The 55,415-nt window shown below is 64.1% G+C and carries 56 protein-coding genes and 2 tRNA genes (1 of these 58 running past the window's edge); 27 read left to right on the top strand and 31 right to left on the bottom strand.

The window, feature by feature from the left end:
* From U1701_RS00290 to U1701_RS00280, 3 genes are all read left to right on the top strand, one after another.
* Nucleotides 1–400: the 3' portion of a cell cycle transcriptional regulator TrcR gene (locus U1701_RS00290; protein ID WP_332780541.1), read on the top strand. 278 nt of this gene lie to the left of the window's left edge; 400 of the gene's 678 nt are visible here — the last part of the coding sequence; the start codon falls outside the window, past its left edge; its stop codon occupies nt 398–400.
* A 64-nt stretch (nt 401–464) separates the two neighbouring features.
* Nucleotides 465–1,334, top strand: a complete 870-nt coding sequence (locus U1701_RS00285; protein WP_332780540.1) for a dienelactone hydrolase family protein — start codon at nt 465–467, stop codon at nt 1,332–1,334.
* Between the two features lie 60 nt (nt 1,335–1,394).
* The gene (locus U1701_RS00280; protein WP_332780539.1) at nt 1,395–2,009 is read left to right on the top strand and encodes a glutathione S-transferase family protein; all 615 of its coding nucleotides are present in this window, start codon (nt 1,395–1,397) and stop codon (nt 2,007–2,009) included.
* 118 nt (nt 2,010–2,127) lie between these two features.
* Here U1701_RS00280 and U1701_RS00275 read toward each other — a convergent pair whose 3' ends face one another.
* From U1701_RS00275 to U1701_RS00265, 3 genes are all read right to left on the bottom strand, one after another.
* Nucleotides 2,128–2,658 (bottom strand): thioredoxin family protein, encoded by a 531-nt coding sequence (locus U1701_RS00275; RefSeq protein WP_332780538.1) that lies wholly within the window; start codon nt 2,656–2,658, stop codon nt 2,128–2,130.
* A gap of 1 nt (nt 2,659) precedes the next feature.
* Entirely contained in the window at nt 2,660–4,174 is a 1,515-nt protein-coding gene (locus U1701_RS00270; protein WP_332780537.1) for a DEAD/DEAH box helicase, read from the bottom strand.
* Between the two features lie 129 nt (nt 4,175–4,303).
* The gene (locus U1701_RS00265) at nt 4,304–4,753 is read right to left on the bottom strand and encodes a hypothetical protein (protein WP_332780536.1); all 450 of its coding nucleotides are present in this window, start codon (nt 4,751–4,753) and stop codon (nt 4,304–4,306) included.
* A gap of 244 nt (nt 4,754–4,997) precedes the next feature.
* Here U1701_RS00265 and U1701_RS00260 point away from each other — a divergent pair, with 244 nt between their 5' ends.
* The 3 genes from U1701_RS00260 (at nt 4,998) to U1701_RS00250 (ending at nt 7,909) form a co-directional block, all read left to right on the top strand.
* A complete protein-coding gene (locus U1701_RS00260) occupies nt 4,998–6,446 on the top strand; it encodes an FAD-binding oxidoreductase (RefSeq protein ID WP_332780535.1) in 1,449 nt (482 codons plus the stop codon).
* 53 nt (nt 6,447–6,499) lie between these two features.
* On the top strand, nt 6,500–7,264 hold the full coding sequence (locus U1701_RS00255) for a SapC family protein (protein ID WP_332780534.1): 765 nt from the start codon (nt 6,500–6,502) through the stop codon (nt 7,262–7,264).
* Nucleotides 7,265–7,366: 102 nt separating this feature from the next.
* Nucleotides 7,367–7,909: a cytochrome b gene (locus U1701_RS00250; RefSeq protein ID WP_332780533.1), complete on the top strand. Its 543-nt coding sequence runs from the start codon at nt 7,367–7,369 to the stop codon at nt 7,907–7,909.
* A gap of 170 nt (nt 7,910–8,079) precedes the next feature.
* On the opposite strand, the gene U1701_RS00245 is transcribed toward U1701_RS00250, so the two are convergent.
* The gene (locus tag U1701_RS00245) at nt 8,080–8,934 is read right to left on the bottom strand and encodes an N-formylglutamate amidohydrolase (RefSeq protein WP_332780532.1); all 855 of its coding nucleotides are present in this window, start codon (nt 8,932–8,934) and stop codon (nt 8,080–8,082) included.
* Nucleotides 8,935–9,036: 102 nt separating this feature from the next.
* On the opposite strand from U1701_RS00245, the gene cpdR reads away from it, so the two are divergent.
* Both cpdR and U1701_RS00235 read left to right on the top strand, forming a co-directional pair.
* Complete coding sequence (cpdR, locus tag U1701_RS00240; RefSeq protein WP_332780531.1) at nt 9,037–9,414, top strand: cell cycle two-component system response regulator CpdR; 378 nt, start codon at nt 9,037–9,039, stop codon at nt 9,412–9,414.
* A gap of 44 nt (nt 9,415–9,458) precedes the next feature.
* A tRNA-Val gene (locus U1701_RS00235) sits at nt 9,459–9,533 on the top strand.
* Between the two features lie 55 nt (nt 9,534–9,588).
* On the opposite strand, the gene U1701_RS00230 is transcribed toward U1701_RS00235, so the two are convergent.
* On the bottom strand, nt 9,589–11,520 hold the full coding sequence (locus tag U1701_RS00230; protein WP_332780530.1) for a hybrid sensor histidine kinase/response regulator: 1,932 nt from the start codon (nt 11,518–11,520) through the stop codon (nt 9,589–9,591).
* Between the two features lie 121 nt (nt 11,521–11,641).
* On the opposite strand from U1701_RS00230, the gene U1701_RS00225 reads away from it, so the two are divergent.
* Nucleotides 11,642–12,334: an HPP family protein gene (locus tag U1701_RS00225; protein ID WP_332780529.1), complete on the top strand. Its 693-nt coding sequence runs from the start codon at nt 11,642–11,644 to the stop codon at nt 12,332–12,334.
* A 13-nt stretch (nt 12,335–12,347) separates the two neighbouring features.
* Here U1701_RS00225 and U1701_RS00220 read toward each other — a convergent pair whose 3' ends face one another.
* Nucleotides 12,348–13,082, bottom strand: a complete 735-nt coding sequence (locus U1701_RS00220; RefSeq protein WP_332780528.1) for a L,D-transpeptidase family protein — start codon at nt 13,080–13,082, stop codon at nt 12,348–12,350.
* Nucleotides 13,083–13,319: 237 nt separating this feature from the next.
* On the opposite strand from U1701_RS00220, the gene U1701_RS00215 reads away from it, so the two are divergent.
* Both U1701_RS00215 and U1701_RS00210 read left to right on the top strand, forming a co-directional pair.
* The gene (locus U1701_RS00215) at nt 13,320–13,676 is read left to right on the top strand and encodes a hypothetical protein (protein WP_332780527.1); all 357 of its coding nucleotides are present in this window, start codon (nt 13,320–13,322) and stop codon (nt 13,674–13,676) included.
* Nucleotides 13,677–13,757: 81 nt separating this feature from the next.
* Nucleotides 13,758–14,060, top strand: coding sequence for a DUF3297 family protein (locus U1701_RS00210; protein ID WP_332780526.1), 303 nt, complete (start codon nt 13,758–13,760; stop codon nt 14,058–14,060).
* A 231-nt stretch (nt 14,061–14,291) separates the two neighbouring features.
* On the opposite strand, the gene U1701_RS00205 is transcribed toward U1701_RS00210, so the two are convergent.
* From U1701_RS00205 to ligA, 6 genes are all read right to left on the bottom strand, one after another.
* On the bottom strand, nt 14,292–16,160 hold the full coding sequence (locus U1701_RS00205; protein ID WP_332780525.1) for an ABC-F family ATP-binding cassette domain-containing protein: 1,869 nt from the start codon (nt 16,158–16,160) through the stop codon (nt 14,292–14,294).
* A gap of 157 nt (nt 16,161–16,317) precedes the next feature.
* Nucleotides 16,318–17,265 carry a cell wall hydrolase gene (locus U1701_RS00200; protein ID WP_332780524.1) on the bottom strand — a complete coding sequence of 316 codons (948 nt, stop codon included), beginning with the start codon at nt 17,263–17,265 and terminating at the stop codon, nt 16,318–16,320.
* Between the two features lie 232 nt (nt 17,266–17,497).
* The gene (locus U1701_RS00195) at nt 17,498–18,298 is read right to left on the bottom strand and encodes a LytR/AlgR family response regulator transcription factor (RefSeq protein WP_332780523.1); all 801 of its coding nucleotides are present in this window, start codon (nt 18,296–18,298) and stop codon (nt 17,498–17,500) included.
* A complete protein-coding gene (locus U1701_RS00190) occupies nt 18,295–19,434 on the bottom strand; it encodes a sensor histidine kinase (RefSeq protein ID WP_332780522.1) in 1,140 nt (379 codons plus the stop codon). The genes U1701_RS00195 and U1701_RS00190 overlap by 4 nt, the downstream gene beginning before the upstream one ends.
* A gap of 120 nt (nt 19,435–19,554) precedes the next feature.
* On the bottom strand, nt 19,555–22,824 hold the full coding sequence (locus U1701_RS00185; protein WP_332780521.1) for a TonB-dependent receptor: 3,270 nt from the start codon (nt 22,822–22,824) through the stop codon (nt 19,555–19,557).
* Between the two features lie 174 nt (nt 22,825–22,998).
* Complete coding sequence (gene ligA / locus U1701_RS00180) at nt 22,999–25,137, bottom strand: NAD-dependent DNA ligase LigA (RefSeq protein WP_332780520.1); 2,139 nt, start codon at nt 25,135–25,137, stop codon at nt 22,999–23,001.
* A gap of 101 nt (nt 25,138–25,238) precedes the next feature.
* Here ligA and U1701_RS00175 point away from each other — a divergent pair, with 101 nt between their 5' ends.
* Both U1701_RS00175 and U1701_RS00170 read left to right on the top strand, forming a co-directional pair.
* Complete coding sequence (locus U1701_RS00175; protein ID WP_332780519.1) at nt 25,239–26,213, top strand: SDR family oxidoreductase; 975 nt, start codon at nt 25,239–25,241, stop codon at nt 26,211–26,213.
* A gap of 175 nt (nt 26,214–26,388) precedes the next feature.
* Entirely contained in the window at nt 26,389–27,168 is a 780-nt protein-coding gene (locus tag U1701_RS00170) for a class II aldolase/adducin family protein (RefSeq protein WP_332780518.1), read from the top strand.
* Nucleotides 27,169–27,295: 127 nt separating this feature from the next.
* On the opposite strand, the gene recN is transcribed toward U1701_RS00170, so the two are convergent.
* Both recN and U1701_RS00160 read right to left on the bottom strand, forming a co-directional pair.
* Entirely contained in the window at nt 27,296–28,954 is a 1,659-nt protein-coding gene (recN, locus tag U1701_RS00165; RefSeq protein WP_332780517.1) for a DNA repair protein RecN, read from the bottom strand.
* Between the two features lie 228 nt (nt 28,955–29,182).
* The gene (locus tag U1701_RS00160) at nt 29,183–30,154 is read right to left on the bottom strand and encodes an outer membrane protein assembly factor BamD (protein ID WP_332780516.1); all 972 of its coding nucleotides are present in this window, start codon (nt 30,152–30,154) and stop codon (nt 29,183–29,185) included.
* A 125-nt stretch (nt 30,155–30,279) separates the two neighbouring features.
* Between U1701_RS00160 and U1701_RS00155 the strand changes: the two genes are divergently transcribed.
* Complete coding sequence (locus tag U1701_RS00155; protein ID WP_332780515.1) at nt 30,280–31,104, top strand: pirin family protein; 825 nt, start codon at nt 30,280–30,282, stop codon at nt 31,102–31,104.
* Between the two features lie 276 nt (nt 31,105–31,380).
* Complete coding sequence (locus tag U1701_RS00150; protein WP_332780514.1) at nt 31,381–32,586, top strand: glycosyltransferase; 1,206 nt, start codon at nt 31,381–31,383, stop codon at nt 32,584–32,586.
* Here U1701_RS00150 and U1701_RS00145 read toward each other — a convergent pair.
* The 4 genes from U1701_RS00145 to yajC form a co-directional block, all read right to left on the bottom strand.
* Entirely contained in the window at nt 32,524–32,907 is a 384-nt protein-coding gene (locus U1701_RS00145) for an Mth938-like domain-containing protein (protein WP_332780513.1), read from the bottom strand. The two genes, U1701_RS00150 and U1701_RS00145, sit on opposite strands and share 63 nt — an antisense overlap.
* A 13-nt stretch (nt 32,908–32,920) precedes the next feature.
* The gene (gene secF, locus U1701_RS00140; protein ID WP_332780512.1) at nt 32,921–33,889 is read right to left on the bottom strand and encodes a protein translocase subunit SecF; all 969 of its coding nucleotides are present in this window, start codon (nt 33,887–33,889) and stop codon (nt 32,921–32,923) included.
* A gap of 133 nt (nt 33,890–34,022) precedes the next feature.
* Entirely contained in the window at nt 34,023–35,627 is a 1,605-nt protein-coding gene (gene secD, locus U1701_RS00135; protein WP_332780511.1) for a protein translocase subunit SecD, read from the bottom strand.
* Nucleotides 35,627–35,968, bottom strand: a complete 342-nt coding sequence (yajC, locus tag U1701_RS00130) for a preprotein translocase subunit YajC (RefSeq protein ID WP_332780510.1) — start codon at nt 35,966–35,968, stop codon at nt 35,627–35,629. The genes secD and yajC overlap by 1 nt, the downstream gene beginning before the upstream one ends.
* Before the next feature lie 312 nt (nt 35,969–36,280).
* Here yajC and U1701_RS00125 point away from each other — a divergent pair.
* Nucleotides 36,281–36,357, top strand: a tRNA-Pro gene (locus U1701_RS00125).
* A 223-nt stretch (nt 36,358–36,580) separates the two neighbouring features.
* Here the strand turns inward: U1701_RS00125 and U1701_RS00120 are convergent.
* Nucleotides 36,581–37,222 carry a peptidylprolyl isomerase gene (locus U1701_RS00120; protein WP_332780509.1) on the bottom strand — a complete coding sequence of 214 codons (642 nt, stop codon included), beginning with the start codon at nt 37,220–37,222 and terminating at the stop codon, nt 36,581–36,583.
* Nucleotides 37,223–37,334: 112 nt separating this feature from the next.
* Here U1701_RS00120 and U1701_RS00115 point away from each other — a divergent pair, with 112 nt between their 5' ends.
* The 3 genes from U1701_RS00115 (at nt 37,335) to U1701_RS00105 (ending at nt 38,961) form a co-directional block, all read left to right on the top strand.
* Nucleotides 37,335–37,874 (top strand): glycoside hydrolase family 108 protein, encoded by a 540-nt coding sequence (locus U1701_RS00115; protein WP_332780508.1) that lies wholly within the window; start codon nt 37,335–37,337, stop codon nt 37,872–37,874.
* Between the two features lie 206 nt (nt 37,875–38,080).
* Nucleotides 38,081–38,302: a hypothetical protein gene (locus U1701_RS00110; RefSeq protein ID WP_332780507.1), complete on the top strand. Its 222-nt coding sequence runs from the start codon at nt 38,081–38,083 to the stop codon at nt 38,300–38,302.
* 278 nt (nt 38,303–38,580) lie between these two features.
* Nucleotides 38,581–38,961 (top strand): hypothetical protein, encoded by a 381-nt coding sequence (locus U1701_RS00105; RefSeq protein ID WP_332780506.1) that lies wholly within the window; start codon nt 38,581–38,583, stop codon nt 38,959–38,961.
* Nucleotides 38,962–39,338: 377 nt separating this feature from the next.
* Here the strand turns inward: U1701_RS00105 and U1701_RS00100 are convergent, their stop codons facing one another.
* Together U1701_RS00100 and U1701_RS00095 are read right to left on the bottom strand one after the other, a co-directional pair.
* Nucleotides 39,339–40,148 (bottom strand): hypothetical protein, encoded by an 810-nt coding sequence (locus U1701_RS00100; protein ID WP_332780505.1) that lies wholly within the window; start codon nt 40,146–40,148, stop codon nt 39,339–39,341.
* Nucleotides 40,145–40,438, bottom strand: coding sequence for a hypothetical protein (locus tag U1701_RS00095; protein ID WP_332780504.1), 294 nt, complete (start codon nt 40,436–40,438; stop codon nt 40,145–40,147). Before U1701_RS00095 ends, U1701_RS00100 begins: the two co-directional genes overlap by 4 nt.
* A gap of 268 nt (nt 40,439–40,706) precedes the next feature.
* Here U1701_RS00095 and U1701_RS00090 point away from each other — a divergent pair, with 268 nt between their 5' ends.
* Nucleotides 40,707–41,144 carry a response regulator gene (locus tag U1701_RS00090; RefSeq protein ID WP_332780503.1) on the top strand — a complete coding sequence of 146 codons (438 nt, stop codon included), beginning with the start codon at nt 40,707–40,709 and terminating at the stop codon, nt 41,142–41,144.
* A complete protein-coding gene (locus U1701_RS00085; protein ID WP_332780502.1) occupies nt 41,141–42,325 on the top strand; it encodes a histidine kinase dimerization/phosphoacceptor domain -containing protein in 1,185 nt (394 codons plus the stop codon). The genes U1701_RS00090 and U1701_RS00085 overlap by 4 nt, the downstream gene beginning before the upstream one ends.
* On the opposite strand, the gene U1701_RS00080 is transcribed toward U1701_RS00085, so the two are convergent.
* Together U1701_RS00080 and U1701_RS00075 are read right to left on the bottom strand one after the other, a co-directional pair.
* Nucleotides 42,281–42,601: a hypothetical protein gene (locus tag U1701_RS00080; protein WP_332780501.1), complete on the bottom strand. Its 321-nt coding sequence runs from the start codon at nt 42,599–42,601 to the stop codon at nt 42,281–42,283. The genes U1701_RS00085 and U1701_RS00080 overlap by 45 nt on opposite strands.
* Nucleotides 42,598–43,101: a hypothetical protein gene (locus U1701_RS00075; protein ID WP_332780500.1), complete on the bottom strand. Its 504-nt coding sequence runs from the start codon at nt 43,099–43,101 to the stop codon at nt 42,598–42,600. Before U1701_RS00075 ends, U1701_RS00080 begins: the two co-directional genes overlap by 4 nt.
* Before the next feature lie 448 nt (nt 43,102–43,549).
* Between U1701_RS00075 and U1701_RS00070 the strand changes: the two genes are divergently transcribed.
* The 5 genes from U1701_RS00070 (at nt 43,550) to U1701_RS00050 (ending at nt 46,305) form a co-directional block, all read left to right on the top strand.
* Nucleotides 43,550–43,987, top strand: coding sequence for a lysozyme (locus tag U1701_RS00070; protein ID WP_332780499.1), 438 nt, complete (start codon nt 43,550–43,552; stop codon nt 43,985–43,987).
* Nucleotides 43,984–44,316 (top strand): PDDEXK family nuclease, encoded by a 333-nt coding sequence (locus tag U1701_RS00065; RefSeq protein WP_332780498.1) that lies wholly within the window; start codon nt 43,984–43,986, stop codon nt 44,314–44,316. The genes U1701_RS00070 and U1701_RS00065 overlap by 4 nt, the downstream gene beginning before the upstream one ends.
* Nucleotides 44,268–44,543 carry a hypothetical protein gene (locus U1701_RS00060; RefSeq protein ID WP_332781454.1) on the top strand — a complete coding sequence of 92 codons (276 nt, stop codon included), beginning with the start codon at nt 44,268–44,270 and terminating at the stop codon, nt 44,541–44,543. Before U1701_RS00065 ends, U1701_RS00060 begins: the two co-directional genes overlap by 49 nt.
* Before the next feature lie 161 nt (nt 44,544–44,704).
* Nucleotides 44,705–45,832 (top strand): hypothetical protein, encoded by a 1,128-nt coding sequence (locus tag U1701_RS00055; protein WP_332780497.1) that lies wholly within the window; start codon nt 44,705–44,707, stop codon nt 45,830–45,832.
* Complete coding sequence (locus U1701_RS00050) at nt 45,829–46,305, top strand: hypothetical protein (protein ID WP_332780496.1); 477 nt, start codon at nt 45,829–45,831, stop codon at nt 46,303–46,305. The genes U1701_RS00055 and U1701_RS00050 overlap by 4 nt, the downstream gene beginning before the upstream one ends.
* A 6-nt stretch (nt 46,306–46,311) precedes the next feature.
* Here the strand turns inward: U1701_RS00050 and U1701_RS00045 are convergent, their stop codons facing one another.
* Together U1701_RS00045 and U1701_RS00040 are read right to left on the bottom strand one after the other, a co-directional pair.
* Entirely contained in the window at nt 46,312–47,139 is an 828-nt protein-coding gene (locus tag U1701_RS00045) for an 8-oxoguanine DNA glycosylase OGG fold protein (RefSeq protein ID WP_332780495.1), read from the bottom strand.
* A complete protein-coding gene (locus tag U1701_RS00040) occupies nt 47,139–48,722 on the bottom strand; it encodes a hypothetical protein (RefSeq protein ID WP_332780494.1) in 1,584 nt (527 codons plus the stop codon). Before U1701_RS00040 ends, U1701_RS00045 begins: the two co-directional genes overlap by 1 nt.
* A 66-nt stretch (nt 48,723–48,788) precedes the next feature.
* Here U1701_RS00040 and U1701_RS00035 point away from each other — a divergent pair, with 66 nt between their 5' ends.
* The gene (locus U1701_RS00035; protein WP_332780493.1) at nt 48,789–50,207 is read left to right on the top strand and encodes a hypothetical protein; all 1,419 of its coding nucleotides are present in this window, start codon (nt 48,789–48,791) and stop codon (nt 50,205–50,207) included.
* Here U1701_RS00035 and U1701_RS00030 read toward each other — a convergent pair.
* The 6 genes from U1701_RS00030 to U1701_RS00005 form a co-directional block, all read right to left on the bottom strand.
* Complete coding sequence (locus tag U1701_RS00030; RefSeq protein WP_332780492.1) at nt 50,204–50,602, bottom strand: hypothetical protein; 399 nt, start codon at nt 50,600–50,602, stop codon at nt 50,204–50,206. The genes U1701_RS00035 and U1701_RS00030 overlap by 4 nt on opposite strands.
* Before the next feature lie 7 nt (nt 50,603–50,609).
* Nucleotides 50,610–51,011: a hypothetical protein gene (locus tag U1701_RS00025; protein WP_332780491.1), complete on the bottom strand. Its 402-nt coding sequence runs from the start codon at nt 51,009–51,011 to the stop codon at nt 50,610–50,612.
* Nucleotides 51,012–51,110: 99 nt separating this feature from the next.
* Complete coding sequence (locus U1701_RS00020) at nt 51,111–51,278, bottom strand: hypothetical protein (protein WP_332780490.1); 168 nt, start codon at nt 51,276–51,278, stop codon at nt 51,111–51,113.
* 34 nt (nt 51,279–51,312) lie between these two features.
* Complete coding sequence (locus tag U1701_RS00015; protein WP_332780489.1) at nt 51,313–53,901, bottom strand: glycoside hydrolase family 5 protein; 2,589 nt, start codon at nt 53,899–53,901, stop codon at nt 51,313–51,315.
* Nucleotides 53,898–54,476, bottom strand: a complete 579-nt coding sequence (locus tag U1701_RS00010) for a hypothetical protein (protein ID WP_332780488.1) — start codon at nt 54,474–54,476, stop codon at nt 53,898–53,900. Before U1701_RS00010 ends, U1701_RS00015 begins: the two co-directional genes overlap by 4 nt.
* Nucleotides 54,477–54,489: 13 nt before the next feature.
* The gene (locus U1701_RS00005; RefSeq protein WP_332780487.1) at nt 54,490–55,290 is read right to left on the bottom strand and encodes a gp53-like domain-containing protein; all 801 of its coding nucleotides are present in this window, start codon (nt 55,288–55,290) and stop codon (nt 54,490–54,492) included.
* Nucleotides 55,291–55,415: the final 125 nt, after the last annotated feature.

Below are 55,415 nucleotides of genomic sequence, written 5' to 3'. Positions count from 1 at the left end.
GCCGGTCAGCAAGCGCCAGGACAAGCCCGACGGCATTTCCTGGATCATCCGCAACCATCCCGAGATCACCGACGGCGCGATCGGGCTGCTGATCGGCACGACGCGCACGACGATCGCCGCGATCCGCGACCGCAGCCACTGGAACATCGCCAACATCACGCCGAAGGATCCGGTGACCCTGGGCCTGACGACGCAGCGCGAGCTCGATGCCGCGGTTGCCAAGGCGGCGAAGGCGGCGGGCATGGAAGCGCCGACCGACACGCGGCTGGAGGGTGACCGCGAGGCGCTGCTCGAACAGCTCCGTGGCGAGCGCGCACAAGCTGCGGCGGACGCCGAGTTCGTGGCGCAGGGCGGCGTGCTGCCCGTCAAGCCGCTGTTCGACGATCCGTTCAAGCGCTGATCCCGCGATCGCGGTTGGCGTCGGGCCCATGCTGATATAGCCTGTCCTCAAAGAGGAGAGGCGCATGTGCGACGACCATACCACCGAGGATAATGATCGCCTGCTGGGCGGCGTGTCGCGCCGCGATTTCGGCGTCATGACGGGGGCGGCGGGCCTCGCCATGCTGCTGCCCGCGCCTGCCAACGCCGCGACCATCAAAGGGCGCGACGTGTCGATCGCGACGCCCGACGGCAAGGCCGACGCCTATTTCGTGGCACCTGCGACGGGCAAGCATCCCGGCGTGCTGATCTGGCCCGACATCATGGGGCTGCGGCCCGCGTTCCGCCAGATGGCCGATCGACTCGCGCAGTCGGGCTATGCGGTGCTGGTCGTCAACCAGTTCTACCGGTCGACTAAGGCGCCGTTCCTGAAGCCCGGCGAATCCTACGACCAGCCCGAGGTGAAGGCCCGGATCGCGCCGTTCCGCGCCGCGCTCAGCACCGATGGCACGGTGCGCGACGGAATCGCTTTTACGACCTTCCTCGACAAGCAGCCTCAGGTCGACCGCAAGCGCGGGATGGCGACCACTGGCTATTGCATGGGCGGTCCGATGGTGATGCTGACCGCGGCGGCGGTGCCAGGTCGGATCCATGCAGGCGCGACCTTCCACGGCGGCGGCATGGTCACCGACAAGCCCGACAGCCCGCATCTGCGCATCCCGCAGATGAAGGCGCGCTATCTGATCGCGATCGCCGCCAACGATGACGCACGGTCGCCGACCGAGAAGGATACGCTGAAGACGGCGTTCGCGGCCGCCAAGCTGCCGGCCGAGATCGAGGTCTATGACGGCACGATGCATGGCTGGTGCCCGCCCGACAGCCGCGTCTACAACGCCGCGCAGGCTGACAAGGCGTGGGGCCGGATGCTCGCCTTGTTCGAGGCCGCGCTCGCCTGAACACGCTTGACGACCGCCGGGAATGGCATGATGTTCTTGGTCTGTTCAGGGGAGGGTTCGATGACGCTGAAATTCTACACCAATCCGATGTCGCGTGGTCGCATTGCGCGGTGGATGCTCGAGGAGATCGGCGCGCCGTACGAGACGGTCGTGCTCGACTATGCCACGTCGATGAAGGCGCCCGAGTATCTTGCGATCAATCCGATGGGGAAGGTGCCCGCGATCGTGCATGACGGACAGGTGGTGACCGAAGGCGCGGCGATCTGCGCCTATCTGGCCGAGGCGTTTCCCGACGCCGGGCTGGCGCCCACCGCCGCCGAACGCGCGGCCTATTATCGCTGGCTATTCTACGCGGCGGGGCCGGTGGAGCAGGCGGTTACGAACAAGTCGCTGGGCGTGACGCCGACGGACAAGCAGCGCATGATGGTCGGGTATGATTGTTTCGAGACGATGCTCGATACGTTGGAGACTGCGGTGTCGGCGCATCCGTTCATCGCCGGGGACCGCTTCACCGCCGCCGACGTCTATGTCGGCAGCCAGGTGATGTGGGGGCAGGCGTTCGGGTCGATGCCGAAGCGCGACGCGTTTGTCGATTATGCGGCGCGGCTGGCGCAGCGCGAGGCGTACAAGCGGGCGGCGGCGATCGACGATGCGCTGATGGCGAAGGCGGCTTGATACCGTTCGCCGGCGGAGGCCGGGGTCCAGGTGGGGGACACTGATTACGACGGGGATCGTGTTGTTATCGGGACTTTCCCAACTGGCCCCGGCCTCCGCCGGGGAACCGCAGGCTGGATCAGGCCGCCCAGCCGGCGAGCCAATCGGCGAGCGCCTGGGGCCCTGCCGAGCGGGCGTCGGACAGGTCGGTCTCATGCCCGGCGTTGAGCAGTTTGTTGCTGCGCGGGTCGACCACGAGCACCGCGGGTACGCCCTTCAAGCGCCCCTTGATGCCGTAGCGCGCCGCGATCTGCCCGTTCTTGTCGAACCGGCCGACATCGACCGTCACGACGACGAAATGCGCGTCGATGAAGCGCTTGACCTCCGGCAGGTCCATCGTTCCCGCTAGCAGACGGCAGTCGAGACACCAATTGCCGCCGAGATCGATGAGCAGACGCTTGTGCGCCTTCATCGCGCGGTTGCGCGCCGCGGCGACCTGCGCATTGGCGTTCGCCGCCTCGTGATAGGGAAGCGGCAGCGGGCTCGCGAGGTTGCTGAAGCTTGCGACGCTGACACGCGGCGCGGCGACCTTGGACACGGCAGGCGCAGCCAGCGCGGCGGTCGCCAGCGCAAGCGCGGCAAATCGGAGTGCGGGGCGGAATACGGGCATGTTAGCCTCCGATGACGGCGCTGAGGAAGTCGGGAACCGGGCCGTTCCAACCATTGTCCGGGGCGTCGTCGACTTGGCGATCACGGCGGGGTTCGTCGCGGCGCGGTTCGACGCGGGCTTCGCGACGGGGCGCGACGACCGGCTCCTCGCGACGCGGGCGCTCGACACGAGGTTCGGGCGCAGGCTCCGCACGGCGCGAGCGCTCGACGCGAGGCTCAGGCGTCGGATCCGCACGGCGCGGGCGTTCGGCACGAGCGGGTTTCGCGGCGATCTCGGCGAGCACCTCGGCCTCGACCGCGGGCGCCACGGTATCCGCGCGCGGTGCACGACGCGTACGGCTGCGGCGCGGGGGCTCGGCAGCCTCGATCGGCGCCGACGTCTCGACCGGCGCGACCTTCGCCACCGTGCCGATGCGCTCGATCGTCTGGCCGGTCAGCTTTTCGATGTTCTGGATGTTCTCGGCATCGTCGGGCGCGACGAAGGTGTAGGCGGTGCCGGTCGCCCCGGCGCGGCCGGTGCGGCCGATGCGGTGGACGTAATCGTCGGGATGCCACGGCGCGTCATAGTTGATGACGGTCGACACGCCCTTGATGTCCAGCCCGCGCGCGGCGACGTCGGAGGCGACGAGCACGTTGACCGCGCCGGTCTTGAACAGGTCGAGCTCGGCGAGCCGCTCGCGCTGTTCCATGTCGCCGTGGATCTCGCCCGACTTCAGCCCGGCCTGTTTGAGGATCTTGTTGAGGTCGCGGACCGTCGTCTTGCGGTTGCAGAAGATGATCGCGTTGGTCACCTCGGTCTGGTCGAGCAGGCGGCGCAGCGTGTCGCGCTTGGCGGACTGCGACGCGACCGTGACCAGATATTGCTTGATGTTGAGGTTGGTCGAGGCGGGACGCGAGACCTCGATCGTCTTGGGATTCGACAGGAACTTGTCGGCCAGCTTCTTGATCGGCGGCGGCATGGTCGCGGAGAAGAGCAGGGTCTGGCGGGTCTTGGGCAGCTTGGTGCAGATTTCCTCGATATCGGGAATGAACCCCATGTCGAGCATCCGGTCGGCCTCGTCGATCACCAGCATCGAACAGCCGGTCAGCAGGATCTTGCCGCGACCGAACAGGTCCATCAGCCGGCCCGGAGTCGCGATCAGCACGTCGACGCCCTTTTCGAGCGCGGCCAGCTGGTCGCCCATCGACACGCCGCCGATCAGCAGCGCCATCGAGAGGTTCGAGTTCACCCCGTATTTCTCGAAATTCTCGGCGACCTGCGCGGCGAGTTCGCGCGTCGGTTCGAGGATCAGCGAGCGCGGCATCCGGGCGCGGCTGCGGCCATGCGCCAGGATGTCGATCATCGGCAGCACGAACGACGCGGTCTTGCCGGTGCCGGTCTGCGCGATACCGATGATGTCGCGCATCATCAGCACCGAGGGGATCGCGCCCGCCTGGATCGGAGTCGGTTCGGTATAGCCGGAGTCGGTGACCGCCTTCAGCAGTTCGTCGGATAGGCCGAGATCGGCGAAGCTCATGCAGTCAGGCTCATGCGAAATATCCGGATAAACGGCGGGTGCGCCATGCGGTACCCGAGACCGTCGGCGCTCGCGGATTTGGCGTGAAATGTCAAGGAAACGCGCGTTCGGGGGAAGTAAAGCGGCGTTTCAGCGTTTGATGCGCAGCGACTTGAAGCCCTCGATCTCGCAGGTCGCGCCCGAGCGCATGCGGATCGCGTCGCGGTCCTCGCAGACCAGGCCGTCGGCCGCCGGGCGGATGTAAAAGCCGCTATAGTAATCGAGCGGCTTGCAGTCATGGTCGAGTTTCGCGCGCAACCGCGTGCCATTGTCCATCATCAGATCGACCACACCCGGCGTACCGAGCACCGCGCCGGCAATATCGGCGACCGCGACGCATTTCGGGCCCTTGTGCTCCTTCCACGCCGGTCGGGATTCGTCCGCCGGACGGTTCGTCCGCAACAGGCGGGGGACGCGGATGACGATCCGCTGGTGGATCGACAAACGGGTGAACCGTACGCCGCCGAGATCGGACTGGACCATCGCCGCAGCCGGGGCGGCGAGCGCGAGCAGAGTGGCGGGGATCGCTGGATGAATCATGGGTGACACGAGCGTTAGGCGATCGGGTTGAACGCGAGGTGAATTGTGGGCGGCAGGGCGTATAAAGTCGCAAAGGTCACACCGGTGAGCGTGTTTGCAAGCGTCGGGATCCGTCGTGTGAAGCTGATCATGAGAAAGAGCCTGACAGCAGCGTGCCGGTGGATGTCCAACATTGCAAGTGGCCGGAACTCCGCCTCTGCAGGAGCACGGTAGCTCTGCGCCGACCCGGGCGGTACAGCACGGCATGACCCCTGCACAAACCCGTATGCTGGGCGCGCTGGCGCCGCAGTTGGATGCCAAGGCGATCGTCACCGATGCCGCCGATATCGCGCCGTGGCTGACCGATTGGCGTGACCGTTTCCACGGCCGGACACCCGCGCTGCTGGCGCCGGCGTCGACCGCGGACGTGGTCGCGATCGTCCAGGCCGCCGCCGCGCACCGCGTGCCGCTGGTGCCGCAGGGCGGGAACACGTCGATGGTCGGGGGCGCGACGCCGCCGTCGGATGGCAGCGCGGTGCTGCTGTCGATGCGGCGGATGAACCGCATCCGCAGCCTGGATGCGGACGCCAACCTGGCGGTGGCCGAGGCGGGCGTGATCCTCGATACCCTGGATACCGCGGCGCACGGATGCGGGCGCCGCTTCCCCTTGACGCTCGGCGCGCGCGGCACCGCGACGATCGGCGGGCTGGTGTCCACCAACGCGGGCGGCACGCAGGTCCTTCGGTTCGGCACGATGCGCGGGCTGGTCGCGGGCGTCGAGGCGGTGTTGGCGGATGGGACGGTCCATGACGGTCTGTCCGCGCTGAAGAAAGACAATCGCGGCTATGATCTCGACCAGCTGCTGATCGGGTCCGAAGGGACGCTCGCGGTCATCACTGCCGCGACCTTGCGGCTGGTGCTGGCCGTCGCGGCGCGCGCGGTCGGGTGGGTCGGGGTGGACAGCCCCGAGACCGCGCTGCGCCTGCTCCGTCGGTTGCAGGCAGCGACGGACACGATCGAGAGCTTCGAACTGTTACCCGACGAATCGCTCGATGCGGTGATTGCGCATATCCCGGCGACGCGCGCGCCGCTCGTCGGGCGGCATCCTTGGCACGTGCTGGTCGAAGCCACCGCCGCGACGCGCGATAGCGAACCGCCCGCGGCGCTGCTCGAACGGCTGCTCGGTGCGTCGCTCGCCGACGGCCTGGCCCGCGACGCGGTGATCGCGGCGAGCGAAGCGCAGGCCGAGGCGTTCTGGCGGATCCGCGATGCGCTGTCCGCGTCCGAACGCGCGCTAGGCCCCGCGACGCAACACGACATCTCGGTCCCGGTGGACACGATGCCCCGCTTCATGATCGAGGCGAGTGCGGCGTGCGGGGCCCGCTTCCCCGGCACGCGCGCCAGCGGGTTCGGGCATCTCGGCGACGGCAACGTGCACTTCCACGTCCGCGCCGCGCCCGGTACCGACCCGGCAGTCTGGTATGCCGAGGATGCGCCGGTCGTGACGCGGTTCGTCGGCGATCTGGTCGTTGCCGCGGGCGGATCGATCTCGGCCGAGCACGGCATCGGCCAGATGAAGCTCGCCGAGCTCGAACGACTGTCGTCACCGGCGCGGATGGGAGCGCTGCGCCGGATCAAGGCGGCGTTCGACCCGCTCGGCATCCTCAACCCCGGCAAACTCGTTACGCTTGCGCCGGACGCGCCCGCGCCATAGAGCCTCGCCCCAATCGGCCGCGCTGAGCGGCTGCCAATTCTTCGGAGAGATTCATGGCCAGCGCCGCCCAGCTTCCGCTTTTCTACAACGGCCTCGAACCGCTTTCGAGCGAGACGCACGCCAACTACAAGGTCCGCACGCAGGATAGCGCGCCGTTCCTAGTCGGCCAGCATGCGATTCCGATCACCGTCGACGAATTCCCGCTGGTGCAGCGCCACATGCCGATCGTCTTCTCGATCGGCGACGACGCCATTCCGCTCGCGCTGATGGGCCTGAACGAGGGCGTCAACGTGTTCGTCGGCGACGACGGCAAGCTGACCGAGACCACCTTCTACGTCCCGGCTTACATCCGTCGCTACCCGTACATGCTGGCGCGGCTGCACCCCGACGCGCAGGAGCTGTCGCTCTGCTTCGACCCGACCTCCGACGCGGTGGGTGAATCCGAAGAGGGCGACGCGCTGTTCGCGGACGGCCAGCCGACCGAGATCACCAAGAACATCCTGGCGTTCAACGAATCGTTCGAACAGGCCGGCGCGCGCACGCAGAACTTCATGAAGGAGCTGCGCGAGCTCGACCTGCTGATGGACGGCGAAGTCAGCATCCAGCCCGAGGGCGCTGAGCAGCCGTTCATCTATCGCGGTTTCCAGATGATCAACGAAGAGAAGCTGATGGATGCGCGCGGCGACACGCTGCGCAAGATCAGCAAGTCGGGGATGCTGCCGCTGCTCTATGCGCACCTGTTCTCGCTGTCGCTGATGCGCGATCTGTTCGGCCGCCAGGTCCAGCTGGGCAAGGCGCCGCAGCCGCAGCTGGGCTGAACCGAACCCCCACCCCGGTTACCGCCGGGGTGGCAGTTCCGGACGGCTATCACGAGTCCTCTTGCCGGTGTAGAACGTCCCCAGATTAAGAGGGGGCTGTACATGCTGTTAGACCGCACCGAGCGCTATTCCACCGTCGCGATCTGGTTCCATTGGACGATCGCGCTGCTGGTGGTCCTGAACCTCGCCGTCGGCCTCCTCAGCGATCCGATCCCGGCGTTGCGCCCGTGGATGGCGGCACACAAGTCGATCGGCATCACCGTGCTGGTGCTGACCTTCGGCCGGATCGCGTGGCGGCTTGCGCATCGCGCGCCGCCGCTGCCTGCGGGTACCCAGGCTTGGGAGAAGGGCGTCGCGCACGCTACGCACTGGACCTTGTACCTGCTCCTCGTCGCGATGCCGCTGACCGGCTGGCTGATGGTGTCGGGCACCGACAAGCGCCGCCCGCTCGACTGGTTCGGGCTGTTCGACATTCCCTACCTGCCGGTGTCGAAGGCAGCGGGCGGGTTCGGCCATGAAGCGCATGGGGTGCTCGGCTGGCTGATGCTCGCGCTGGTCGTGCTGCACGTCGCTGCGGCGCTCCGGCATCACCTGATCTTGCGCGATACCGTGCTCGCCAGAATGGCACCGATGGTCCGCCGCTGAAAAAACTTTGCGGCTTTTCGGCAACAGGGTTGAACCAAAATCGCGTTCGCCTATTTAGCTCTTGTACGGCATCGTGTCCCCCCTTTCGCGGCGCCGTACGACACGCCTTCCAGGCGTGTCTCCTCCCTGAACCTTGGCCACTCCGTGCTTCGCGCACGGGGTGGTTTTTTTTATTCGGCGGCCGCGGCGATCGGCGTGCCCAGCGCCTCGTCGGCCAGCGCGGCCAGCATCCGGCCGAGCAGCGCGGCGGTGTCCGCAAACCCCGTACCCGGCGCGTCGAGACGTCGATCGAGATAGAGCGAGCGGTCGAATTCGAGCTGGATCGCATGGATCCCGCCCGCGGGGTCGGCATGGCGTTCGAGGATATGCCCCCCCGCATAGGGCGCGTTGAGCGCGGTCGCATGGCCCGACCCGGTCCCCTCGGCTTCCAGTCGCGCGACGAAGCGCGCGTCGGCGCTGTGGCCGAAGCGATCGCCCAGCACGATCCGCGCCGCGCTGCCGGGCGTGCCGAGCGGCGGCATCGAATGCACGTCGAGCAGCACCGCCACTCCGAACCGCGTGCGCGCGGCGGCCAGCGCCTGCGACAGCGCGGCATGATAGGGCCGGTGATCGTCGGCGATCCGCCGCATCACATCGGCATCGGCGAAGCGTCGTCCCCAGAGATCGCCCGCGCCCGAGGCGCGGCGCGGCACGAGCCCCAGTCCGCTGCGCAGCTTGGCCGATTGGTGGACCAGCGCGCGGGGCGGGGCGCCTTCGTCGACCTTGGGGTCGCGTTCGTCCTCGCTGCGATTGAGGTCGATCCAGGCGCGCGCGCGGTCCTGTACGATCAGCGTCTCGACGGTCCGTGCCGCACGCGCCACCGCGTCGATGTGACGGTCTTCGAGCGGCAGCACGGTCGCCAGCGGAACGCGGAGCGCCTGGCGCAGCGCGGCCGGATAGTCGCGCCCCGCGTGCGGCACCGACATCACCACGGGGCTCGCCGGCGGCAGCGCGCCTGTGCGCGTGAACGAAGGGGTTTGGGGCACGGCGATATGCTACGCGGCGGCGGCCAGTGGGGCAATCCTCTGGATATCTTAACCATTTTTGGCGTAACGCGGCGCTTGGGAACGATGGGACGCTAGACCGAGATGTTGCGAATTCTGTTAGCCGAAGACGATCAGGTGATGCGCGAATATCTGACGCGTGCGCTGGAACGCTCGGGCTATGCCGTGACCGCGGTCGACCGCGGCACCGCGGCGATCCCGTTTCTCGAGACCGAACGGTTCGACCTGTTGCTGACCGACATCGTCATGCCCGAGATGGACGGCATCGAGCTGGCGCAGCGCGCGAGCGAGATGTGCAGCGATTTGCGTGTGATGTTCATCACCGGCTTCGCCGCGGTGACGTTGAAGGCGGGTCGGACGATGCCGCAGGCGCGCGTGCTGTCCAAGCCGTTCCACCTGCGCGACCTGGTGATGGAGGTCGATCGCATGTTCGAGACGGATAATGTGAGCGGGCTCAACTGAACCGCTTGCGGTTTGTGAAAACACCGCTAGAGACGCTGCGACGTGGGCGTGTAGCTCAGTGGTAGAGCACTGTGTTGACATCGCAGGGGTCGCAAGTTCAATCCTTGCCACGCCCACCATGAAAAGCCCTGGAAGCCTTCATGGCGTCCAGGGCTTTTTTGCGTCTGAGGCGCGTCAGTCCTGCAGGATCGTGCGGATGCGCTCGGCGAGCGTGTCCATCTGGAACGGCTTGGTCAGCACGTACATGTTGGGTTCGAGCTGCGTCCGGCCGATCACCGTAGTCTCGGCATAGCCGGTGATGAACAGGATCTTCAGCGCGGGGCGGTGCTGGCGCGCGGCGTCGGCGACCTGGCGGCCGTTCATCCCGCCCGGCAGACCGACATCGGTGACGAGAAGGTCGATCGGCGCATTGGATTCGAGGATGCGCAGTCCGGCCGGGCCGTCCGCGGCCTCGATCACGGTGTAGCCCGATTCGATGAGGACCTCGGCGATCAGCATGCGGATCGTGGGTTCGTCGTCGATGACCAGGACGACCTCGCCCCGCGCGCCGGGGCTGGGCGTCGCCGGTCGCTCCGCACGCGGCTCCTCGGGGGCATCGGCATCGTGGCGGGGCAGATAGATGCACATCGTCGTGCCGCGGCCGACCTCGGATTCGATCCGGATCTGCCCGCCGGATTGACGCGCGAACCCATAGATCATCGACAGGCCGAGCCCGGTGCCCTCGCCGAGCGGCTTGGTGGTGAAGAACGGGTCGAACGCCTTGGCCATCACCTCGGCGGTCATGCCGGTCCCGGTGTCGGTCACGCAGACCGTGACATAGTCGCCGGCGGGCAGGTCGTGCTGGCGTGCGGTGGATGCGTCCAGCGTCGTGTTCGCGGTCTCGATCGTCAGCGTACCGCCATCGGGCATCGCGTCGCGCGCGTTGATGCACAGGTTCAGGACCGCGTTCTCGAGCTGATTGGGATCGACCAGGGTCGGCCACAGCCCGTGCGCGACGTGCCGGTCGACGGTGACGCCCGGGCCGACCGTACGCTCCACGAGCTCGTCGAGCCCGCTCAGCAGCCGGTCGACGTCGGTCGGCTTGGGGTCGAGCGTCTGGCGGCGCGAAAAGGCCAGCAGGCGGTGGGTCAGCGCCGCCGCCCGCCGCACCGCGCCCTGCGCCGCGGTCAGGTAGCGGCCCAGCTCGTCCGTGCGTCCCTGCGCGAGGCGGACCGTCATGATCTCCAGGCTGCCGCCAATGCCGGTCAGCAGATTGTTGAAATCATGCGCCAGTCCGCCCGTCAGCTGGCCGACCGCCTCCATCTTTTGCGACTGCCGCAACTGTTCTTCGATCACGCGCTTTTCGGTCAGGTCGCGCGTCACCTTGGCAAAGCCGATCAGGACGCCGTCGTCGTTGCGGATCGGATCGATGATCACCGTCGCCCAGAAGCGCGACCCGTCCTTGCGCAGTCGCCAGCCTTCCGCCTCGAAGCGGCCGTCGAGCCGCGCGGTCTCCAGCGCGATTCGGGGTATGTCGCTGGCGCGGTCCTGATCGGTATAGAAGCGCGAGAAATGCTCGCCGATGATCTCGTCGGCGGCATAGCCCTTGAACCGCTCGGCGCCGGTGTTCCAGCTGCTGACGCGGCCCTCAGGGTCGAGCATGTAGATCGCATAGTCGGTCACGCTCTGGACCAGCAGGCGGAACCGCTGCTCGCTGGCGCGCAACCGCTCTTCGGCCGCGCGGCGCTCGCTCAGGTCGCGTGTGACCTTGGCGTAGCCGATCAACGTGCCGGCCGGGTCGCGAATCGGGTCGATCACCACATTGGCCCAGAACCGCGTGCCATCCTTGCGGACGCGCCAGCCTTCGGCTTCGAACCGCCCCTCGCGCGCCGCGGTTTCCAGCGCGATCCTGGGAATCTCCAGTTGCTTCTCTTCGGGCGTGTAGAAGCGCGAGAAATGCTCGCCGATGATCTCGTCGGGCTCATAGCCCTTGAACAAGCGGGCGCCGGCGTTCCAGCTGCTGACCCTGCCCTGCAGGTCGAGCATGTAGATCGCGTAATCGGTAACGCTTTGAACCAACAGTTCAAATTTGCCGCCACTGACCGGCATATGCTCGGGTTCTACCATTGCGCCCCTTTGCGACAAGCCGGATCAAATGTGCAATCCTTTCCCGCGTGGAAGCAACGCCTGCGTGTCATTCGGTAACGGCTATCGACGCGGGTCCCCGGTCGATGGCAGGGGGCGCCGCATGACTTTCAAGCTCTTCAACCCGATCCTGGTCGGTGCCGGTCTTGGCGAACGCGTGATGCGCAGCGTGGGCGCGGTGTTGGGCATCGCGCTGACCATCGCGATCTGTACGCTGCTCGCGGTCGGCGGGCCCGATCTACCGTTGATCGTCGCGCCGATCGGCGCGTCGGCGGTGCTCGTCTTCGCGGTACCGGCAAGCCCGCTCGCCCAGCCATGGCCGGTCGTCGGCGGCAACACCCTATCGACGCTGGTTGGCGTCGCTGCCTACCGGTTGATTCCTGACGCGACGCTGGCGGCGGGCGTGGCGGTTGGGGTCGCGATCCTGGTGATGTCGTTGCTGCGCTGCCTGCATCCCCCGGGCGGCGCCGCGGCGCTGACCGCAGTGATCGCCGGCGAGAGCGTGCACGCGGCGGGGTACGCGTTCGCGTTCGCGCCGGTCGCGCTCAACTCGATCCTGCTCGTCGCGCTCGGCATCGCGTTCCACCGGCTGACCGGACATTCCTATCCGCACCGCGCGCCGGCGGTGGCCGCGAGCGTCGCGGCGGCGAGCCTGCACCCCGAGGACATCGACGCGGCGCTGGCCGAGATGCACGAGGAGTTCGATATCAGCCGCGAGGATCTCGATGCGTTGCTGACCCTCGCGCAACGCCATGCGCTGGACCGCCAGGCCCCGCGCGCCGCGCCGGCGCGCTGAAGCCCTCGCGGCTTTAGGACGCGGCCTTGACCTGATCGCCGAGCGACAGCGTCTCGCCGCGGCTGACGATCACGCGGTCGCCCAGCTTCACCACGCCGAACAGCAGTTTTGCGAACGGCTTCGGCACGCCGACGCAGCCATGCGTGGCCAGGTTCGACCCGACCGGGCTGCCATGGATCGAGATGCCGTCGTTGGTCAGCCGCAGCATGTACGGCATCGGCGCATCGTAGAGGTTCGACACGTGCGTCGCGTCCTTCTGGCTGACTGCGAACACGCCCAGCGGAGTCGGCTTCTCGTCCGCGCCATAGACCATCACCGCGGTGCCGATCTCATAGCCGCCGCGGAACACCGACAGCACCTGCGCCGCCAGGTCGACCGTCACCACGATCGGCCCGTCGGGGACGCCGGCAGTGTCCCAGTAATAGTCGCCGTGAACGAAGGGCGACTTCACGTCGAGGATGCGCTTCACGACATAGCCGGGGTCGGGCGCTGGCGTTGGAACCGGTGCCGGTGCCGCCGGTGAAGCAACAGGTTTCGACACGGCGGCTGCGACAGGGGCGGCTGCGACAGGGGCGGCTGCGACAGGGGCGGCTGCGACAGGGGCGGCGGGGGCAGGGACGGCGGGGGCAGGGGCCTGCGCTATCACCGGTCTGGCGGGCGTGCCGAGCATCGCGACGGCGCCGGCCAGCGTCGCGGTGCCGCACAGCACCGCCACCGCCACCATCTGCATCGCCCTCATCTTCGCCATCGAACCGACCCTTGCCTTGTGGGCGCACGATGCCGGGAATGGCCCATGCATACCAGCGGCGATTCCCGGCCGTCCCGCCCCGGCACGAAGTGCGCGGTCGTACACCGCGGCACGCGCTGGCTAAACCCAAGGTTAACGCGCTGTTCCAAGGCCATTCAGGCCGACTCGCCTAGGACCTGAAACACGGTCGGACAGATGTGCGTTTGTGTCATGCGGATCGGGTATTGGAGGTTCGAGATGAACGGTTTGATGAAGAAGGCAGGGCTTGGAATCGCGCTGGCAGCCACCGCACTGACCGCGGCGGCGCCCGCTGACGCGCAGCGTTGGGGTCGCGGCGGCTACCGTCACTACAACCGTGGTGGCGATGCGGTCGGCGCAGCGGTGCTCGGCGGGATCCTGGGTCTCGGCGTCGGCGCGGCGATCGCCAGCAACAATCGCGGGCGCTATTACGACCGCGGCTATTACAATGACGGGTATTACCGTGGTCCGCCGGTCCGCACCTATTACCGTCAGGACTATCGTCCGCGGTGCTGGAGCGAATGGCGTCGCGATCCCTATTATGGCGATCCGGTTCGGGTCCAGGTCTGCAGCTAAGCGGGCAAAGGCGGCGTCGGGAGCAATCCCGGCGCCTTTTTTTGTGGCGTGCGGCGTGCGGTTGCCGCTAACGCGCAGGGCATGACCGAGACACCAGACAGCCCGCAGACCGAAGCCGCCGCGCAGGGCGACACCCCGCCCGATCGCCTCTCGACCAATTACCGCAGCCCGTTCTTCCAGCAGGACCTGCTCGAACGTGGCATCGGCATCCGCTTCAAGGGCGCGGTGCGCCACGACGTCGAGGAATATTGCATTTCCGAAGGCTGGATCCGCGTCGCGCTCGGCAAGAAGGTCGATCGCCACGGCAATCCGCTGACGCTGAAGCTGTCGGGGGATATCGAGGCCTGGTTCGAGCGGCCCGCGGCGGACAAGACCGCCGACTGATCCAGCCGTCATCCTGACGAAAGTCAGGATCCAGAGTTGCAGACGCTGCGCCCAGTACCCTGGATCCTGACGTTCGTCAGGATGACGGAAGTTGGGGAGGGGGGAGAGCGCCGAGCCAGCCTCCGTCACCCCAGCGCAGGCTGGGGTCTCCCCGTTGGCGGATGCTGCGGCCCGAACCGGGAGATCCCAGCCTTCGCTGGGATGACGGAAGGGGGCGGGGACGGCTTGGGGTTACGCCGGCACGCCCTCCAGCGCCTCGCTCGCCTCCAGCCACTTCGCCTCGCTCGCGTCGAGCTTGGCCTGCACTTCGGCACGGCGCTTGTTGAGGTCGCCCATCGACATCCGCGAGAAGCGCGGCTCGGCCTTGGCCGAATCCGACATCGCCAGATCGATCGCCGCGCATTCCTTGGTGAACTTGGCGGTCTGCTCCTCCAGCTCGCGCAGCGTCTTGCGCATCGCGGCGTCGTTGCTCTTCGCGTCCGCCGCGGCCTTCTTGCCCGCCTTCTTGTCCGCCTTGGATGCGGCGTCGCCCTTGCCGCCGTCGCCCTTCAGCACCAGCGCGATGTAATCGTCGAGGCTGCCGTCGAATTCCTTCGCGGTGCCATCGTCGACCAGCACCAGCCGGTCCGCGGTCAGCTCGAGCATGTGCCGGTCATGGCTGACCAGCACCACCGCGCCGGTATAGGCGTTGAGCGCCTGCACCAGAGCCTCGCGCGCATCGACGTCGAGATGGTTGGTCGGCTCGTCGAGGATCAGCATGTGCGGCGCGTCGCGCGTGATCAGCGCCAGCGCCAGGCGCGCGCGCTCGCCGCCCGACAGCTTGCCGACCTTGGTCGTCGCCTTGTCACCCGAAAAGCCGAATCGGCCGAGCTGTCCGCGCACCGCGGCGGGCGTCGCGCCCTTCATCAGGTGCGACATATGCTCGATCGGCGTATCGTGCGGGTCGAGCTCCTCGACCTGATACTGGGTGAAATAGCCGACCTTCATCTTGTTCGACGACGACATCGCGCCGTCCATCGGCGCCAGCTGCGCCGCGAGCAGCCGCGCTAGCGTGGTCTTGCCGTTGCCGTTGCGCCCGAGCAGCGCGACCCGGTCGTCGGGGTCCAGCCGCATGTTGAGCCGCTTGAGGATCGGCACATCGGCATAGCCGACCGTCGCCATGTCGAGCGTGATCAATGGCGGGCGCAGCTCGGTCGGGTTGGGGAAGCCGAACGACAGCGTCGGATCGTTGAAGCTCTCCGCGATCGGCTGCATCTTCGCCAGCATCTTCTGGCGCGACTGCGCCTGCTTCGCGGTCGAGGCGCGCGCCGAGTTCTTGGCGATGTACTCCTGCAGCTTCTCGCGCTGCACCGCCTGGTTGGCGCGCGCCGCCTCGATCTGTGCGAGCCGCTCGGCGCGCTGGCGCTCGAACGAGTCATAGCCGCCGGGGTAGAGCGTGATCTTGCCGCCCTGCAGGTGCAGGATGTGATCGACGACGTTGTTGAGGAAGTCGCGCTCATGGCTGACGACGACGATCGTCGCCTTGTAGCCTTTGAGGAAATCCTCGAGCCACATCACCGCTTCGAGATCGAGATGGTTCGACGGCTCGTCGAGCAGCAGCAGGTCGGGCTGCGAGAACAGCAGGGAGGCGAGCGCGACGCGCATCTTCCAGCCACCGGAGAAGCTGTCGAGCGTGCGCGCCTGCATCTCCTCGTCGAAGCCGAGCCCGAGCAGGATCTGCGCGGCGCGGGCAGGGGCGGTATAGGCGTCGATCGCGATCAGCCGCTCGTACACGTCGCCGAGCCGGTCGGGATCCTCGCTGGTCTCGCTCTCGATCATCAAGGCCGCCCGTTCGGTATCGGCCTCGAGCACGGTCTCGAACGGCGTCTTGGTGCCGTGCGGCGCTTCCTGCGCGAGATAGCCGATGCGCGCGCCGCGCGGCATGTCGGCCGAGCCGTCATCGGGTTCGAGCTGGCCCGCGATCACGCGCACCATCGTCGACTTGCCAGCACCATTGCGGCCGATCAGCCCGACGCGGCTGCCCGGCGGCAGCGACGCGCTGGCGCCGTCGAGGATGACGCGGCCGCCCAGGCGCACCGTGATATTGTTCAGGTTCAGCATGCGCGCGCCGTTAGCAGATGCAGCACGGTTTTGCGAGGGTGGGCGCTAAATCCCTTCGTCATGCCGGACTTGTTCCGGCATCCATCGCGCCGCGTACCCAATGGCCGGTTGGTTTGCGGCGCCATGGACCCCGGAACAAGTCCGGGGTGACGAAGTGTCAGATTGGCGCGCTTTCCTCGCCGACCGTCGCGGCCTCGGCGCCGGTATCGAGCACACCCGGCTGGTGCACACCGACATGCACCCGCACGCCCGCAAAATTGACACGGACGAGCTGCGGCGTCGCGTCGGGCGCCGTCTTGCCCCGGTGGACCGTCACCCCCGCGACGGCTTCGGTCCCGCGGTGGACGGTCACCCCCGCCGCCATCGTCGCGCTCGCGGCCGGCGCCGGCGACGGCGCGCCCGGCTCGAACCCGGCATAGGCCTGCCGAAACGTCAGCGCGCGTTCCAGCCCGCCCTGCCAGCGATAGAAGATATGCTCCCCGATCGTCGCGATGCGCGACAGGCTCGACGCCCACCAGGGCAGGATGCTCGTCGTATGGAACGATGTCGCCGCCCCGACCGCGGCATAGACGCTGCCCGACAGTGCGGCTTCCGCGATACCGCGCGCGCGATCCCAGGCGCCGGGTTCGCGCGGGCGCAGCATCGATCCGTCGCAGGTGAAGCTGAACTGGCAGCCGGTGCGCCGCTGCGATCCCTGATAGACCACCCCGCACACGGTGTTCGGAAACGCGCGGTCGCGGACGCGGTTGAGCACGACTTGGGCCACCGCGCGCTGCCCGTCCGCGGATTGCGAGCGCGCCTCGTAATAGACCGCCGCAGTCAGGCAGTCGGCGGCGCGCGCGGCGTCGTCGGCGGTGCGCGCCGCGGTGAACGCCGGCGCGACGACCGGGGTAAACGCGGCACGGCGATTGTCGTCGGTGAGCGCTTTCGCGGGAATGTCGTCGGGGACGCTGAGCGCCATGCGGTGGAGCAGCGTCCGCGCATCGGGCACCGCCTGGACGCGGGCGAGCGCCTTGGGGTGATCATCGGGCACGCAACTGGTCGCGAGGATGAGCGCGGGCAGGCCGATCAGGCCGTGTACGGAGAGGGGAACGCGCTTCGCCATCCCTGCGCGGTAGCGGGCAGGCGTTGTGGAGTGGTTAATTCGACTCCCGCCCCGTCACCCCAGCGTAGGCTGGGGTCTCCCTGTTGGCGGACGCGCCGACCCGAACCGGGAGATCCCAGCCTTCGCTGGGATGACGGTCAATTCTTCGTCGCCCCGGGCTCGTCCCGGGGTCCCGCTTCTTCAGCGGCGCAGAGGAGCGGGACCCCGGCTCAAGGCCGGGGTGACGGGCGTATCAGTGCACGAACCGCGCGACGACGTCGCGGTACGACCGACTCACCTTCACGCTCGCGCCCGAATTGAGCACCAGGAAACACTCGCCATTAGTATGCGGCTTCACCTGCTTGACCAGATCGAGGTTGACGATCGTCGAGCGATGCACGCGCTGGAACCGGCGCGGGTCGAGCCGCTTCTCCAGATCCTTCATCGTCTCGCGCAGGATCAGCGTGTTGTCGCCGGTGTAGATGCACATGTAATCGCCGGCCGCGTCGATCCGCTCGATCGTGTCGACGTCGACGCGGAAGATCTGCCCGCGATCCTTGATGTTGATGAGCTTCTCGAAGCGGTTGGCGCTGACCGCGTCGCCGCCCTCGGGCATGTCCGCCGCCGCATCGGGCGCGACATCGGCGAGCACTTCGCGCAACCGGTCGACTTCCTCGACGCCGCGCTTCTCGCTCAACCGCTGCCGGACGCGGTCGAGCGTGTCGGCGAGCCGCGATTCCTCGACCGGCTTCATCAAATAATCGACCGCCTGCGCCTCGAACGCGCGCAGCGCATGGTCGCTATAGGCGGTGACGAACACGAACAGCGGCGGCTCGACCTCCATCAGTCCCTGCACGACCGAGAAGCCGTCGAACCCGGGCATCTGGATGTCGAGGAAGACGAGGTCGGGCTTGTGCGTCTTGATCGCGCGGATCGCTTCGCGGCCGTTCGAGCATTTTTCGATGATCTCGACGTCTTCGTGCGGGGCAAGGCGGAGCTCGAGGCCCTGGATCGCCAGCGGCTCGTCGTCGACGAGGATGGTACGGATGGTCATGCGGCCTCTCTGTTCACGTCTTCGAGCTGGTAGGGGATCTCGATCTCGACCGAGAAACCGCCAGCGGGCGTGGAGCGCGTTTCGAAACGGTGGTCGGCCCCGAAGGACTGCACCAACCTGTCCCTTATATTGGCGAGCCCCACGCCGGTTGAAAGGCTTGAACCGATCCTGCCCTCGATCAACCCCGGGCCGGTGTCGGATACGGCGATCTGCACGCGTTCCCCGGCGAGCCGCACGCGGACGCAGATTTCGGCGCCTTCCTCCTGCGGCGTGACCGCATATTTGATCGCGTTTTCGACCAAGGGCTGCAGCAGCAGCGACGGCAGCCGGGCGCGTTCGGCGCGCGGATCGATGTCGAATTCGGGACGCATCCGATCCTCGAACCGCATCTTCTCGATCTCCAGGTACAGCTTCAGCTGGTCGATCTCCTGCGCGACGGTGACGTGCGCGGTGGGTTCGTTGGCGAGCGTGTAGCGCAGGAACGACGACAGCCGGCTGAGCATCGCGTTGGCGCGCTCGGTCTGCTTCAAAAGCACCAAGGTCGAGATCGAATTGAGCGTGTTGAACAGGAAATGCGGGTTCAGCTGATAGCGCAGCATCGCCAGCTGGGCGGTCGACGCCTGCGATTCCAGATGCTGCATCTGGTCGATCTGCTCCTCGACGATCAGGTAGAAGTTGATCCCGAAATACAGCGCCGACCAGCCGGCGAGCGTGACGAAGTTGAGAAACACGAAGCCCAGCAACAGCGTGATCGTAACCCCGGGGTTGCTGGTCTTGATGAACGAGAAGGCGAAGGCGTCGAGGATCACGTACAGGAACGTCGCCGCCGCCAGCGTCGCCACCGTCAGGAACAGCCCGACGACCCGGTTGATGCCCCGGTAATAGCCGTACAGCGTCGAGAGCAGCAGCGTGATGCAATAGCCGATGATCGATTCGATGATCACCGGGATGATCACGTCGAGCGTCAGCCCGTTCGACACCGACGAGACGCCGCGCAGCACCAGATAGCCGCTCCAACCGACCGCCTGCAGCGTCCAGAACGCGCGGCTCTTGTTCTCGAAGAACGGCCTCGCGGTGAACGGCAGGCGCCGGGCGGGCAGTCCGGGGGTGCCGGATGTGGGTGGGATCGTGGCCATCGTGGATCGCGCTCTTACACGGGGGGCGTGGCGGGTGCAAAAGGCGGCGCCGCCCAAACCAAAAGGGCCGCCGTCCCGGATGGAACGGCGGCCCCTTCAGCCGATCGATCGAGGCGACGCTTAGAACGAGAAGCGTGCGCCAACCCGGATCAGGTAGAGCGACTGCGCGGCAGTCACCAGACGCTCGCGCGGTTCGACATAGGACGAGTACTGGTAGCGAACACAGCCATTGGCCGGGTTGGTCGCCGAACCGATCGCCCCTGTCAGCGGTGCACCCGTTGCACCCAAGCAAGCCACGCGAACGACGTCGGCGGTCTGCGGGAAGCCGAGCTGGCGAAGGCCACCCCACTTGCTGTTGAGCAGGTTGGGCAGGTTCTCGATATCCGCGAACAGCGAAACGCGCGATCCACCGACGAAGGTCGGCAGTTCCTGTTCGAGGTGAAGATCGATGCGGGTGAAGACGCCGCTGCGGGCGATGTTCTTCGGAGCGATCTTGCCGCGATAGTCCTTCAGCGCGCTGTTGTTGATCAACGTGTCGAGCGCCGTCTGCGTTGTCGCGTTGTCATAGGTCACCAGCGGATCGTTGGCGCCGGTCGGAACGTAGAGCAGGTAGCGGTTGTTGTTCAGCAGCGTGCCGAACACGTTCGAACGCGTGCTGACGTTGTCCTGCATGGTGAAGCTGTAGGGGCGTCCCGCGCGGGTTTCGCCGAACAGCTGCACCGTGGTCTTGTAGTCGCCGAAGAACGCATGGTCATAGCCCACGCTGTACTTGAACTGCCACTTCGCCTGATCGCTCGAGGTGCCATAGGCGGGCAGGTTGGGGTCTGCCATCGCCTGGTTGGCGTAGTTCGAGTTGATCGTCGACGAGGTCGCCGCTGCCACGTCCTTGACGTCCTGATAGGTGTAGCTGCCGCCGAGCGACAGGCCCCAGTCGAACTCCTTGTCGAACCGGACGACCGCGATATGCGCCCGACCGCGCGACGTGTTGCCGAGCAGGATGTCGTAGTTGTTGTCGGCGAAGGTGGTCACCGAATTGTAGCGCGGGCGACCATCCGGCAGCGTGCCGACCCGCTGCGAACGGATATCCGTGAACAGCACGGCCTGCAGCGTGTCGGTGTAGACATAGTCGGCGCCGAAATTGATGCCGAAGATGTCGTAATCGGCCGACAGAGTCGCCTTCAGGACCGACGGCAGGCGGAAGTCCTGCGCCAACGCGCCGGTGCTGCTGTTGGGCAGCGTTGCGGTGCTGGTCGTCGCATAGGTTTGCACCGCGGCCGGGATCGTCTTTCCGTTCACGTTGTTGAGCGCAGCGACGCAGACGTCGTTCGGGACGCCGCCCGTGCAGGTGTTGGTGTTGCCGTTGCGGCTGATCGTCACGCGGTTCGACAGCGTCGTGTTCGAGAAGCTGTTCGACAGATAGATGTCGGGCGAACCACCACCGAACACACCCACGCCGCCGCGGATTTTCAGACGCGAGGTCGCACGATAGTTGAAGCTCATGCGCGGCTGGAAATTGTCCAGGCCCTTGTACGTCTGCGTGTTCGGGAAGCCGTAGCGCCCGAGGAAGAACGTGTTGAGCGTCGGCGCGTCGCGCATGCCGTACAGATCGTAACGGATGCCGTAGGTCAGCGTCAGCTTGTCGTTGATCCGCCAGTCGTCCTGAAGGCCGAAGGTGAACTGACCATATTTGAACTCGGCGGACGCGCCATCGGGCTGGCCGTTGAGCGTTGCGCCGTAGATCAGCTGGTTGGCGTTGCCGGCCTGGAAGTCGGCGACCGAGTCAAAGATGTATCCGCCTGCGCTGTACTGCAGGAAGTTGTTCGACGTCCGGTTCTCCATATACTCGCCGAACAGTCGAACCTCGTGATCGCCCGCGGTGTAGCGCGCCAGCGCCGAACCACCCCAGGTGTCGACGAACAGGGTGTTGGTCTGACGGCTGATGTCCGGACCGAAGAACACGCGCGGGGTGTTGGGCGAGCAGGTCGTGTTGGTCGAGGTGTTTGCCGTGCCGGCCGGGGTGGTCGCCCCGGTCGGATCCAGGCAGACGCCGAACTGCGCGAAGCCGCGACCCAGCAGCGGTTCCTGACCGCGGCGGTTGCTCTTGTAGAGCCCGCGAAGTTCGGTCGAGAAATTGTCCGTCCAGTCGGAGTTCAACTGAACGATGCCGGTGCGCAGCAGCTCGGTCGTCGCATACGCGTTCGACTCGAGGCCGAGGCTGGGCGAGCTGCCAGCCGCGGTGGTGTTCTGCAGCGCGGTGAACGTGTCATACGCGTTGACGTAGGACAGCGTCAGCTTCTGACGATCGGTGATGTTCCAGTCGATCCGCCCGACGATCTTCTCGTCCTTGTTCGGATTGATCGCGAGCACACCGCCCGTGTCGTAGCCATATTTGCTCTGCGCGATTGCCGAAATGTTGGCGACCAGCGAGTCGTTCAGGCCCTGAACGCCCGATGCCGAGGACGGCGAGAACGGACGTGGATCGGTGTTGCGCTCGGCGGAGACCATGAAGAACAGCTTGTCCTTGATGATCGGCCCGCGCAGGGTCGCACCATAGGTCTCGCTCTTGTAGCTCGGCAGGACCACCTTGGTCGAACCGATGCGGTCGCCCTGGATATCGTCGCGGCTCTGCGAATAGAACCCGGTGCCGTGGAACGTGTTGTCGCCCGACAGCAGCACGGTATCGATCGCGCCACCCTGGAACCCGCCCTGGCGGACGTCATACGGTGCGATCGAGATCGCGACCGACCCGATCGCATCGAACGGGATCGGGCCGCGGCCGGTGGGGCTCGCGTCGGGGTTGAGACCGAAGCTGTCGCCGACCTGGACGCCATTGATCGTGAAGCGGTTGAAGCGCGGGTTGACGCCGGCAAAGCTCACGGCGCGGCTGTTCGACAGATCGAGCGAGGCGAACGGGCTGCGGCGTTCGATGTCGCGAATGTCGCGGTTGACCGATGCGACCTTGCGGACGTCAGCCTGTGTCAGCACGGTCTGCGGACCGTCCGACGTGACGCCGGCGCCGCGGATCGACGAGGCCGTCACGACGATCTCTTCGCCACCGGCGTTGGCGGCAAGATCGATCGGCAGGTCATAGGCCTGCTGGACGACGGTATAAATGTCGGTGACCGACGTGTTGCCCTGCGCGCTGGCAACGTCGACGGTGTAGGGGCCGCCGCCGCGGATACCCGAGACCGTGAAGCCGCCGCTGGCGTCCGTCGTGGTCGTCGACTTGGTGCCCGACGGCACGTTGGTCACGGTGATCTGCGCACCTGGGACGGCCACGCCGCCAGCGGTCACGCTACCGCGGATCGAAGACGTCGTTTCCTGCGCGGACGCGACCATCGGCGCCACGAGCGCAATGGCTGCAGCGCCCAGAAATAGGTTGTTACGCATCTGAATAGTCCCCTTGGAGCACATGCTCGGTGTCGGCTTCCCTGTGCCGTCATCCGCGCCCCTGCACGGGGAATATTTCACGTCTGTGACATATGCGAGTCGCAATCCGACGGAACCGAGTTTGCCCGTGGTGCGTTGCAAAAAAACCACGGGTTTGACTGCGTGAGAGTAACCCTATCGTGTCGCATCCGTCACGATCTGTGACCATGCGGCCTCGTCGATCACGCGAACCCCCAGATCCGCCGCCTTTTTCAGCTTCGATCCCGCCCCCGGCCCGGCGATCACCATGTCGGTCTTTGCCGAGACCGATGCCGCGACCCGCGCGCCGAGCGCCTCGGCCTGCGCCTTGGCCTCGTCGCGGCTCAGCGTCTCCAGGCTGCCGGTGAAGACCAGCGTCCAGCCGTTCACCTCGGAGGCGCGCGTTTCGTATACCACGTCCTGCGGCGCGACCTCGCGCAGCAGGTCGAAGACCACGCGCCGGTTATGCGGCTCGGCGCAAAAGCCGACCAGCGCGCTCGCGACTTCGGGGCCGATCCCCGCGGTTTCGATCGCCGCCACCAGGATCTTGTCGCGGCGGAGCACGAACTTGCGCTCGGGCTCGCCGATCACCGGCACGATTTGCGCGCGCAGGACCACCGCACGGCGCAGCATCGCGCCGAGTGCCTTGGCCGACACATAGCGGCGCGCCAGGTCGCGGGCGGTAATCTCGCCGACATGGCGGATGCCGAGCGAGAACAGGAACCGGTCGAGCGGGATCGTCCGCTTGGCCTCGATCGCGGCGATCACCTTGGCGGCCCAGATCCGCCCGTCCTTCTTGCGCGCCGCCAGCTGCTCCTCAGTCAGGCGGAAGATGTCGGCGGGCGATTCGATCAGGCCGTCGCGGAAGAACGCCTCGATCAGCGTCTGGCCGAGTCCCCCGATGTCGAAGGCGTGGCGCGACGCGAAGTGGATCAGCCGCTCGACGCGCTGCGCCGGGCAGATCAACCCGCCGGTGCAGCGATACACGACCTCGCCCTCTTCACGGTCGGCGGCCGACCCACATTCGGGGCAGGCATGCGGGAATACCCACGCGTCGCGCGTCGCATCGGGAGTCAGATTCTCGACGATCTGCGGGATGACATCGCCGGCCCTCTGGACGAGCACGCGGTCGCCGGGCGCCACGCCGAGCCGCGCGATCTCGTCGGCATTGTGCAGCGTCGCATTGGTCACGACGACGCCGCCGACCGTCACCGGCTCCAACCGCGCGACCGGGGTCATCGCGCCGGTCCGCCCGACCTGGATGTCGATCGCGCGGAGGATGGTCTGCGCGCGCTCGGCGGGAAATTTATGCGCGATCGCCCAGCGCGGCGCCTTCGCCACCTGGCCGAGGCGCGCCTGCCAGTCGAGCCGGTCGACCTTGTAGACCACGCCGTCGATGTCGAACGGCAGGTCGGCGCGCGCCGCCTCGATCGCGCGGTAGACCGCGAGCGCGTCGGCGGTACTCTCGACTCGGGTAAACGCCTCGGCGATCGGGAAGCCCCACGCGCGCAACGCCGCGACCACTCCGGCCTGCGTATCCGCGGGCATCGTGCTGGTTTCGCCCCAGCCATGCGCGAGGAACATCAGCGGCCGGCTCGCAGTGACCGCCGCGTCCTTTTGGCGAAGCGACCCCGCCGCGGCGTTGCGCGGATTGGCGAACTGGCGCGCGTCCTTGCCGGTCTCTTCGGCTTCGGCGAGCAGGCGGGCGTTGAGCGCGGCGAAGTCGGCCTTCGCCATATACACCTCGCCGCGGACCTCGAACACCGCGGGCGCCTCGCCGTTCAGCACCTGCGGGATGTCGGCGATCGTTAGGACGTTCGCGGTCACGTCCTCGCCGACCTGTCCGTCGCCGCGGGTCAGCGCCTGGACCAGCCGCCCGTCCTCGTAGCGCAGCGAGCAGGACAGTCCGTCGATCTTCGGCTCGGCGGTCAGCGCGACGGGTTCGTCGTCGGCCAGCTTCAAAAACCGCCGCACCCGCGCGACGAACTCCTCGACCTCGTCGTCGGCGAACGCGTTGTCGAGGCTCATCATCGCCTTGGCATGCGCGACCTTGGCGAGGTGGCCTGCCGGCGCCGCGCCGACCGTCCGGCTCGGCGAATCGGCGCGCACCAAAGTCGGGAATCGTGCCTCAATTGCTGCGTTGCGCCGGACCAGTGCGTCGTACGCCGCGTCCGAGATCTCCGGCGCATCGTCCGTATGATAGCGCGCGTTGTGATACGCGATCTGCGCGGCGAGCGTCTCCAGCTCGGCGGCGGCATCGGTTTCGGTGGCGGGAAGTTCGGTCGGGGACGGCATCGGTCAGGGTTAGGGGAGGGCGGCCCCACCCGACAAGGGGTCTGAACATTCGGTCGAGTTAAGTATTCAGTAAATAATAGTTTTTTTCCCGGAGATTACGCATGACTGACGACACCAACCGCCGCGACCTGTTCAAGGGCGCCGCCGTCGCCGGCCTCGCCGCCGCGGCGGGACCCGCGATGGCACAGGGCGCTGCCCGGCTGTCCGACCCCCAGACCAAATATGTCGCGACGCCGTTGCCTGAACAGCATCAGAAATGGCCCGGGTTGCAGCGCGATATGCGTCCGGTGCCCGATTGCGGCGAGACCAGCTATCGCGGCTCGGGCCGGCTCGCGGGCCGCAAGGCGCTCGTCACCGGCGGCGATTCGGGGATCGGCCGCGCCGCGGTGATCGCCTTCTCGCGCGAAGGTGCCGACGTCGCGATCAACTATTATCCGACCGAGGAACCCGACGCGCAGGATGTCGCCAAGCTGCTCCGCGGCGAGGGGCGCAAGGTCGTGCTGATCCCCGGCGACCTGACCGACGAGAAATTCTGCCGCGACCTCGTCGCGCGCGCCAATCGCGAGCTGGGCGGGCTCGACATCCTCGTCAACAACGCGGCTTACCAGCAGTCCAAGGCGTCGATCGCCGAGATCACCGCCGAACAGTTCGACCGCACGATGAAGACCAACGTCTATGCGATGTTCCACATCTGCAAGGCAGCGATTCCGCTGATGAAGCCGGGTGCGGTGATCATCAACACCGCGTCGGTCAATTCGGTCGATCCAGGCGAGGAACTGCTCGACTATGCCTCGACCAAGGGCGCGATCATGATCTTCACCAAGGGGCTGGCCAAGCAGCTCGGCAAGCAGGGTATCCGCGTCAACGCGGTGGCGCCGGGCCCGGTGTGGACGCCGCTGCAGGTCGTCGGCGGACAGCTGCCGGGCAAGCTCGGCGAGTTTGGGCAGGATACGCCGTTGGGGCGTGCCGGCCAGCCGGCCGAACTCGGTCTGCTCTACGTTACGCTCGCGGATCCCGGCACCAGCTTCACCAGCGGCAGCGTGTTCGGCGCGACCGGCGGGACGGGCGTGATCTGACGCCTTCCAAAGCGGTTCCCCGGCGAAGGCCGGGGCCCAGTTGGGGACGACGGTAACGGAGTGCCGCGGCCTATTACATGTGCCTTCCCAACTGGGCCCCGGCCTTCGCCGGGGAACCGCTACGCAAACCCCTGGACACCATGCTATACCTTCCGGCAAAACAAGGAGAGGAAGCATGGCAACCGCACTCAAGCCCACGCCCACGGTTCGCGACCAGGTGTCGCCCGAGGAGTGGGCGCAGCGCGTCGATCTCGCGGCCGCGTATCGGCTCGTGGCACTGTACGGCTGGGACGACCTGATCTTCACGCACATTTCCGCGCGCGTGCCCGGGCCCGAGCATCATTTCCTGATCAACCCCTACACGCACATGTTCGAGGAGATCACCGCCTCGTCGCTGATCAAGATCGACATCGAAGGCAACAAGGTCACCGACACCCCCGCGCCGGTCAACCGCGCGGGGTTCGTGATCCATTCCGCGATCCATGCCGGCCGCGAGGACGCGGTCGCGGTGCTGCATCTCCACACCCCGCACGGCCAGGCGGTGTCGGCGATGGCCGAGGGGCTGTTGCCGCACACCCAGACATCGATGATCGCCGGGCACGACGTCGCCTATCACGACTTCGAGGGTATCGCGACCGAGCTCGACGAGCGCGAGCGGCTGGTCGCTGATCTCGGCGTCAAGAACAGCATGATCCTGCGCAACCACGGCACGCTGACGGTTGGCGAATCGGTGCCGCAGGCGTTCCTGCGGATGTATTTCCTCGAACGCGCGTGCGAGGCGCAGGTGTTGATGCTGAGCGCCGGCCGGGCTGGGCTCAACACCCCGAACGAGGGGGTGGCGGAGAAGGTGCAGAGTCAGTCCAGTGGGCCGGGGATCCGGATGCTGGCCGAGGGGCTGGCGTGGCCGGCGTTGCTACGGAAACTCGACCGGACCAACCCGGGATATCGGGATTAAGGTAACGTCGCGGCACTGCTCCCCTCCCTGGAAGGGAGGGGCCGGGGGTAGGTCTTGAGACTCACATCGCCCGCCCCAAGATCCGACCCACCCCCAACCCCTCCCTTCCAGGGAGGGGAGCAGTGGCCTACGCCGTCTCCAGCAACCGCTCCGCCTGCGCCCGCGCCTCATCCGTAATCGTCGCGCCCGACAGCATCCGCGCGATTTCTTCCCGCCGTTCCGACTCGCTCAGCGCGCGCACGCCGGTGCGCGTCACCGTACCGTCGCTGCTCTTGGCGATCAGCAAATGCTTCGCCCCGCGCGCCGCGACCTGCGGGCTGTGCGTCACCACCAGCAGCTGCGTCGACAACGCCAGCCGCGCCAGGCGTTCGCCGATCGCGCTGGCCACCGCGCCGCCGACGCCGCGGTCGATCTCGTCGAACACCATCGTCGACGCGCCGCCTTCCTCCGCCAGCGCGACCTTCAGCGCGAGGATGAAGCGCGACAATTCGCCCCCCGACGCGATCTTGGTCAGCCCCGCGAACGGCGCGCCGGGGTTGGTCGAGATCTCGAACTCGACACGGTCCTTGCCCGCCGCCGACCACTCGTCGGTCTCCGCCACCACCGTGCGGAACCGCGCCGCGTCCAGCTTCAGCGGCGCAAGCTCGCCCGCCACCGCCCCGTCCAGCCTCGCCGCCGCCTTCAGCCGCCGTTCGGTCAGCGCCACCGCCGCCGCGTCATAGTCGGCCTGCGCGGCTTTCACCGTTGCCTCCAACGCCACGATCCCGCCTTCGCCGGCGTCGAGCCGCTCGAGCTTGCCGCGCATCTCGTCGGCCAAGGCCGCAAGGTCGTCGGGCTGCACCCGGTGCTTGCGCGCCATCGCGCGCAGCTCGAACAGCCGCGCCTCGTCATCCTCCAGCGCACGCGGATCATAGGCGAGCTCGGCGCGGGCATCGCGCAGATGCTCCTCGGCCAGCGCGCCTTCGATCACCGCACGGTCGACCGCCGCCAGCGCCTCGCCGAGCGCGGCATGATCGCCCGCGATCCGTTCCAGGACGCGCGCCGCCTGCCGCAGCTTCGCCAGCCCGCCGTCCGATCCCTCAAGATAGTCGTCGATCGCGCTCAGATCGTCGGCGATCTTCTCGGCACGTTGCATCGACCGGCGCGTCTCGGCGAGCGTCTCTTCCTCGCCGGGCTGCGGCGCGAGCGTCGTCAGCTCGCCGACGGTATGCTCCAGCCATTCGCGATCGCGGGCCGCGGCCTCGATGTCCGCGCGCGCCGTGGCAAGTTCGGCTTCCGCCGTGCGCAACACGCCCCAGGCGCGCGCGACCGCTGCAGGCTCGGTCCGCCCGAAAATGTCGAGCAATGCCCGGTGGCCGCGCGGGTTGAGCAGCCCGCGCTCGTCATGCTGGCCGTGGATTTCGACGAGGTGCGGCGCCATCTCGCGCAGCAGCCCCACCGACGCCGGCTGGTCGTTGACGAAGCCGCGGCTGCCGCCGTCCGCCTTGACGATGCGACGAATGATGAGCGGTTCGCCGGGCTCGATCTCCAGCGCATTCTCGTCGAGCAAGGCGGCCAGCGGTGCATCGGCGGCGGGGGGATCGAACGTCGCGGTGACCACCGCCTGCGTCGCGCCGTGCCGCACCAGCCCCGAATCGCCGCGTCCGCCCAACGCCAGCCCCAGCGCATCGAGCAGGATCGACTTGCCCGCCCCGGTCTCGCCGGTCAGCACGCCGAGCCCGTGGCCGAAACCCAGGTCCAGCGCCTCGATCAGCACCACGTCGCGAATGGATAGATCTGTCAGCATCGTGTCGACGCCTTAGACGAACGGGGGCGCGAAGTGATCCCCCTATGTTCTGATGAGCCGGGCATCGCCATACGCACTTCCCCAGCGGAGGCCGGGGCCCAGTTGGGGGACAGCGGTAATGAAGGGCGGTCCTCCATTACCTCAACCTTTCCAACTGGACCCCGGCCTTCGCCGGGGAAGCGATCATGATAGGTTGCGACTGACATGATCGACGCCGTCAGGCGCCGATCAGATCCCAGGCCCCGTATTCGACGGCTGCCCGCCCGACCCGACCGGGTTCGGGCGCGAACTCGGACCCACAGGACCCGCCGGCGTCGACGTCGGCTCGTCCAATTCGACCGACACCGACGGCAGACCCTTGGTCCCCGCCGGCACCACCGGTTCGCCCGGCTTCAGCGGCGCGACCGGCTTGACCGGATTCTTCTGCAGCAGGTCATAGGCGTGCTGGTACCAGTCGGTCCCCGGATAGTTGCGGCCCAGCACCGCGGCCGACTTCTCGGCCTCGACCGGCACGCCAAGCGCCAGATACGCCTCGGTCAGCCGCATCAGCGCTTCCGGCGTGTGGGTGGTCTGCTGATACTGGTCGACAACGGTACGATACCGGCCCGATGCCGCGAGCCACTGGCGCCGCGTCTCGTAAAAGCGCCCGATCTCCATCTCCTTGCCGGCGAGATGGTCGTTGACCAGATCGATCTTCAGCCGCGCATCCGACGCATAGCGCGTGTTCGGATAGCGCCGCATCAGTTCGCCCAGCGAATCGAGCGCCTGGCGCGTGATCTTCTGGTCGCGCGTGACGTCGGTGATCTGCTCGTAATAGCCGAGCGCGACGAGATAATAGGCATAGGGCGCGTCGCGGTTGCCCGGGTGCACCGCCAGGAAGCGCTGCGCCGACGCGATCGACGCGGTATAATCCTTGCCGAGATAATAGCTGAACGCGCTCATGATCTGTGCGCGGCGCGCCCAGATCGAATAGGGATGCTGGCGCTCGACCTCGTCGAACAGCTGCGCGGCTTCCTTGTAGCGGCCCTGGTCGAGCCGCCGCTTCGCGGTCGAATAGAGCGTGCCAACGTCGCGCGCGACGTAAGGAAGGTCGCCCTTGCTGCGCGAGGTCGCACAACCGGCAACGGGAAGCGCAAGCGCGGCGAGGAGCGTGACGACAAGCGCACGAGGCAGCTTTGCACGAGACTGGGGGATACGCATCGAAACTGTCCTTAGCGTATCCCGCCGCACCCGAACAATCCCTTTCGACGGGGTTCACAGGCGGCGGATCGCGCGGCAAAGTCCGCGCGTTGACGGACACACGTCACACACCAAAAAGGACCATCATGCCCGCCACCCTGCTCCACACCCACCGCGTCGAAAAGCCATGGGGGCGGAGCACGCTCTGGCCCGGGTTCGACGATCCCGCACCCGGCGCCCCGCCGATCGGCGAAGTCTGGTTCCAGGCGCCCGGCGACACCACCCCCGACCTGCTGATCAAATATCTGTTCACCAGCGAGAAGCTGTCGGTGCAGGTCCATCCCGACGACGATCAGGCGCATGCGCGCGGGCTGCCGCGCGGCAAGGACGAATGCTGGACGGTGCTCGCTGCCGAACCGACCTCGACGATCGCGGTCGGCACCAAGGCGCCGGTGTCCAAGGACGCGCTGCGCGCCGCGGCGATCGACGGCACGATCGAGGACCTGCTCGACTGGAAGCCGGTCGAGGCCGGCGACTTCATGTACTGCGCGTCCGACACGATCCACGCGATCGGCGGCGGCGTGACGGTGATCGAGGTCCAGCAGAATAGCGAGACGACCTATCGCCTCTACGATTACGGCAGCGACCGCGAACTCCACCTCGACGACGGCATCGCTGTCGCCGATCCGACTCCGTACGTTCCGGTCGCGCCGCCGCTGGAAATCGAGACCGGGCGGACGATCATGGTCGAAGGGCCCAAATTCGTCCTCGAACGCTGGAAGGGCGGCGAGCATGTCGTCAATCTGCCCGAGGGCAAGACCGGCTGGGTGATCCCGATCACCGGCTCGGGCTCGGTCGCCGGCGTCGCGTTCAAGGCGGGCGAATGCGTGACCGTCACCGGGAGCGAGTCGGTCGAAACCAGCGCGGATGCGGATTTGCTCTTCGCCTATCCGGGCGCGACGCGGATCTGAGGCATCCCGGACGGTTCTCCCGCGAAAGCGGGAGTCCAGGAGTTCGAGCACCAGCGCCCGCAACCCTGGACCCCCGCCTCCGCGGGGGAACGGTTGCGTCGCTCCTCCCCGCCTTCACTCGCCCCGTCCGCTCTTTCTCGTCACCCCAGCGAAGGCTGGGGTCTCGTGCCGCAAGGACGCGGATCGTAACGGAAAGACCCCAGCCTTCGCTGGGGTGACGAGCATGGTGAGGTGACGAGGATGCGCTTAACCTTTCCCCCCTAAACCCGACCCGCAATGCTGCGCGTCCTGACCCTGTCCACGCTGTTCCCCGACGCGACGCGGCCCAATTTCGGCGTGTTCGTCGAGCGGCAGACGCTGGGTCTCGCCGCGCATCCCGACGTCCGGCTGAAGGCGGTCGCGCCGCTTGGCCTGCCGCCCGGACCGTTGCGTCACCTTCCCGCCCGTGCCGCCCTCGCCGCGCTGCCGGATCGACAGAATTGGAAGGGGATCGAGGTCCTGCGCCCGCGCTTCACCGCCTGGCCGCTGACCGGCGGGCGCTGGCACGCGCAGGCCTTGGAACGCGCGCTGATCCCGGTGCTCGACCATCTCCGCGCGGACTTTGCGTTCGACGTGATCGACGCGTCGTTCTTCTTTCCCGATGGACTCGCCGCGGTCGCCCTCGGAAAACGCTACGGCGTGCCGGTGTCGATCAAGGCCCGCGGCGCCGACATCCACCATTGGGGCCGCGCGCGCGCCACCGCGGCGCAGATCCGCGCGGCAGGGCAGGGGGCGGCCGGGCTGCTCGCGGTCAGCGCCGCGATGAAAGCCGACATGGTCGCGCTCGGCATGCCCGCCGACCGCATCACCGTCCATGCGACCGGGGTCGATCAGGACCGCTTCGTGCCGCTCGATCGCCGCACGGCGAAGGTGCCGTTGGGCATTGAGGGCCCGCTGATCCTCTTGCTCGGGGCGCTGATCCCACGCAAGGGGCATGACGTTGTGATCGAGGCGGTCGCGACGTTGCCCGGCGTGTCGTTGCTGATCGCCGGGGAGGGCCCCGATCGCGCGCGGCTGGAGGCGCTGATCGCGCGCACCGGCACCGCCGACCGCATCCGCCTGCTCGGCAGCATCCCCCACGCCGATCTGCCCGAGCTGATCGCCGCCGCCGACGTGATGGCGCTGGCGTCTTCGTCGGAGGGGCTCGCCAACGCTTGGGTCGAAGCGCTCGCCTGCGGCACGCCGATCGTCATCACCGACGCCGGCGGTGCGGCCGAAGTCGTCACCAGCCCCGACGCCGGCCGCATCACCGCGCGGACGCCCGCCGCCTTCGCTGCCGCGATCACCGACTTACTGTCAAACCCGCCGTCACCGGCCGCAACCCGCGCGACCGCGACACGCTTCACCTGGGGGGCGAACACCGCGGCGCTCTATGCCCACCTAGCCGGGCTGGTCGACCAAGGGATAGAGCGCGCCCGCGATCCAGCGCCCTTCGCCGCGTAGGACGCTCCACGCACGCGCCGCGGCGCGGCTGTCCATCGACTCGATCCCGATCCCCCGCGCTTCCATGGCTTTTCGGAACGCCAGCGGCGGATGCCGAAGCGTTGCACCGGTGCCGAGCAGCAGGAATTCGGGCGCGGGATCGAGCACGAACAGCGCCGCGACATCCGCCTCGCCCAGCACGTCGAACGCCGGCGGCTCCCAGCCATCGGCACGTTCGGGGGTGATCAGCAGCGCCGCATAATAGCCGTCGTCGACCTTGAACCCGTGACGACCGAACGCCGAGATGATCGGCCCATCGGTCTTCTCCCGGTCCATTCTCATGCGCCCGTCCGCATTAGCGGGGCGCTTTCGGACCGACGCGTTCCGCACCATCCGCCGCCGTCTTCTTGCCCGGCGTCGGCTCGGCGCGCAGCCCCAGCGTGATCAGCAGCGACGACGACACGTAGATCGACGAATAGGTGCCGACGACGATGCCCAGGATCATCGCCGCAGTGAAGCCGCGCAGCACATGCCCGCCCAGCACCAGCATCGCGACCAAAGCGAGCAGGATCGTCACCGATGTCATCACCGTGCGCGGCAGCGTCTCGTTCACCGACAGGTCGATGATCTCGCGCATGTCCATTTTCCGGTACCGGCGCATATTCTCGCGGATACGGTCGTCGATCACGATCTTGTCGTTGATCGAGTAGGAAATGATCGTCAGCACCGCGGCGACGATGTTGAGATCGAATTCGAACTGCGTCAGCGCGAAGAAGCCCAGCGTCATCAACAGGTCGTGGACGATCGCGACGACGGTCGACACGCCGAACTGCCATTCGAACCGCACCACCGCGAACAGCGCGATGCCGAGGATCGCGAGGCCGACCGCGAGCAGACCCTTGCTGATCAGCTCGTCCGACACCTTGCCCGAGATCGTGTCGTACTTGGTGAAGGTCGCGCCGGGGAATTTCACCGCCAGGTCGTCCGACACCTTCTTCACCAGCCGGTTCGTCGCGCCCTCATCGGTGCTTTCAGGGATCGGCAGGCGGATCGACAGCGTCTTGGGGTCGCTGAACGACTGGATCGACGCTTCGCCGACGCCCAGCCGGTCGACTTCGGTCCGCACCTGGTCGATAGACGGCGGCGTCGCGAACTTCTCCTCGATCAGCACGCCGCCGACGAAATCGACGCCCATGTTGAGCCCGCGTGTGAGCACCAGCCCCACCGCCAGGATCGACAGCGCGAGCGTCAGCCCGAACGCCCATTTGCGAAGCGAGACGAACTTGAGGTTCGTGTTGTCGGGTACGAGTTTCAGCAGGCGCATGTCGGTTCAGCCATCTTATGCGTATTCGTCATCCTGACGAACGTCAGGATCCAGAGCCCCAAGCGCACCGCCCGCAACCCTGGATCCTGACTTTCGTCAGGATGACGGAAGGAAGGGGCGATGCGACGAGGCATCATATATTGATCGTGGTCGGGCGGTTCTTGCGAAGCCACAGCGCCACCAGCATCCGCGTGAACAGCACCGCGGTGAACACCGACGTGCAGATGCCGATCAACAGCACGACCGCGAAGCCCTTCACCGGGCCAGAGCCCAGCAACAGCATGATCACGCCGGTGATCGCATGCGTCACGTTCGCCTCGAAGATCGTGCGGCTCGCTTCCTTGTAGCCGAGCTCGACCGACTGGACGACGCTGCGACCACGCCGGCGTTCCTCGCGGATCCGCTCGTTAATCAGCACGTTGGCGTCCACCGCGGTGCCGATCGTCAGCACGAAGCCGGCGATGCCCGGCAACGTCAGCGTCGCGTTGAGCATCGCCATGACGGCGACGATCACCAGGATGTTGATGACCACCGCCAGGTTCGCATACAGGCCGAAGCGACCATAGGTGACGAACATGAACACGATCACCGCCAGCGCGGCGATCACGCTCGCCAGCACGCCGGCACGGATCGAGTCCTTGCCGAGGTCGGGGCTGACCGTGCTCTCCGCGATCACCTTCAGGTTCACCGGCAGCTTGCCCGAGCGCAGCGCGATCGCCAGCTGGTTCGCCGACTGGACCGTGAAGCTGCCCGAAATCGACGCGCGACCGCCCAGGATCGGCTCGTTGATGTTGGGTGCCGAGATCACCGAATTGTCGAGGATGATCGCGAACGGCTTGTTGGTGTTCTCGGTCGTGACCTTGGCGAAGCGCTTGCCGCCGACCGAGTCGAAGGTGATCGCCACCTGCGGCGCGTTGGTCTGCTGGTCGAACTCCTGGCGCGCGTCGGCGAGTTGATCGCCCGAGATGATTACCGATCGCTTGACCGCGATGAACGGAATGCCCCGCGGACTGCCGGGGTACGGCAACACCTGGCTACCGATCGGCGCGATGCCCTTCGCCAGATCGGCGGGGTTCGCGGTCTCGTCGACCAGCTTGAATTCGAGCTTGGCGGTCTTGCCGATCAGGTCCTTCAGAGCCTGCGGGTTCTGCAGGCCGGGCACCTGTACGACGATCCGCGTCGCGCCCTGGCGGACGATGGTCGGCTCCTTGGTGCCGAGTTCGTCGATACGTCGGCGAACGACCTCGGTCGCGTCCTTCATCGCGGTATCGATCGCCTCGGCGACGCCGGCCTCGGTCGGCTTCAGCACGAACCGGCTGGTGTCGACCACCGCGATATCCCATTCGCGCTGCCCGCTCATTCCGGCGCCGCCGCCGGTGATCGCGAGCAACCGCTCACGCGCCGCGTCGACCTGGCTTGGATCCCGCAGCATGAACGACAGTTGCCCGCCACGCGACGAGATGTCGCCGATGTCGATCCGCGGCGTGCCGTTGCGCATCGTCCCCGCGACGCTGTCGCGCATCGCCTCGATCCGCGAATTGGCGAGGTCGGCGGTGTCGGCTTCGAGCAGCAGATAGCTGCCGCCGGCGAGATCGAGCCCGAGGTTGATCCGCGGATGCGGAATCGCGCCCCATTTGCTCGTCGTCGACTCAGGGAAGAAGCTCGGGATCGCTAGCGCGCAGAGCACGGCCAGCAGGCCGATGATCGACGCGACCTTCCAGCGCGGGAAATCCAGCATCAGTCGTTGGCCGGCTTCGTGTTGGGGCTGGTGATGTCGGTCAACGTCGCCTTGACGACGCGGACGCGCGTGTTCGGCGCGATCTCGACCTCGACGACATTGTCCTCGACCTTGGTGACCTTGCCCAGGATGCCGCCCGCGGTGACGACGCTGTCATTCTTCTTCACCGCCGCGACCGACGCCTGCAGCGCCTTCATGCGCTTTTGCTGCGGGCGGATCATCAGGAAATAGAACACGACGAAGACGAGGAACAGCGGCGCAAGGCTCAGGAACGAGGCGATCCCGCCCCCGGCCGCGGAGGCACCGTCGGCGGTCTGGGCAAAAGCTGGTGAGATGAACATGGCGTTCCGTATCTGAAGGGAAGAAGGGCCCCGGTGACCCATACTCGCATGGGCCGCCCGCTATCACCGCACGCGCCGGCGCGCAACTGGAGGGGTGGGGACGCGCGCTGACAGGGTGGGCACAAACTCCCCCGTCATGCCGGACTTGTTCCGGCATCCACCGTGCGGAAAATCCTCAGCCACCGGTTTTGCGGCGCGGTGGACCCCGGAACAGGTCCGGGGTGACGGAGTGTCCGGCGTGACATCCGACCGCCCTCCGCGCATCCAACACTTGCATATCCCCCAACACCCGCTTAGGGCACGCGGCTCGGTCGGGGCGTAGCGCAGCCTGGTAGCGCATCACACTGGGGGTGTGGGGGTCGCAGGTTCGAATCCTGTCGCCCCGACCAAAATCACAACATCGTCATCACCAACCCGTCACCCCAGCGCAGGCTGGGGTCTCCCTGTTGGCGGATGCTGCGACCCGAACCGAAAGACCCCAGCCTACGCTGGGGTGACGAGTGCCGGGCGAGGCACGCACCCGTGTTCCTGCGAAAGCAGGAACCCAGGGTAACAATCCGCGGCGCCCGAAACACTGGGTTCCTGCCTGCGCAGGAACACACGGTCACCCCGTTACTTCCCCATCAGCAACCACACTTTCGGCCCGCCGGTCGGCTTCGCCACCCCGTCCAGCCGCCGCGCGCGGATCAGCCGCACCTTGCGCAGGATCATCTGGCCCTTGAACGCATCCAGCCCGCCGCCGCTCGGCTCGGCGAGGATGCGCTGCACCGTCTCGCGCCCGGCGATCAGGTGCCCGAACGCGGCATAGCCGGGAAAGCCCGGCCGCGCGTCCATCTGCGGCGCCGGGCCGATCGTGATCACGAAATTGCCACCCGCCGAATCGGGGTTCGCCGCGCGCGCCATCGACACCGTCGCGTCGAGATGCTTGATCCCGGTCATCGTCGTCGTCTCGAGCGGGAAGGGGGGCAGTATCCGCCGCGCATCGGTCTGGATGCCGCCCTGTACGAAGCCGGTCTTGGGATCCTTCTTGCTCCGCGCCGCGCGGTAGAAGCTGGTGCCGTCCAGCCGCCCGTCGTCGACATAGGCGAGGAAGTTGGCCGACGTTTTCGGCGCGCGCTTGGTATCGACCGCCAGGATCATCGGCCCGTCCGACGTGTCGATCCGGACCCGGACGATTCCGGGCTTGGCACCAGGGATGGCGGCGACGGCAAGCGACGGCGCGAGCACCGCCAGCAAAAGGGTAAGGACGCGCATGGCGGCGCGCTACCCGCCACCCGTCGCACGCGCAACCGCCTCCTGCAGATTCCGCTGTCCTACAGCGAACCAATATAGTTCACGATATGTTCCACTATTAGGGAGCAGCACGATGGACAGCGATGACCTGATCGACGCGGTGATCGACCGCGAAGGCGGTTTTGTCGACCACCCCGCCGACCGCGGCGGCGCCACCAACTGGGGCGTCACCGAAGCGGTCGCGCGCGCCAACGGCTATGCCGGCCCGATGCGCGCGCTGCCGCGGTCGACGGCGGTGGCGATCTACCGCCGGCTGTACTGGCTGAAGCCCGGGTTCGATCGGGTCGCGCCGCGTGCGCCCGCGATCGCCGCCGAACTGTTCGACACGGGGATCAACATGGGGCCGGCGGTCGCGACCGTCTTCCTGCAGCGCGCGCTCAACGCGCTCAACCGCGGCGCGACCGACTATCCCGACATCGCGCTCGACGGGCAGGTCGGGCCGCGGCTGCTCGCCGCGCTCGATGCGTTCCTCGCGCGGCGCGGCGCGGGTGCCGAACGCGTGCTGCTCAAGGCGATCGAGGCGCTGCAGGGCGAACGCTATGTCGCGCTCGCCGAACGTCGCCCGGCGAACGAAGCGTTCCTCTATGGCTGGCTGGCGAACCGTATCGGTTAGCGAAAACACGCATATCGTCTCAACATTCACAACATTCGCGCTTCGGAGACCCGACATGACCGATCCGCTTCCACCCGAGTCCGACCCCTGGACCGCCCGCGCGCGGCCGACGTTCCTCTACGTGATGTACCTGCTGCTACTTGCGTGCAGGGTTACACACTAAGTCATATCAATGACTTAGCCATTTCGGTGCGGAGTACCACGCAATGAAAATAGCTGAAGCGCTCATGCGGATCGTGCTGGCCTTCGAACCGAAGCATCATCCGGTTTACAGCCTAATTGCGATATTGCTGATCGGCGCGATGATAATCGCAGTTGTAAGCATTCCGGCGTTCGTAGGCGATAATGCGGCAAAGGCCGTTGTAGGCGGCACGGTCGTCGCGACTGGGATAGCCAAGCTGACCCGACGCGCGCCAACGAGAGATTAATTCACGGAGTCGGAGAGCGACTATGTTCATCGCATCGTCCGTAGATTGGCGACGACTCCGAATGGTTCCGGCGTCTTGCCGTGGATATCTTGGATTGATGAGGTCGGCGAGCGCTGAGCCGATGAATTACGCGGTGAGCGGTTTCTTGCAGGTCGGGCCAAACGTGGCCAAGCGACAACCAGTTAGAGCCAATACGAAAAGGCGTGGAAGGTCGAAGGCTCGGGTGCTGCTACTGTGTAGGTTAGGACGATAATCCCGTTGGAGCCCATGCCGCGGCCTTGATTGCCGCCCGCGCCGCCACCGCCGCCATAGCCAAGCGAACCGGCTCCGGGATTGCCGGCACCACCGCCGCCGCCTGGTCCCGCAAGCTCGCCTGTCGCGGTCGCGATCCAAATCGAATACTGCCCGCCTCGCCCGCCTTTGCCCGATGTGACCGCCGTCGCAACACCGCCACCGCCGGCACCGTTAATGCCATCTTGGCCGGCGGGTGTGCGATCCGCTACTGCGCCACCGGGGGGATAGCCGCCGTCAGTGCCACTGCCCGCACCGCCGCCGCCCACGGCTCCACCGCCCGCGCCGCCAGTGGCGGTCGAGCTGTTTCCGGCGGCGCCAATGCCCAGCGGCGATGCCGCACCACCACCGCCACCACCGCCCGTTGACGAAGAGGAGCCGCCAGCACCGCCGCTGAATACAACCGTGCCGACGCTATCGCTGGCCGCACCCGCAAGCCCGCGCGCCGCGCTTGTACCGTTTGCGCCGCTCGCAGCCGAGACCGTGCCAGCCGACCGGAAGAACGTGAGCGCTTGCGATCCACCAGCCGCGACGTTTACGGGAATTGCCTCTCCGACCGTAACGGTTAGGGTCGAGGTCGCATAAGCGGCGCCGCCGCCTCCCATACGTCGATTACTAGTCGATGGCGTTCCACTAATCGCGTAGCCATTTCCGCCCGCGCCTAGCGCCTCAACCTTAACGCTCGTGACGCCATTGGGGACCGTCCACGAAGTCGCACCGGCTTTGAGAAATTCAACGATCTCGCTCACAAGCGTACCACAAGCGAGCCAATCAGGCCCATGAAAGCAGTATCACTGGCGTCGAGATAGACGCTCAACCTATCGCCCGCGCTGAGTGCCGCGGTCGCGAACGTGATTACGCCAACAGTCGCGCCAGCCGCGAAGGCAATCGTGCCACGGATCGCACCGTTAACCCGGATCGTAAGCGTCAGGTTCTGCGCTGGGCCGGTGTCAGCGGATATCGAAGAAGCCTGGATATCGATTGTGCCAGCCTGTGGGACGATGCCCCCGCCGATAAGTGAACCAGCCGGAGGCTTACCGGTCGCGATGATCTGTAGAGCGCGCACGTAATCCGTTCGATCGAGTTTGCCGAGCGTCGACGCCAGCGATGCTGCGTCGATATTCTCGCGCGCGACTGCTCGTTCGGTTGAGGACAACGCCTGCGCGGCATCGACGCGAACCCGACGTGCCAACGCGGTCGTCATCGTCTGCGCGAACGCTGGATCGTTATTGAGAGCCTGAGCGACCTCCGAAAAGGCGTTCAACTGCTCCGGTGCGAGGTTGTTGATTGCCGTGACGGTAGCCGTGAGTGCGTCAACGCGGGTCGAGACAGCCGATAGAGCAGCGGGGTCTGCGGCTGGTCCGGGGCTTCCCGTAGGACCGGGTGGACCCTGAATACCAATGCCATCCGCTCCGTCGCGACCCGGGACGCCCTGTGGGCCGCGCGGCCCCGTGCTGGTTAGTTGGACGGTATTCGCAGCCGTGCAAACATCAATATGAGGTGCGGTCGTGCCCCTGAGTTGCAGGGTTTGACTCGTCGTCTTCAGCTGGATCATTCGGGCACGAAGCCTGTAGCGACTATCCAGCCGCGCGCTGGCGTGCCGTCTATCAAAATCAGGTAGTCATGCGGATTGCTGCCCAGGCTCTGTGCCATCGTAGGCGTGAACTCGAACAGCCGGCCTTTGGAGTTGTTCGGATCGGAGCCTGGAACGATCGAGAAACCGCCATTCACGTAGAGCATTACGTCAGCGGCGCTGATGTCGATTTCGGCGCCTTTGTCGTCGGTCCAGGCAAGAGGAACGGTGCCGCCTGCGGCTTTATCGAGGGTAAGTGTGCTGTCTGCCATAAATCTTATTTATTTGGCGCCGCCAGCGCGGACTGGTTCCCGCGCCAGGCTGTGGATATCGTGGATTTAATGCGGTCGGCTTTTGCCGATAGTTTAGCGGTTAAACAGTTGCGGCCATAGCAAGCCGTTCGTCCGGCTCGGCTATAAAAATGTTGTAAGGACTGTCTTGCTTCAATTTAGCCGGATATAGTCTAACACACGTTAACCATGCGACCGACTCGCCGATTTAAGCGTCGGTATCGTGCCGCTTGGCCGTGGGGGAGAGGGTATGGCAAAAATAATAATCGCCGAAGACGATCTAATGATCGCCGACATGACAGAGCAGTTTTTGAATGAGCGTGGTTATGAGGTTTGCGGCATAGCGATGACCGTAAAATCGGCGATTGAGCTTGTCAGGCTTCACGAACCAGACCTCCTTCTGTTAGACCTAAGGTTAGCCGACGGAGGATTAGGAACTGAGGTTGTCGCAGAGGTGGGCATGTCTGATGGCGTTGGAATCCTATATGCGACAGGGAACATGTCTCAGCTTGCCCTAACGTCTGAGAATGGCCACGGTTGTATCAGCAAGCCTTATCGACCAAATGACCTCGTGCGTGCCCTCGAAACTGTTTTAGATATTGCTAAGACTGGAGATGTACCAGCGGTAATACCGAATGGATTCCATCTTCTCCCATCAGCTGGCGGCGGGGTTGGTGTGGCCGCATGACAGACGAAACTAATGTGGTGCAAAAATTGCGTCGACAGCAAGCTGCCATCGCAGCTTTCGGAACGTTCGCGTTACGCGAACCGAGCCTTTCCGCAATACTTCATGAGGCAGTGCGCGTTTGCGCTCAAGGACTGGATGCCCGCTTTTCGAAAATTTGCCGATATCGCCAGGATAAAAATGATCTTGTCGTCGAGGCTGGGTACGGCTGGGACGCGGGCGTCATTGGGTTCGTTGTACCACATCCCGATGCACGAACCCCCCAAGGACAAGTTTTCAGTACCGGGAAGCCGTTTATCTGCAATGTATTGGAAGATGAGTCAAAGTTTATGCTGCCGCCGTTTTACGCGGAACACGGTATCGTCTCGACCATAGGCGTACTCATAATCGGTCACAGTAGTTCGTACGGTGTCTTAGAAATTGATAGCAGCGATAGGCAAGACTACGACCAGCACGACATCGACTTCCTTACTGGGTTCGCGAACGTTCTCGGCGAGGCAGTTGCAACCTCTGCACGTATCAAGAAGCTCGCCGATACGGTCGAAGAGATGAAGATACTTGTTGACGACAAAAATAAGATATTAGATCAAAAGAAGGTTCTTGCTGAGGAGTTGCAGCACCGTGTACGCAATAATCTTCAGCTTCTGTATGCAATGCTTAGCAAGCAGGTGGAGGACACCACTGACGAAGGTTGCCGAAGGGGGCTTAAAAGCATAGCTCGCCGGGTGTTCACGCTCGCACAAGTATACGATCAGCTTGTTGGCAGTGAAATGACACGAACTATTGATTTCTGCAGCTATCTGAAGTCGTTGTGCGATAATATTGTCGAAGTTCGAGGTTCAAGCGACAGTGAAATCAAGTTAACGTCCGCGTGCGTTCCTGTTATGCTGAACCTAGACGTTGTCACATCGTTGGGTATTATCGTCACGGAGCTCGTTACGAACAGCTTTGACCACGCGTTCTCTACTCAACAAGGCTTAATATCACTGTCATTGGAGCGGGAAGCGAACGCCCGCATGGCCTGTATGACAATTCGGGACAATGGGCCGGGTTTCGTTCCCAAGCCCACAAGCAAGCGACACGGCCTGGGTCTCGTGCACCGCCTTAGTGAACAGATAGGCGGCAGTGCGGTTTTATCGTTACAGAATGGTACGCTTTGGACAATAACGTTTCCGGTAACATGATGAATTTAGAAACGGCGGCGCGAGCCTAATAATGGTCCCGCCGGCGATAGAGAGGCGATCCTTTAAACTAAGTGCGTGCGACGAGGATAAAATGATTCCGCCTAAACTCCTGCGGGCCGTTGCGAGCCAAGATAGCTTTGAAGGCAGCGCAACAGGTTCTTGAGCCTTGGTCACGATCATTTCGTCGAAGATTGAAGCCATCAGGGCGGTGTTCTTTTCCGTTGATGCAATGGCCGCCTCCAGACGGTCCATTGCGCCTTCGATTGCCTTGCTCATCGGCGGGTTGGACGCTTGGTCGTGGCTTTCATCGCGGCGGCCTGGATCGCGGGCATCGCCTCCATGACCTGCTCCACCACCTGATTGCCATATTCCTCGCTCGTCATGTGTTCGGCTTCGTCCATGCGCGAAGCCATTAGGCCGATGTCGCTACGTAGGTCTGCGATCGTCCGGGACATCTCGTTCATGCGCTCGGTCATGTGCTGCAGGGCAATGTTCGTCGCGGTCGTTGCGGTGTCGATAGGCTGGTTCGTTTCGGTGTATTCCATGGGAGTTGTCTCCTCTTCTTCGTTGGTGAGATAATCGCTGCGCTTGCCGCCGTTGGGGAACCACAAGTCGGGATCGAGGGCCTGCGCCGGTGTCCAGCCTCGTTGGATGCGCTGCACGATGGTGGCGCGAGCAAGCCCGGTTTTCTTGCTCCAAGCCGCTACTGTTTCGACCCGATCGCCCAATGGGATCAGCGCACTGGGACCACTCCAAATATAGCCCGTGGCACTCATCCTGTAGAACTTACCAATGCCCCATCCGAGGTCCCGCGCACTGGTATCGGACGACCTCCGATTGGCCTGGTTCTGAGCGCGCGTTACCCAAGAAACGTTACCGGGCTCATAGCCCTTGGAGTTATCCAAACGCTCTAAAGTGAGTTCAGGGCTAGCCTTGGGGCCGATATGTTTGATGAAGCTAGTGAAGCCCGTAAGCGGGTCAATCCATTCGTCGCAAACGAAAACGCCCCTACCGCCATAGTCATCATACTGGGGGCATGTTGATATCGTGCATCTCCGTATTGCGTTGCGAAGTGCGTTTGACTCTGATGTAAACTGTGTTCTAAGACTGGCTTTTGCCATTGTGTCACCTAATTTTAGTTATTGCTCCCATTTACTTATTTGACGGCGCGGCGAGTTAAGTCGGTAGATAACTGCCGATAAGCGCAGGCGCGGTAAGTATGGGATGAACATTTCATCCCGTGCCGGTCTTGGCCTCGTAAAGATTTCAGAGGGCTGTAGACTAACAGCCTATCTCGATCCCGCTTCTGGCGGGGCTCCCTGGACTATCGGTTATGGCCGAACGACCGGCGTTAAGCCGGGTCAGACCTGTACGCAGGCACAAGCCGATGCCTGGATTGTCGAGGAATATGACGGATACGAAGCTGATGTTCGCAAGCTCGTCAAAGTGCCGATTACGGCGAACATGCTGGGGGCGCTCACGTCTTTTGCGTATAATTTGGGAGTTGGTGCGCTCAAGGGCAGCACGCTGCTCAAGAAGCTCAACGCGGGCGATTATGCGGGTGCCGCTGCGCAGTTCGCTCGGTGGAATATGGCTGCTGGCAAAGCCATGGCGGGGCTTACAAAGCGCAGAGCCGCTGAGGCGGCGTTGTTCCTGAAATGAGTGCCTTCCGTAACCCCTATGAAGCCCGATGCGCCCGCGATCTCGGGAAGGGCTGGCAGTACGAACAGGTCAAGCTGCCCTACATGCTGGAGTGCAATTATCTGCCGGATTTCGTGGATGTGGCGAACAAGCGCATCGTCGAAGCCAAGGGCCTTTTCGATGCGGCGGATCGCCGCAAAATGGCCGCGATCAAGCGCACCTATCCCCATTACAGCATCGAAATTTGGTTCACCAACCCCGACAAAACGATCAGCAAGAGCAGCAAGACGACCTACGCGGCATGGTGCGACAGGCAGGGCATTGCCTGGAAGCGGGGGCCGAAGAAGTGAAGCAGTCCTACTCGATGAAGCTGGAGAGCTGGATCGATCCCTGGGCTCCCGGCTGGATTGTGTTCGAAGGCAAAGTTTGGACGATGGCTGCTTGGAAGGAAGCGACGGGCATCAGCGGTCGGATGATAGGATTCCGCTTGCATCGGCTCAACTGGCAGCTCGAAGAAGCACTGACCCTGGACTCCAATACGAAAAGAACAGTCGTGCCGAGAAATATACTGACTTAATAAAAAGGCAGGCTGCATAAGTAGTATGTGAGCAGCAGGTCCGAAAAGCTGTCGCTCATGGCAGCTTGGTTCCTGACGCTCAATCTTAAACAGAGAGACCTTTGACCCGCTGCGCGCTTCGGACCCGTGCAGCGGGTCTTTCTGTTTTAGGAGATGATTTCATGAGCAAGAACGCCACACCTTGGCCAAAAATGATCCGCGCCGTTTACGATAGCTTTGATACCGGACGCCACCAGGGCGACGCGATTGCACGCCGCGTTATGGACCGCATCGTAAGCTGGCTGACTAAGGGGCTCGACCTGAGCCCGCGCCTCCAGGCAAAACTCATCGATAACATCAACATGCGGACCAGCTATCAGGTCGTTGATCCTGGCGAGCCCGTCAGGCTGACGCGCAACCAACTGGGCTATGCCGTCAAAACGAGCCCGGAGTGGTTTACGCTAGGCCTGGATGGCGAGGATGAGCCCGCTGAAAACGTGCTGAAAACCCCGTTGAATTCCGCAACCTTTCAGCACGACCCCGATACCTTTCAGCAGGTTTTCAGCAACCTTTCAGCAGGTATTCAGCACTCTTTCAGCAGCCTTTCAGCACTCTTTCCGCATGAAGCACTTGCCCTGGCACAACGGCTTGTGTCTCAGGCAGCAGAGAACTGCGGTACTGGCGCTACATATAGTCTACCCCAGGACCCTAAAGTAATGGAAAGAGAAGAAAACGAAGTTAATCATGAGAGGTCCATGATTTTGGCTTCGCCCGTCCTGGCTGGCCATGACCAGGAAGTAGCTGAAGTACCAAGCCATGAGCCCCAGGCGGATAATGACGAAGGTCATACCCAGGTCGATAATCATAGAGGTCAAGGCAATGAGGGAAAGCGCCGGCCCGCCCTAACCCTGTGGATCAAACCCGACGCGCGCGGCGACGTGAACGCCACCGGGTTCTTCGATCGCGGCGACGACAAGTTTGCCCTGCGCTTTACCCGCTTCGATCACGCGCTGGAGCGTATCGGTGCAGCGGACCAGGATTGGCATGGCTTCGCAAACAAGACCATCGGGCCGGATTTGCTGCCCGGTGAGCGCAGCGCGACCGGCATCGCGGCTAACGCCACGTTCAGCGGCCTCTATGGCGCCCAGGACACGTGGGCTCGAAAGAACCCGTTGTTCGCGAACAAGGCCGTTGCTCTGACCTGGAACGGTGACGAGCCCGACCACGCATATCTGATCGAGGGGCAGACGATCACGGAAGTGACGCTGCGCCGCGAAACCAACAACCGATATAAAGGACTAATCCAGTGAAGCAGTATGAGCATAACGAACTGCACGACCGAGTAATTTTCAGCGCAAGGGACGTGGTGAGCATCCGCCCTGAACTCGCGGCCTTGAATAACACCCATCCCACATTCGTCTCGATCAGGCGGGCTTTCGAAGCCGAGACGGTCAACATTTCGGCCAAGCAGGCAGAGGTATTGAACCGAAGCCTTGCAGCGGAGAACAAGCCCTACCTCTGTGACATCGTCGCTAGGAACCCATTCGCGTCCAGCACGTCGTTCAAGGGGTCAACCCAGGCCGCGCTGCGCTCCGTAATGTCGCACCTGGAATGCGGCACTTATGGTGATTGGACCCACACCGATGACTTCCTCGCGCTGCCCAAAGGCATGTCAGTTCTGGAGGTCTATGCCGGTGACGGCATACTGTATCTGGCGTTCGAGAACGCGCGGGATTTGGACACCGCAACAATCGCTCTCGACACGCCAGTATGGATGATCTGAAACGTTCTATTTGGCTTTTAGCTCATTCTTGATTTTTTTGTTACGCGTCATCTTGCCCATGTATGGCTGCTTCTCAGGCTTCGTTTCGACGAGCGGAGAAGCAGCCTTGCCCGAGACTGTCTGGGCTTTGCTTTCGTCCGTTGCCCTGTCAGCACCCTTGCCCAGCATAAAAATGAAACGCTCGACGTCTTCGGCTTCGACGTAAGGTCCGAGCAGGCGGGCCAAGGCGTTTACACCCTCAATCCAGCCACCATAATTCGCCGGTTTTAGCAGCGGCTTGAACTCGTTTTTGGTATATGGTCCGGGCAACCGACCGCCCGCTAGTCGGCTTCGTAGGTCATCTAATTCAGGGTAGCCGTAGAACAGGACCGCGCGGCAAACCTGGCTGTCGAATATCAGGCAATTGCCCTCGGGCGCTTTCAGGCCAGCGAAGTACGCAATTTTGCTCGTCGTCGAGACCTGGAAACCGTGATGATTGTTCAGCGTATCAATCATGATCCGTGCTTTGCGAGGATGGTTCTTGAACCGATCGATCCTGTCGACAGTCTCATCTAGATCGAGCATGGCCTTTTGTAGCGAGTAACTTTTGTTTTGGCTTTTAGCATCAGTATTGCCGTTAGGGTATCCCCATACAAGCGTGTATATAAGGCCCTTATAGGTGTCCTGCGCTACCGCCGATTTAACGTGATGACGTAGCAGCGGATTGCCCTCGTCCTCGTGCCTCTTAAATTCTTCTTCAAACGGGAGCGCAATATCCCAAGCGCTCGGTCTGAAGTTTTCGCCATATTCCGGCGTCTCGATAAACTCTTCAAAACGATCTGTGAATTCGCTCATTAGACCGCAACCTCTAGATCCCGGCAGCTTTCACCAACTGCGCTGCCGCCCCGTGTGGGGATGACGATCGCCAGCCGATCTCCATTAACGTCCGCGTTCAGGTACAGTGCGGTATCCGGGCCCGATGGATCAGCAAAGTAGCCCTCCAGGTCGACCTCATAGGCGCTGATCGTGCGGATCAACGCTTCCACGTCCTTCAACCCCAACTCCCGATCTTCGAACTCCCGGTCGGGCTTCGCTGTCCCGAGAACGATGTTCGTGGCGACCGCTTTGGAAAACTGGCTGGCGTTCGTCATCGTCAACCGGAGGTCGCCCCCCAGGACTTCCATCGTGAGCGTGTCGGGGAAGGGCTTGCGCTGCTTTACAGACCGAGCAGGTTTGCGGGCTTTTCGCTGCGCCTCAATCCACGCTTGGAGAGATCGGAGGCTCGCATACGAGATTGCGGTTTCTTTACCCGTAGAGGGGTCAATGCGGGCCACGCGGAAGCCGCGAATGTCAGGCAAAGCAAACAGTTTTACGGGCGTTGTAAGGGCGTCTGCGACGATCGACATTCCGTCGATGCGCCAGCCGTCATGCTCGGCAAATCCCGTCCAGAATAGGTCGGCTTCCCCGGAGTAGATGACCTTCTTTGTCGTCTTGTCCTGCTCCTGGCTCGAATACAGCACCACCGACTTTTCGAGCGGCAAGCCCTCGACATGCTCACCAATCGTAACGCTGGCCCAGGTGTAGGCATGGGCTCGCGACACCGCTTGAACGAGGCAAACCGGCTTATCGTCCTGCATGGTGTTGGTGATGAGGATGCTGCGCGGCTCACCGTTAGTTTTGGCCTGTGTGATCCCCATTACGAGGTCGACGGCACGCCAGAAGCGACCGAGCGGACGATTGGCCAAGATGGCTTTCCGTGCTGCGCCCTGGGGGTCGTAGCGCAGGATTATTGGCCGGATGCTGTCGATATGCCGTTCCGCGACATCAAGGATCGTAGCCAGCCCGTCGTCATCGACTTTGGCGAGCAAGGTAACAAAGCCCGTGGGGTAATCGCCCGATAGTTGCGCAGTGCCCAGCACGGGCATCTTGTCGAGTTCCGCGGTCGCACGGGCAATCCGTGCATCGCGCTCCTTGTCGTTGTTCTCGCGAGCCGTCCCGCCAAACATCGTCACGGCTTCACTGTGCCGCGCCTTGATCCCGCCGTCGCCAAGCCAAGTGCCGAATGTCTTCACGGGCTCGCGATCGTGTCGGGCAAGCTGGAGAACCTTGGCGTACTGGCTCTGGAGGCTTTTGCTGCGCTGGTCGAACACGAGCTGGACGAGGGGAATGTAATTGTTGCGCCTGGAAGCGGCGTTTAGCTTGACCTCGTGAGTGGCTAGAAAGTCCTCCACGGCATCATGCTGGTGGTCGTCCGGCGTGCCCATCAGGTCTTCGCCAAACGCGTAGAGCGCGGCCATCGCATCCTTGAGCAGTGCGGGGCTGGCATCCTCATTTTCGGAGAATTCTTTTGCCGCATCCTGAGCGGCCTTAAACCGGGCATTAAGGGCTTTCGATGAAGAGCCGCTTACAGATTTCAATGCCTTAACAGCCGTTGCCACTCGCATACCCCGCATGATGATGGCGAATGTTTAGCCGCTAAACTTTTCAAGGATTGGTTAAACCGGATGGCAAAAAATGAGTGGCTGGCGCTCAATCGCGCGCTCTACCTGCCTGCGATCAGCAAGGCCTATCTCCGCGTCATTCCCGGTGGTCAGTGGAAGGCGCCCCTGCCGGTTACGCCCGCCGAACTGGATTTCCTCGACCCAAAAGCGCCGTTTCACTATCCGTTTGCCCTTTATAGCGCGGGGCAGACGGACCCTAAAAACCTGAATGTACCGCAGCCCGACATGGTGATGTCGAGGGATCGCAGCGCGACGGTGGTGTTGGGCGACAGCGGTGGTTTTCAGCTTCAAACCGGTGCGATCGAATTTGACGCCGTGAACACCGCTCCCAGGATGTTGAATTGGATGGAGCATGTATCGGATTATTCGATGGCGCTCGATCTGCCCACAGGCGGAATTGGCCTGCCGGGGCTGCGCAATCACGTGAAGCGGTTGAACGGCTACGGAATCGATTTGTCCGCCATAGCTCGCGCCAACGGCGTGGGCGAAAGCTACATGGCCTGCCTGATCCAGCTTTGTATCAACAACAATCGTTTCGTCCGTGAGCGCCGCCCCGGTGCCACGAACTTCCTCAACGTCCTTCAGGGTCGCAACCACGGGGAAAGCCGCCAATGGTACGAAGCCGTGAAGCACTATCCGTTCGAGGGTTGGGCATTCGCAGGCGCGCATCAAAGCACGCCCAGCATGATCGTCGCGCGGATGCTCGACATGCATCGCGACGGCATATTGGGGAAGGTCCGCTGGCTCCACATTCTGGGCACGAGCAAGCTGGAAATGGGCTGTGTTCTAACGGCGATCCAACAGGAGGTCCGCAAGCTGGGTTACCCCGAATTTCAAATCAGTTTTGACGCCTCAAGCCCATCGATGGCAGCGGTCTATGGGACCGTGAACATTGGTCACGCCAGCAGCGCGCACGGCTGGGCAATGCAGACGATGAAATTCTCGGATTTGGTTCAGCGGTTCGCTGGCCGGCCCGAACCGCTTGCCGTGCTGCTCCGCGAAGTCATGGAGGACAAGTCACGCTCGAATATTCGTCGTCGTATCGCCGCGAGTACGCATATCAGCCGCAACCTGACCATTGCGGACCTGGACCCGTCGGGTGGGAGCCTAATCGCCCATGACACCTACGATTTGATCATGCACCACAATACCCAGGCACTCATCCAGGCTCATCGAAACGTGCAGGACGGGTTCTGGGAGGATCGGGACGGCTACGATAACAACGACCGCAAACCCGCGAGCGTTTTGGTCAAAGTCGAGGGCGTGCGAGGGTTGTTTGCCGACCCCAACGGGGCTGCGCTCGCGAGAACATGGGGCAAGGAGTTCCTGGACGTATGGCCCGCCATTGCCGGCATGTCCGAACCCGACGAGCCCGAGTTGTCGGAGGACCTGGAACAGTTCATCGCCGCAAACCCGATCTAAGCGTCGGGTTTCTTCGTCTCGCTCGCGGCTAGGACGGACTTGGCAAGGTTCTGGAGCATCGAGGTTGCCCAGGTGCGCGCCATGCCGATCACGCTGACACCGAGGGCTCCGATGCCCATGCCCGAGAGGGTGGCGTACATGATTGTATATTGCCGGTCGTAGATCACCACGCCCGTCAGCAGCACGGACAGGGCCGTGACCAGCATTTCGAAGAGGAAGACCTTTTTGCGCTTCGTGGGCGTGCTCATCGCAATGCCGCGAACGATCAGCGCCGCGAGACAGCCAGCAAGGAGGGGAGCCCAGAACTCATAGGGTGAGCCGGGATTGGTTTGCGCAACCACCGCCGTACTAGCCGACGTGAGGACGAAGGCCGGAAGGCTGATACGATCGAACACTCGTTATTTAAGAGAATGCGCGTCCTAGAGCGATTGTCGCTGCTAGGCTGGCACTGAGGATCGCAATGCCAGCGAAGCGGCCTAGCCGGGGCCAACGGCTGTCCGACCAGATCAAAGAGGTAGGGTTGCGCAGCTTGAGGACGATATCGGGATACCAGAGCCAGAACGTGCCCATCCAAAACATGACGGGGACAAGGCTCGCGATATCAAAGGCGCGCTTTACGGTGAGCAGTAGCTGGAGCGTGGCCGGGGCGGCTTCTGCGTAGCAAATCATGTAGGCGACTTCGGGAAGGCATCGCATCAGGACGGCCGAGCATACTGCGAAAATCAAGCTGCGGAGCGCCGACACGGCGTCAATGCCCCGGTGTCGATCGCTCCACAGGTCGCGGCCCAAGTAGGAGCCGATCATGAACGCCAATCCAGGCATGAGGATCAGCGAGAACAGCGCCCAACCGAATAGTGCCGTCGAGCCGTCAAAGGATTGAGGGAAGGGACTGTGAGGCACCTGTTAGCCGGTCCGCTTCTTGACGAGTTTGCGCACCATCACCGACAGCACGATCCCGAGGACTTCCTTGGCGGCGGTGCGGACGGTGGGGTTGGCGAGCAGCTGGGTTAGCTTATTCAGCGTCGTCGTTGCCGACCGGGTTACTAGGGGGTTGAGTTTAAGGTCGTTCATGGGGGCTTATGTCCCTCTTTTCTTTTGCATGTATTTAACCGCCCTCGGGCGCGGTTCCGTATTCCTCCGCAATGTAGGGAATGAACATCGCCATCTGTGGAGTTGGTGCCGATGGCGTCTGGTAGTCGGTCGGGTTCATATTGAACGCGTAACCGGCGGGCCAGAACGGGCCATATCCCCAACTACTCCAACCCAGCCAGACATCCTTGTTGTCGCGCATATACTTGTACGCGGCGGGAACGACGGAACCGCAAGCCGACTGCCCAGCGACGGCCGGATCGCCGCCCGCAATCTCGCCCATCCAGAGCTTCTTGCCGTTTGTGCGTGCCCAGTTGGTGATCGCAACCAACTGGTTTTGCGAGTTCACCACACAGGCGCCAGCATCCGTGCCTGCGCCCGACTTGTCGCTGTTGAAGTAGTTGTGGCACTCAAACACGACGTTATCTGCAGGATCGACGAAATCCAGGAATGCCTCACCTTGTCCATTCGAAACCCAGTTGGCAGTCGACGAATATTCCGCACCGGGAACCATGATTTTGTTGAGTGCAGGAGTAAGAGCCCGGATGGCATTCACGGTGCTTTGGAACGTAGAACGGCAACGCAATGGCGACCAAGCCGCCGAGCCGTTCGGCTCGTTCATAAGGAAGAACCACACTTTGGTATTCGTTGCGTACCGGTTCGCCAGCTTCAACCAGAGGTCGATAAACGCTTCAACTTCGAATGACTTGCCGGTTGTATCAAGTTCTGGATCAAAGCGAACCTTGCCGCCCTTCGGTCCTTCGCCGAAGTTATGGATATCCAGCCCGACGCGCCCGCCCTTGCCCGTCCAGTAGCTGATAATCTCATCGATACGCGCGATATCAAGCGATCCCGCCCAAGCTGCGTTAGGGGCTTTCTCGCCATAGAGCGGCGCGTAAAGGTCGCGTTGAATACGGCCCCACTTCACGGGAAAGCGGATCGCTCGAACGCCAAGCTTCCAGATATAGTCCATGTATTCGTGGCGTTTTGGGTCCGTCGTCTCGGGACGCGACGGATAGATATAGTTTTGGAAATAGATGCCGGGGTCAGTGCCAAACTCGCCAGTCGAGAGATTGACTCCCGTGACGTACACGGGGTCAATCGGCTTGGTGAAAGCGTCGTAGAAGACTGTCGCGTACCGGATGCCGACCCAACTGCCGGCTTCGTTCTCCAGCTTGAGGTAGTGCTTGCCCGTACCGGCGAGCGGGACACTGAACGTAATCGCGTGATGCGACTTGGTAGCGTCGGCGGTCGAGGTGAGCACGCCTCCCGCATAGGTAGCAGGCGATCCCGCGACGTTCGCGGCGCTGGTTAGTGCCGCTTCGAAGTCTGGAGGCGGATTGTTTGCGATAAGCGATACAGTGGAGCCGATCACGTCGGCGGGGACGTTGATCGTGTAATCGACAGAGGTCGCGGACTTAACGGCCCGCACTTCCCAGTAACGCGGCGGAGCGGCTTTGAGTGCGAGGGTCTTGGCACCACTAAGAACTTGAACGGGCACGTACTCGCGCCAATAATCGGTGTTTGTCGGAACAATGTTTGCCCCTACGCCACGGGTCGCGATATACTTGGTGCCATCTGGGATATACGTTACCCAGTCGCCTTCTATGTATGTGGCGCTCGAAACCCAGTCGCCTTTCGAGCGATAGTTATCGAAGTCCGACGCCGTGCCCTCTTGAACAATCTGCGTGATTATATCGCATTGCGACGAACCCCCATCATCGCGCACCTTGTCGCCGCAGTAGACGTTGAAGGTTAGAGGCTGCGAGTTATCGTAATTCTCGTTATATACGATGGTGTAGCCGTTATACCAGTATTCCCCAGCCGGGGGTGGATACTTGGTCTGCTCCCAAGTGATGCCGGGGGGCGGAGATTTAAGCGCCGCCATCAATGCTGTGCGGAACGCCGGGGCAAGCATGTTCTGCCCATCGTTCGCCGCATAGAGTTTGATTTTGGTGCCGGGGATGAAGTTGGTCGTTTCTAGGACGAACTTAACGCCATCACCGGGAGTAAGCACGAGCTTTGGGGCGTTGATCCCGTCAACGTCGTAAGTGCGGAAATTGTAGGTTGGTGCGCCCGTCGGCCGCTGCGATGTGTCGTTGATCGTCAGGACGTTGCCCACGCCCTTAACAAGGTCGGGGTCAGAGGGTGCGCCACTAATGCGCGAGCTTGCCTTGACCAGAAGCACGCACTGCGCAGTGGTCGGGTTCGCGTCGTTCTTACGGTTCTTTCGAGTGGTATTCTCGATACGGATTTCTTCGCCCGCGTAATTCGACCCCTCGGGAATTGAGAGCAACATATCAACGGTGCCGTTCGCGTTTGGAACGCTGTTCGTGGTAAGCGTCGTAACGGTGATGCCGTGCCCCGCGCACGCCTCCTTGAAGGCTGTAGGCCACGATTTAAGCCAGCGCGCCGCCGATGCTGAACCGCCAGTCATCCACCAGATGATGCGGGACTGTCCAGGCACGTAGTTAATAACTCGGAGGGTCATCGTTGCCGTCTGCCCCTCGTCGATCGTGCGGGGATTTAGGAGTGTGCCGAACCAGATTGCGGGAGCGATCGGGCGGGGTTGAACCATGCCGCGCGCGGGGATCGTGATGCTCATGCCTTCATCGATCCCGAGATATTCAGGACGTTAGCGGCGGTCGCGATCACCGTAACCATCGCGTACCGGGCGCGGGCGCGGGTAAGCCCTTCCTCTTGGTTCAGCGTGACGCCTGTAGCGGCTGCAAAGGACATGGCGCTCTGCGTGCCGTTCATGACGTAGATGGAGTTGAACTTGGCACCCAAGCCGGTCGGGAACGTCAGCGTCACCGCTGTGGTGCCGCCGTTATTGTTCACCAACACCACCTTGCCGCTATGGGCGAGCAGGGCGGTGGGGCTGTTCGTGCCGTTCTGTGAGATTACATCGAAGGCCATTGCGTCGGCGCGGATGCGGTCAATACAGGGCCGCCACCTCGTAATGCCATTGGGCATCGTAACTGGGTAGAAGCCCGCGCTAGGTTGTGTGACGCCGCCAACGGGCGCGGGTGCGACATAATCTGCCACGCCGTTGTCGAGTTGGATTTGCTGATCGATGTAGGTCTGCCAGCTATTCACCAGCGCCGACATTTGGTTCGATAGTTCAGAGTTCGTGGGCATAATTCCTTTCGTGTCGTCAGCTGTCGGCTGACGGATCAAGGTTGGTTAGACGTTAGAAGCCGAAGGCGATCCAGTCGAAGCCATCGAGTGAATTGTTATTGGCCGTCGCGGACTGGACGTAGAAATCGGCGCCGAACTTATCCCGTGTGGACATGGTTTGGACCCACATATCCTTTTCGGTGTTGCTGCTGTTGACGTAGGCCGTCGCCGACACGGACATGATGGCGTTCAGGAAGGGCGTTGGAAACGTGACATGAATGGTCCGTTCGCTGTTGATAGTAGCGCGGTACTGCCCCCACTGAATGATGAAGCCACCGGGTAGAATTTGATAACCCGCGTTCGCGTTGAGTTGGTTCTGATTGCCGCTGAGTAGGGGGACGAGTGCCGAGTATTTAAGGCACCCAACTGTAGCGTTGGGGATCGTAACCTCGCCGTTCTCGATAGCGAAAACCGTCTGGGGCGAGCCACCAAGCGTGGGATCGACCACCTTGAACTTGTTGGCGATGACATTGAACTCGCTTTCCGATCCATTGTTTGTTTGGATCGTGCCGCTGATATATCCGTTAGCGTCCAGCTTGTTGACGGATCGGACTGTCGCTCCGGTGGGGTCGATCAGCACTTCTTCAAGGGTTTCAACCGATCCGGTGATGCCCCGGAAGTCGGCTTCGATGGTAGTGAGTTTAGTGCCGAGTGCCTTGCCGTCGTCCATGATAACCGAACGGGCATCCAGGACGAACGCCGTGCCGTCGGCATTCTTGGCCCCGAGCAGTGCCAGCGTTGATGCCGAAGCCTCGTTCCCGCTGATGAGCTGCCCCCTTCTGAGTGGTCCATCGACTATAAGGGTCTGGATCAAGGAAGGGACGACGAATGCCTGCGAAGAAGCACAAGCCCGAGGAGATCATCGGGAAGCTGCGTGAAGTTGAAATCGTGTTGGGCCAGGGCGGGACGACCGCCGAGGCATGCCGGCGGATCGCGGTC

Source organism: Sphingomonas rhamnosi (assembly GCF_036663615.1).
GTDB lineage: Bacteria > Pseudomonadota > Alphaproteobacteria > Sphingomonadales > Sphingomonadaceae > Sphingomonas.
Note: the sequence above shows the minus strand (reverse complement) of the source record. Positions and strands in the feature narration are given on the sequence as shown.

Excerpts from the sequence above, each read along its gene's own strand:
- U1701_RS00285 (WP_332780540.1), top strand. The coding sequence starts at position 465 with ATGTGCGACGACCATACCACCGAGGATAATGATCGCCTGCTGGGCGGC.
- U1701_RS00280 (WP_332780539.1), top strand. The coding sequence starts at position 1,395 with ATGACGCTGAAATTCTACACCAATCCGATGTCGCGTGGTCGCATTGCG.
- U1701_RS00275 (WP_332780538.1), bottom strand. The coding sequence starts at position 2,658 with ATGCCCGTATTCCGCCCCGCACTCCGATTTGCCGCGCTTGCGCTGGCG.
- U1701_RS00270 (WP_332780537.1), bottom strand. The coding sequence starts at position 4,174 with ATGAGCTTCGCCGATCTCGGCCTATCCGACGAACTGCTGAAGGCGGTC.
- U1701_RS00265 (WP_332780536.1), bottom strand. The coding sequence starts at position 4,753 with ATGATTCATCCAGCGATCCCCGCCACTCTGCTCGCGCTCGCCGCCCCG.
- U1701_RS00260 (WP_332780535.1), top strand. The coding sequence starts at position 4,998 with ATGACCCCTGCACAAACCCGTATGCTGGGCGCGCTGGCGCCGCAGTTG.
- U1701_RS00255 (WP_332780534.1), top strand. The coding sequence starts at position 6,500 with ATGGCCAGCGCCGCCCAGCTTCCGCTTTTCTACAACGGCCTCGAACCG.
- U1701_RS00250 (WP_332780533.1), top strand. The coding sequence starts at position 7,367 with ATGCTGTTAGACCGCACCGAGCGCTATTCCACCGTCGCGATCTGGTTC.
- cpdR (WP_332780531.1), top strand. The coding sequence starts at position 9,037 with ATGTTGCGAATTCTGTTAGCCGAAGACGATCAGGTGATGCGCGAATAT.
- U1701_RS00230 (WP_332780530.1), bottom strand. The coding sequence starts at position 11,520 with ATGGTAGAACCCGAGCATATGCCGGTCAGTGGCGGCAAATTTGAACTG.
- U1701_RS00225 (WP_332780529.1), top strand. The coding sequence starts at position 11,642 with ATGACTTTCAAGCTCTTCAACCCGATCCTGGTCGGTGCCGGTCTTGGC.
- U1701_RS00220 (WP_332780528.1), bottom strand. The coding sequence starts at position 13,082 with ATGGCGAAGATGAGGGCGATGCAGATGGTGGCGGTGGCGGTGCTGTGC.
- U1701_RS00215 (WP_332780527.1), top strand. The coding sequence starts at position 13,320 with ATGAACGGTTTGATGAAGAAGGCAGGGCTTGGAATCGCGCTGGCAGCC.
- U1701_RS00210 (WP_332780526.1), top strand. The coding sequence starts at position 13,758 with ATGACCGAGACACCAGACAGCCCGCAGACCGAAGCCGCCGCGCAGGGC.
- U1701_RS00205 (WP_332780525.1), bottom strand. The coding sequence starts at position 16,160 with ATGCTGAACCTGAACAATATCACGGTGCGCCTGGGCGGCCGCGTCATC.
- U1701_RS00200 (WP_332780524.1), bottom strand. The coding sequence starts at position 17,265 with ATGGCGAAGCGCGTTCCCCTCTCCGTACACGGCCTGATCGGCCTGCCC.
- U1701_RS00195 (WP_332780523.1), bottom strand. The coding sequence starts at position 18,298 with ATGACCATCCGTACCATCCTCGTCGACGACGAGCCGCTGGCGATCCAG.
- U1701_RS00190 (WP_332780522.1), bottom strand. The coding sequence starts at position 19,434 with ATGGCCACGATCCCACCCACATCCGGCACCCCCGGACTGCCCGCCCGG.
- U1701_RS00185 (WP_332780521.1), bottom strand. The coding sequence starts at position 22,824 with ATGCGTAACAACCTATTTCTGGGCGCTGCAGCCATTGCGCTCGTGGCG.
- ligA (WP_332780520.1), bottom strand. The coding sequence starts at position 25,137 with ATGCCGTCCCCGACCGAACTTCCCGCCACCGAAACCGATGCCGCCGCC.
- U1701_RS00175 (WP_332780519.1), top strand. The coding sequence starts at position 25,239 with ATGACTGACGACACCAACCGCCGCGACCTGTTCAAGGGCGCCGCCGTC.
- U1701_RS00170 (WP_332780518.1), top strand. The coding sequence starts at position 26,389 with ATGGCAACCGCACTCAAGCCCACGCCCACGGTTCGCGACCAGGTGTCG.
- recN (WP_332780517.1), bottom strand. The coding sequence starts at position 28,954 with ATGCTGACAGATCTATCCATTCGCGACGTGGTGCTGATCGAGGCGCTG.
- U1701_RS00160 (WP_332780516.1), bottom strand. The coding sequence starts at position 30,154 with ATGCGTATCCCCCAGTCTCGTGCAAAGCTGCCTCGTGCGCTTGTCGTC.
- U1701_RS00155 (WP_332780515.1), top strand. The coding sequence starts at position 30,280 with ATGCCCGCCACCCTGCTCCACACCCACCGCGTCGAAAAGCCATGGGGG.
- U1701_RS00150 (WP_332780514.1), top strand. The coding sequence starts at position 31,381 with ATGCTGCGCGTCCTGACCCTGTCCACGCTGTTCCCCGACGCGACGCGG.
- U1701_RS00145 (WP_332780513.1), bottom strand. The coding sequence starts at position 32,907 with ATGAGAATGGACCGGGAGAAGACCGATGGGCCGATCATCTCGGCGTTC.
- secF (WP_332780512.1), bottom strand. The coding sequence starts at position 33,889 with ATGCGCCTGCTGAAACTCGTACCCGACAACACGAACCTCAAGTTCGTC.
- secD (WP_332780511.1), bottom strand. The coding sequence starts at position 35,627 with ATGCTGGATTTCCCGCGCTGGAAGGTCGCGTCGATCATCGGCCTGCTG.
- yajC (WP_332780510.1), bottom strand. The coding sequence starts at position 35,968 with ATGTTCATCTCACCAGCTTTTGCCCAGACCGCCGACGGTGCCTCCGCG.
- U1701_RS00120 (WP_332780509.1), bottom strand. The coding sequence starts at position 37,222 with ATGCGCGTCCTTACCCTTTTGCTGGCGGTGCTCGCGCCGTCGCTTGCC.
- U1701_RS00115 (WP_332780508.1), top strand. The coding sequence starts at position 37,335 with ATGGACAGCGATGACCTGATCGACGCGGTGATCGACCGCGAAGGCGGT.
- U1701_RS00110 (WP_332780507.1), top strand. The coding sequence starts at position 38,081 with ATGAAAATAGCTGAAGCGCTCATGCGGATCGTGCTGGCCTTCGAACCG.
- U1701_RS00100 (WP_332780505.1), bottom strand. The coding sequence starts at position 40,148 with ATGATCCAGCTGAAGACGACGAGTCAAACCCTGCAACTCAGGGGCACG.
- U1701_RS00095 (WP_332780504.1), bottom strand. The coding sequence starts at position 40,438 with ATGGCAGACAGCACACTTACCCTCGATAAAGCCGCAGGCGGCACCGTT.
- U1701_RS00090 (WP_332780503.1), top strand. The coding sequence starts at position 40,707 with ATGGCAAAAATAATAATCGCCGAAGACGATCTAATGATCGCCGACATG.
- U1701_RS00085 (WP_332780502.1), top strand. The coding sequence starts at position 41,141 with ATGACAGACGAAACTAATGTGGTGCAAAAATTGCGTCGACAGCAAGCT.
- U1701_RS00080 (WP_332780501.1), bottom strand. The coding sequence starts at position 42,601 with ATGAGCAAGGCAATCGAAGGCGCAATGGACCGTCTGGAGGCGGCCATT.
- U1701_RS00075 (WP_332780500.1), bottom strand. The coding sequence starts at position 43,101 with ATGAGTGCCACGGGCTATATTTGGAGTGGTCCCAGTGCGCTGATCCCA.
- U1701_RS00070 (WP_332780499.1), top strand. The coding sequence starts at position 43,550 with ATGAACATTTCATCCCGTGCCGGTCTTGGCCTCGTAAAGATTTCAGAG.
- U1701_RS00065 (WP_332780498.1), top strand. The coding sequence starts at position 43,984 with ATGAGTGCCTTCCGTAACCCCTATGAAGCCCGATGCGCCCGCGATCTC.
- U1701_RS00060 (WP_332781454.1), top strand. The coding sequence starts at position 44,268 with ATGGTGCGACAGGCAGGGCATTGCCTGGAAGCGGGGGCCGAAGAAGTG.
- U1701_RS00055 (WP_332780497.1), top strand. The coding sequence starts at position 44,705 with ATGAGCAAGAACGCCACACCTTGGCCAAAAATGATCCGCGCCGTTTAC.
- U1701_RS00045 (WP_332780495.1), bottom strand. The coding sequence starts at position 47,139 with ATGAGCGAATTCACAGATCGTTTTGAAGAGTTTATCGAGACGCCGGAA.
- U1701_RS00035 (WP_332780493.1), top strand. The coding sequence starts at position 48,789 with ATGGCAAAAAATGAGTGGCTGGCGCTCAATCGCGCGCTCTACCTGCCT.
- U1701_RS00025 (WP_332780491.1), bottom strand. The coding sequence starts at position 51,011 with ATGATCGGCTCCTACTTGGGCCGCGACCTGTGGAGCGATCGACACCGG.
- U1701_RS00020 (WP_332780490.1), bottom strand. The coding sequence starts at position 51,278 with ATGAACGACCTTAAACTCAACCCCCTAGTAACCCGGTCGGCAACGACG.
- U1701_RS00015 (WP_332780489.1), bottom strand. The coding sequence starts at position 53,901 with ATGAGCATCACGATCCCCGCGCGCGGCATGGTTCAACCCCGCCCGATC.